Below are 57671 nucleotides of genomic sequence, written 5' to 3' on the forward strand. Positions count from 1 at the left end.
GCCGACGGCACCGGTGGCGCCGCCCACGGCCATCGCACGCAACAAAGGCAACAGTGGCAACAGCGCCAGCACGCTGGGCGCGGACGACGCCGCCAGCGACGATACCTACGCGTTCACCACGCCCAAGTCCGGCAAGAGCAACACGGTGCGTCTGTTGACCGTCGCGATCGACCCCGGTCACGGCGGCGAAGATCCGGGCGCGATCGGCGGCTCGGGCACGTATGAGAAACACGTCGCGCTGGACATCGCGAAGAAGTTGCGCGCGAAGATCGACGCGCAACCGAACATGCGCGCCATGATGACGCGCGACGCCGACTTCTTCGTGCCGCTGAACGTGCGCGTACAGAAGGCGCGGCGCGTCGGCGCGGACCTGTTCGTGTCGATCCATGCCGACGCGTTCACCACGCCCGACGCGAAGGGCTCGTCGGTGTTCGCGCTGTCCGAGCACGGCGCGTCGAGCGCCGCGGCGCGCTGGATGGCGAACAAGGAAAACTCGTCGGATCAGATCGGCGGGATCAACATCAAGTCCGCCGACGCTACCGTGAACCGCGCGCTGTTCGATATGTCAACCACCGCGCAGATTCGCGACTCCATGCGCTACGGCAACTTCGTGCTGAAGGAGATCGGCGGCATCAACAAGCTGCACAAGGGCTCGGTCGAACAGGCGGGGTTCGCGGTGCTGAAGGCGCCGGACATTCCGTCGATCCTCGTGGAGACGGCGTTCATCAGCAACCCGGACGAAGAGCGCCGCCTGAACGACGACGCGTATCGCGACAAAATGGCCGACGCGATCATGACCGGCATCAAGCGCTATTTCGCGGCGAATCCGCCGCTCGCGAAAAGCCGCATGACGTGATGACTTCGCTTGCGACGATGCGATGAAATACGGCCGCTCGATGCGGCCGTATTTTCGTCGTCGTCGTGCGCGTTTTCGTGCGTATTTTCGCGCTCGCCTTCGCCCCGTTTTCGCGCTCAATCGGACGCGCCGGTTGCCCGACGCGCCGGTGAAAACCGCTGCACGACCCAGCCGCCGAACACATTCACGGCCAACCCCGCCATCACCAGCAACGCACCGCCGATCTGCGCCGCAGACAGTTGCTCATCGAGAAACAGCGACGCCGACGCGAGCCCGACGATCGGCACCAGCAGCGAAAACGGCGCGACCTGGCTTGCCGGGTAGCGCGACAGCAGTCGGCTCCACAACCCGTACCCGAGCAGCGTGGCAATGAACGCGAGATACACGATCGCGAAAATCGACATCGCGCTGATGCCGGCGAGCGCCGCGACGATCCGCTGCGGGCCCTCGAACGCGTACGACAGCGCGAAAAACGGCAGCGGCGGGATCAGGCTGCCCCACACCACGAGTCCGACGAGATCGACCTTGCCGACCTTCTTCGTGACGATGTTGCCGAGCGCCCATGAACACGCGGCGCACAGCGTGAGGACGAAACCGGCCAGCGTCATGGCACGGCCCCCCTGCATGCCGATCACGGCAAGCCCGGCCGCCGCGATCGCCAATCCCGCGACATTCGGCAAGCGGAACCGCTCATGCAGGAAGATAGCCGCGAAGATCAGCGTAAAAAACGCCTGCGCCTGCAACACCAGCGACGCGAGTCCGGCGGGCATGCCGACATACATGGCCGAAAACAGAAAAGCGAACTGCCCGAACGAGATCGTCGCGCCATAGGCGAGCAGCCAGCGCCACGGCAGTTTGGGCCGCTTGATGAAAAACACCGCCGGCACCGCGGCGAGCGTGAAGCGCAGCGCGCCGAGCAGCATCGGCGGCACGCCATGCAGGCCGACTTTGATCACGACGAAGTTGACGCCCCACGCCACGACGACGACCAGCGCGAGCAGCAAGTCCCTGGGCGACATGCGGTCTCCAATTGATTGTTCGATCCGGCAGTTTAGCGGAGCCGGCAGAAGCGAGCGATGGACCGCCCGATGGACCGCATTACGGATTCCCGGAACGACGGCATGCCGCCCAGCCATCGTCATGGCGCCCTCCGCAGTAGAATCGTCCATTGAGCCGAATCTCCCCCATTCTTCCAGCCGAGCCCGCCATGTCTTCCTCGATCAAAGCAGTCCTCAAGCCGCATCTGCGCGACGTCGGCAATCTGACCGTGCGGCGCGTGCTGCCGGCCATGCAGGCGCGCCTGGTCGGCCCGTTCATCTTCTTCGACCACATGGGCCCGGCCACCCTCGAACCCGGCGTCGGCCTCGACGTGCGGCCGCATCCGCATATCGGCCTCGCCACGGTGACCTATCTGTTCGAAGGGGCGGTCATGCATCGCGACAGCCTGGGCTCGGCGCAGAAGATCGTCCCCGGCGACGTCAACTGGATGACAGCCGGGCGCGGCATTGTCCACTCCGAGCGCACGCCGGACGAGGATCGCGCGAGCGGCCTGACCATGCACGGCATTCAGACCTGGGTCGCCCTGCCGCTCGAAGACGAAGAGATCGAGCCGTCGTTCGCGCATCACGCGGCGAACACGCTGCCGGTGGTCGAGCGCAACGGCGTCACGCTGCGGGTGATCGCGGGCACGGCTTTCGGTGCAACCTCGCCGGTCGCGACGTTCTCCGGCACGCTGTATGTCGCCGGCGAATTCGCGCCGGGCAGCGCCTTCGCGCTCGAACCGGAACACGAGGAACGCGGCGTCTATCTCGTGGACGGCGATCTGGAAATCGACGGCACGCCGCTCGAAGCCGCTCAGATGGCCGTGCTCGCGCTCGACGAAACGGTCACGCTGGCGAGCACCCACGGCGCGCGCGTCATGCTGCTCGGCGGCGAGAAGCTGGATGGCGAGCGCTTTATCGAGTGGAATTTCGTCGCCAGTTCGCGCGAGAAAATCGAAGCCGCGAAGCTGGCGTGGACCCATCAGGAAATGGGCAAGGTGCCGGGCGAAACCGAATGGATTCCGCTACCCCAGCGCAAATGAGCACCGGCGGGTTCAGGCAGCATTGAATCCGTGGCGTTTGGCCCCAAATAACCGTCAAACCGTTTTATCGACGAGGACGCAATGGACACCACTCTGGCCACTTTCGAACAGGACGTCATCACGGCGTCGACACTGGCCCCCGTGCTGGTCGATTTCTGGGCGCCCTGGTGCGGCCCCTGCAAGACCCTCGGCCCGATGCTCGAAAAGCTCGAAGCCGAAGCCGCCGGCAAATGGAAGCTGGTGAAGGTCAACGTAGACGAGAACCAGGAACTGGCCGCGCACTTCCAGGTGCGCAGCATTCCGCACGTCATGGCATTCGCCGACGGGCGGCCGGTCGATCAGTTCGTCGGCGTGCTGCCTGAAGGTCAGTTGCGCGAATTTATCGAGCGGCTCGTGCCGCAAGGCGCGGATGCCGCGCGTCTGGAGGCGCAAACCGCGCTCGCCGAAGGCCGCCGCGAAGATGCCTACGACGCGCTGCAAGCCGCCCTCGCCTACGACCCGGGTTTCGACGAAGCGCGCATGGACCGCATTGAAATGCTGCTCGAAGACAACCGTATCGACGAAGCCCGCAACGAAATCGATCTGCTGTCGCCGAAAACGACGCAAGGTATCGACGCGCGCTTCAACGCGATCAAGACGCGTCTCGACGCGGTGGACGCCGCCGCGGCCTTGCCGCCGACCGATGCGCTGGAAGCGAAGGTCGCCGCCGACCCAACCGATCTCGAAGCGCGCTTCGATCTGGCCAGCGCGTTCATCGCCCGCCTCAAGTATGCGGAAGCGCTCGAACAGTTGCTTGCGATCGTGCAGCGCGACCGCGCGTTCCGCGACGATATCGGCCGTAAGACCATGCTGTCGGTGTTCGATCTGGCCGCGCATCAGCCGGAGCTGGTGTCGCAATGGCGGCGCAAGCTGAGCGCCTCGCTGTTCTGATCTGCCCAGTCGGTATTCAGGCGCCGCCGGTGTGCCGCCGCCTGAATACCTGAATCTTCGGCTTTGCCGCGGCACCTGCCGCAACGTGAATCACCTCAAGCCGTCGCCTGCTTCGCCAACGCCCGCAGCACATGCGCAGCCGCGGCAAAGCCAAAGCTCGCCGTCACGCACACGCTCGAACCGAAGCCCGCACAGTTCAAACCGACCGGTCCCGTGTGACCCGGCGACGTGCTCACGTGCTCGGCTTCCATGTCTATATCGCAGACGGCGGCTTCCGGGTAGATCAACGGCTCGTCGGAATACACCGCGCTCACCTTGAACTTCGCCTTCGGCCCGCGCGGAAAGCCGTGCTGTTTGCGCAGTTGTCCGCGCACTTTCGACAACAACGGGTCTTGAATGGTCAGCGCGAGATCGTCGATGCGAATGCGCGTCGGATCGAGCTGGCCGCCCGCGCCGCCGACCGTGATCAACGGCTGTTTCTTTTCCACACACCATGCGATCAACGCCGTCTTGGTGCGCACGCTGTCAATCGCATCGACCACGTAATCGAAGCCGCCGCCGAGCGTAGCCTCGAAATTGTCCGGCTCGACGAAGTCTTCGATCAGGCGCACGTCGCAAAACGGATTGATCGCCGCGATGCGTTCCGCCATTGCTTCGACCTTCGGTTTCCCGTAGTTGCCGTCGAGTGCGTGGATCTGCCGGTTAGTGTTGCTCTCGGCGACGTTGTCGAGATCGATCAGCGTCAGCGTGCCGACCGCGCTGCGCGCGAGCGCCTCGGCCACCCACGACCCGACCCCGCCAATGCCGATCACCGCCACGTGCGCGCCTTCGAACGCAGCGAGCGCCGGTGCGCCGTACAGGCGGGCAATGCCGCCGAAGCGCCGCTCGCGGTCGGCGGTTTCACTCCCGTCGAGGCTGGTAGTAAGATCGGATGGCGCGGTGGTGCTGGACATGATGGCAGGGCTCACTGGTCAGGCAAAAATACAGAATGGCGACGCTCACGCGTACGCAACCCCGTATTCTGCCTGAACGCACCAGCTTGCATCGGCGCGCAAAGAGCAGCGCCGTGGGCCACAGCGCGTCGGCATGCACCACAGCACCGCGTGAGACCTTGACCTGGCTACGCGCAAAAAATTAGCGTCTTAGCTATACTGATTGGACTGTAGCGTTCGCATAAGAACATGACCTCACTCGCCGAACTTCGAAAAAACTATTCGCTGGGTTCTTTGGACGTCGGCGATGTCGACCGCAACCCGTTTCGTCAATTCGACATGTGGTTCAAACAGGCGGTAGACGCCCAACTGCCCGAACCGAATACCATGACGGTGGCCACGGTCGACTCGCGCGGCCGGCCATCGGCGCGCATCGTGCTGATCAAAGGCGTCGATGAGCGCGGCTTTGTGTTCTTCACCAATTACGAGAGCCGTAAAGGCCGCGAACTGGCGGCCAATCCCTACGCCAGCCTGCTGTTCTACTGGATCGAACTGGAGCGCCAGGTGCGCGTAGAGGGACGCATCGTCAAGACCAGTGCGGAAGAAAGCGATGGCTATTTCGAGTCGCGCCCGCTCGGTTCACGTATCGGTGCGTGGGCATCCAATCAGAGTCAGGTAATTGAAAGCCGTTCGCAGCTCGAAACACGCGAACGCGAATTCAGCCTGTTATACGGCGATCAGCCGCCGCGTCCGCCACACTGGGGCGGCTATCGTTTGGTACCCGAAGCAATCGAGTTCTGGCAAGGCCGGCCGTCGCGTCTGCACGACCGCTTGCTCTACACCCGATCGGACGAACAGAGCGACTGGCAAATCTCCCGCCTGTCGCCTTGAACTGGAATACAACACCGGCAGTGCGTTGCCAATGCAGCAGCGCGCGCCGGCCGGACGGCATCTCGCGGCATAGGAGTTGCGCCGCATCGAGCTGCGGTCCACACAAGCTTTGCTTTAATTCAACGGACACGGAGAGATCGCATGTTCTGGGAGAAGAAGCTGGCGCAGTGGGTGGAAGATGTAAAAACCAAGGCTAACGTTCCAGCACGCCTCGTGCTGTGGGACGGTCAGCAACATGACTTCGGGCAGTTCGCCGCGCCCCAGGTCACGCTACATGTCAAAAGCGCCACGGCGCTGCCGTATCTGCTCGAACCGAGCCTCGACAATCTCGGCGAGGCGTACGTGAAGGGCAAGATCGACATCGAGGGCAAGCTGTCGGACATCATCAACGTCGGCTACCAGTTGGCGCGCAACACCGTCACCAGCGCGGGCAAGCTGGCGCGCGTGCGGCGCTACTTCAGTCATTCGAAGGCGTCGGACAAGAAGGCGATCCAGTATCACTACGACGTCTCGAACGAGTTCTACAAGCTGTGGCTCGACGAGAACATGGTGTACTCGTGCGCCTACTTCGAGAACGGCGACGAAGATCTCGCCACCGCGCAGATCAAGAAGATCGACCACATCCTCACCAAGATCCAGTTGCAGCCGGGGCAGCGCCTGCTCGATATCGGCTGCGGCTGGGGCGCGCTCGTCCTGCGCGCGGCGCAGAAGTTCGGCGCGAAGTGTGTGGGCGTGACGCTCTCGCAGAATCAATTCGACCTCGCCACCGCGCGTGTGAAAGCCGCGGGCCTGGAAGGCCAGATCGAGATTCGTCTGCAGGATTACCGCGACGTCGAAGGGCAATTCGATCGCATTACGAGCGTCGGCATGTTCGAGCACGTCGGCCGCAAGAATCTGCCGGGCTACTTCGAGAAGATTCGCGATCTGCTGGTCGACGACGGCGTCGCCATGAATCACGGTATTACGTCGAGCGATTCGGACAGCGGCGAGACGGCACTCGGCGGCGGCGAATTCATCGACCGTTATGTGTTCCCGGACGGCGAACTGCCGCATATCAGCCTCGCGCTCGAAGCCATGCAGCGCGGCGGGCTCGAAGCAGTTGACGTCGAAAGCCTGCGCCGTCACTATGCGCACACGCTGGACATCTGGGCGGATAATTTCGAAACACACGCGGACGAAGCCCGCAAACTGGTCGACGACGAAAAATTCCGCATCTGGCGCGTTTATCTCGCGGGTTGCGCCTACGCGTTCGAGAACGACGACGTCTCCATCTACCAGGTGGTGTGCCGCAAAGCCGGCCGCAGCGCGAAAACCCTGCCGTGGTCGCGCCGCTATATGTACGACAAGCCGCTGTAATACGGTTGCGCCGCGGCGCCGTGCATGAGCGGGCGACGCGGCGCAACCTTTGAACAGCAGGCCGAACACCGATGGACCAGAGCAGGACAAGCGAAGTTGAACAGCCCGAAGTTGAACAGCCGGTAGAAGGCGAGGCTGACGTTGCGGGCAAAGCCGTGCAGTTCGATCTGTTCGGCATGCCGGTGGAAACGCCGCCGCCGAAGGACGAGGCCCGGATCAACCCGTCACGTTCGAAGAGCGCCACCACCCTATCGCAACCGGACGACGCCGGTGCCGCGCCTGAAGCCGACACCGCGACCGTCCCCGCCGTCACCAAAAAGCGCCGCGCCCGGGAAATCCTCGCCGCCCCGCCCTCGCCCGAACTGCTCGCACTCGCGGCCGAACTGCCGCCGCAAATTCATCTCGGCACCTCGACGTGGTCGTTTCCGGGCTGGAACGGCATCGTCTATGGCGACGAATACAGCAACAGCAAGCTCTCGCGCGAAGGCCTCACGGCCTACGGCGCGCATCCGCTGCTCAAGACGGTCAGCATAGACCGGTCGTTTTATCAGGTGCTCACGGTCACCGAGTATTTGCGCTACGCGCAGCAAGTGCCCGAGCACTTCCGCTTCATCGTCAAGGCGCCGATGACGATCACCGACGCCACCGTGCGCGCCGAACGCGGCGAGCCGGTCTCGATGAACCCGTGTTTTCTGAACGCGCAAATGGCGATCGACGACTTCGTCACGCCTTGTCTCGAAGGCCTCGGCGCCAAGGCCGGCGCGCTGGTGTTCCAGCTTTCGCCGCTGCCGGATCAAATGCTCGCACATCCGGCGGCATTCATCGAACGGCTGGCCGAATTCCTCGCGGCCTTGCCGAAGCTGCCGGACGGCACCTGCTACGCGATCGAAATCCGCGATGCGAGCCTGCTCACGCCGCGCTTCATCCGCACACTCAAAACGGCGGGCGTGCGCTATTGCGTGGGAATTCACGCCCGCATGCCCGACCCGCTGCGCCAGGCCGCAGCGCTCGCGCTGCTGGACGGCGAGCCGGCCGGACCGTTGATCGTACGCTGGAGTCTGCACGGCGGCTTCAAATACGAACAGGCAAAGGCCAAGTACGAGCCGTTCAACCAGCTGGTCGATCAGGATCCGGCGACCCGTGCTTCACTCGCCGAACTGGCCGCGCGCTACGCGCTGGCCGGCCAGCCGGTGGTGATTGCGATCAACAACAAGGCGGAAGGCTCGGCGCCGCTGAGTTGTGTGGAGTTGGCGCGCGCAATCATCGAGGCGTATGCGCGGCTGGCTCATGAACACGAGCACGACCATGAGCCCCCGCCGGCCGACGAGAACGAGAGCCCGCCTCACCCCGACGCCTATGAAGGAACCTCACCCAGACGCTTGCCGTGTTAGCTCGCCTTGATCCGGTGAGCAAACTTCTGACGAAACTTCGCCACCTTCGGCGCCACCACGAACGAGCAATATCCCTGATTCGGATGGTGCGCAAAATAGTTCTGGTGATAAGCCTCGGCGGGCCAGTAGTTGCCGTCCAGCGGCAGCACCTGGGTGACGATCTGGCCGTCGTAAATCTGCTGTTCGCCAATCTCGCGGATCGCCTGCAGCGCGATCTCCCGCTGCGCGTCGGAATGCGTAAAGATCACCGAGCGGTATTGCGTGCCGACGTCGTTGCCTTGCCGGTTCAACTGCGTCGGATCGTGGATCGCAAAGAAGATGTCGAGAATCTCGCGATAGCTGATCTTCGCCGGATCGAAGTCGACGTTCACGACTTCCGCGTGGCCCGTTTCGCCGTCGCACACGTCTTCGTAAGTCGGCTGCCGGGTCTGGCCGCCCGCGTAGCCCGACTCCACCGCGTTCACGCCTTCGACGCCCAGATACACCGCTTCGAGGCACCAGAAACAACCGCCGCCGAGAGTGGCGACTTCGCCTGTCTGACTCATGCTGCCCGCTCCTTGAACTCATAATCGGCCGATGCCGGTCCACGCTTCGCCTCAACGCTCGTTCCACCACCCGATTTTCCAGCTTAGCGGGTTTTTCACTCACCGGCTCGCGGTCACGGCCAATCCGCCGCGATTGCAGTTAAAATTGGGACAAATCGACGATTTTCACTATGACTTTCGAATCATTTGTTTTCAGCCGCACGCGCGACAGGTTCATCCCGGGCTTCGGCCGGTTTGCGCCAGGGGCTCGCGCCCAATGAAGCGCGCCAGCCCGCCCAACTTCGACCAGAGCGCCTTTAAACAGGCGCTCAGCCAATTCGCCACCGGCGTCACCGTCATTACAACGCGCGCGGCGTCCGGCCAATTGATCGGCATCACGGCCAGCTCGTTCAATTCGGTTTCGCTCAATCCGCCGCTGGTGTTATGGAGCCTTGCCACACGCTCGGCGTCCATGCCCGTGTTCCGCGCGAACAGCCATTACGTGGTCAATGTGCTGGCCGCCTCGCAACTCGATCTGTGCAAGCGCTTTGCGACCGTGAAGGGCGACCGCTTCGAAGGCGTGTCGCATGCGCAAGGCGACACCGGCATGCCGGTGCTGGACGGTGCGCTCGCCTGGTTCGAATGCCATAACCGCAGCCGTTACGAAGAAGGCGACCACGTGATTTTCGTCGGCGAAGTGGAGCGCTGCGGCGTGCACGAAAATGCCGCCGGAATCTCGCCTCTGGTGTTTCAGAACGGCCAGTTTCACGGACTCAAGCCGCTTTGAACGCGCGGCCGTATTTGCGCTCAGCGATCGTTGTGCGCGGCGCCGTGCCCGCTGGCTTTCTTCACTAACGACACGGGCACGCCCGAATCTTCCTTGAGTGTCTGCAGCACGATATTCGAACGAATATCCATCACGCCCGGCGCCTTGTAGAGCCGCTGCAGCACGAAATCCGAATAGTGCTTGAGGTTGTGCGCGAGAACTCGCAGCAGATAGTGAGTCTCGCCGGTCACGACGAACGCGCCGACCACTTCCGGCCAGTCGCGCACCGCTTCCGCAAAGCGCTCGTGCCAATTCTCCTGGTCGTTGCGCATGGACACCTGCACGAACGCTTCCAGTTCAAATCCCAACACTTCGCGGTTCAGACACGCGCGGTAATGTTCGATGACACCCTGCTCTTCGAGCAGGCGCAGGCGTCGCAGACAAGCTGACGGCGAGAGCGAGATGCGCTCCGCGAGGTCGAGATTGCTGATCCGTCCTTCTTGCTGAAGCACCGTCAAGATACGGCAATCGGTGGCGTCGAGCGAGATCGCGTTCATATTCGGTCTCCCTTTCCCATTTATCTCAAATTATGTTCCAAGACACGGCGTAGAAGGAGATTTTTTCGCAATCACATTTCGCGTCAAGCCACCTATCATTCCCGGATAGACACGAACCGCCGATGCGACTATGCGAACACTTTGGGACATCACACCCGCCGTCGATGCCGCCACGCCCGTGTGGCCAGGCGACACGCCGGTGGGTATCGAGCGCGTATGGCGCATGGAGGCGGGCTCGCCCGTCAATGTGGCGCGGCTCACGCTGTCGCCGCACACCGGCGCGCACACCGATGCCCCGCTTCACTACGACGCCGAAGGCGCCGCGATCGGCGAAGTGCCGCTCGATGCCTACCTCGGCCGATGCCGCGTGATTCATTGCATCGGCGCATCACCTGTTGTGACGCCACAACACTTGACCTGTTCGCTCGATGACCTGCCGCCGAGAGTCTTACTGCGCACTTACAGAAACGCGCCGACCACCGTCTGGGACAGCGGGTTCTGCGCGGTCGCGCCGGACACCATCGATCTGCTGGCGTCGCGAGGGGTGAAGCTGATCGGCATCGACACACCGTCGCTCGACCCGCAGGAATCGAGGACGATGGACGCTCACCACCGCATCCGTGCGCATCGCATGGCGATTCTCGAGGGCATCGTGCTCGACGACGTCGCCGCGGGCGACTACGAACTGATCGCGCTGCCGCTCAAGCTGACCACACTCGACGCAAGCCCGGTGCGCGCGATATTGCGCACACTACCCGAGTCTCGCTGAATACCCCTGATCTGACTGACGGAATCACCATGAACCACCGTGACGAAGCACTGGCGCTCGACAGCGCCGACCCGCTGGCGGCGTTGCGCGATCAATTCGCGCTATCGCCGACGACCATCTATCTCGACGGCAACTCGCTCGGCGTGCCGCCGGCCGCCGCCGCGCAGCGCGCGCAGACCGTGATCGGCGCCGAATGGGGCGAAGGCCTGATTCGCAGCTGGAACACCGCGGGCTGGTTCGCGCTACCGCGCCGCCTCGGCAACAAGCTCGCGCCGTTGATCGGCGCGGCGGAAAACGAAGTGGTCGTCACCGATACGATTTCGATCAACCTGTTCAAGCTGCTGTCCGCTGCGCTGCGAGTGGCGAATGCGCGCGATCCGAAGCGTCGCGTGATCGTTTCCGAGCGCTCGAATTTCCCAACCGATCTGTACATCGCGCAAGGACTGATCGAACAGATCGACCGTGGCTATGAATTGCGTCTGGTCGCCGATCCCGCCGAACTGCCCGCCGCGATCGGCGATGACACCGCTATCGCGATGATCACGCACGTGAACTACCGCACCGGCTACATGCACGACATGGCCCCGCTCACCAGGCTGATCCACGACAAAGGCGCGCTCGCGCTGTGGGATCTTGCGCATTCGGCGGGCGCGGTGCCGGTCGATCTGAACGGTGTCGGCGCGGACTACGCGGTCGGCTGTACATACAAGTATCTGAACGGCGGCCCGGGTTCGCCAGCGTTCGTGTGGGTGCCCAGACGGCACCAGAATGAATTTGCTCAACCGCTGTCCGGCTGGTGGGGTCATCGCGCGCCGTTCAGGATGGACCCGACGTATCAGCCCGACGACGGCATCGGCCGCTTTTTGTGCGGCACGCAGCCGATGGTGTCGATGTCGCTCGTCGAATGCGGGCTCGACGTGTTCCTGCAAACCGACATGCAGGCGGTTCGCAAAAAGTCGCTGGCGCTGACCGATCTGTTCATCGAACTCGTCGAAACGCGCTGCAGCGAGTTTCCGCTGAAGCTCGTCACGCCGCGTGAGCATGCGCAACGCGGTTCGCATGCGAGCTTCGAACATCCGCATGGTTATGAGGTGATGCAGGCGCTGATCGCACGCGGCGTGATCGGCGACTATCGCGAACCGCATGTGCTGCGGTTTGGTTTTACGCCGCTGTACACGCGCTTTGTCGATGTCTGGGATGCCGTGGAAACGTTGCGCGATGTGCTGACGCAAGAGACCTGGCGGGCGCCTGAATTTGCCGCACGCGGCGCTGTGACCTGAGGAGTACGACGCGATGACCGATCATATGCAAACACCGGGGTTGCCGGAAGAGAAACCGGCGCAGGGATGTCCGTTTGGGCACGGGAGTGCTGCTTCTCATGCGGCGGCCCCAGTCGCCGATTCAGGTGATGGCTGGCACGACGCGCAGCTCGATTTTTCGGAGTCGATGAGTTACGGCGATTATCTGTCGCTCGGAACGGTGCTGGATGCGCAGCATCCGTTATCGCCCGATCACAACGAGATGCTGTTCATCATCCAGCATCAAACGAGCGAGTTGTGGATGAAGCTCGCGTTGTATGAGTTGCGGGCGGCGCTGCAGGCCGTGCATCACGATGAGTTGCCGCCGGCGTTCAAGATGCTGGCGCGCGTGTCGCGGATCATGGAGCAGCTCGTACAGGCATGGAGCGTTCTCGCGACGATGACGCCGTCCGAGTACACGGCGATGCGGCCTTATCTGGGGAGTTCATCCGGGTTTCAGTCGTATCAGTATCGGCAGATCGAGTTTTTGCTCGGCAACAAGAATGGGCTGATGTTGAAGCCGCATGCGCACCGGGCTGACGTGTTTGCCGAGGTGAAGGCTTCGCTGGAGGCGCCTTCGTTTTATGATGAAGTGGTCAGATTGCTGGCGCGGCGTGGATTTGCGATTTCGCCTTCGCGGCTCGACAGGGACTGGACGCAGCCTACTGCTCACGACGCGTCCGTTGAAGCGGCCTGGCTCGAGGTTTATCGGAATCCTTCGCAGCATTGGGAACTGTATGAGATGGCTGAAGAACTGGTCGATCTCGAAGATGCGTTTCGGCAGTGGCGGTTCAGACATGTGACCACGGTTGAGCGGATTATTGGTTTTAAGCAAGGCACCGGTGGGACTAGCGGGGCAACTTATCTGCGGAAGATGCTCGATGTGGTTTTGTTTCCCGAGCTTTGGCATGTGAGGACGATGCTGTAGGTCTTGTTTTTTTGCGCTGCGCTGGTTGCGTTCCCCGGCATCCTGGCCTTTGCCTGAGGTCGCTATCGTCTATTCGCATTGCACCCGCGCGCGGCGTGAGTGATCACCTGAACAACCAGGACGGGGCACGCAGCACCGTCCCGGCCCTGGACGACGCAAGGCCGTCCACTTCAGACCGTCTCGTTCCGCTGTTCGAAAGCCGCGCGTCTGGTCGTGTAACTCTGCATCTGCGCCCACAGCGCGTCGGGTACCCGATAGGTGCGTGGCGGCTCCCCTAGCACGTTGGTTTGAGCCACGCCATCCAGGTTGTACAGCTTCAGTTCGCCCGATTCACCTGGCACCACGTAGGAACCGTCCCGGTACAGCAACGCGGCGTTGTGATCTTTCAGCCACGCGTACATACGCGGACCGGTTCCCCTCGGCGCTTCGACCAGCCAGTCCTTAAAGCTGCCGTAGTCCGGTTCGCCCGGCACCCCGGTCACGAACGACGTCGTGCCAGACGGCAATACCGAATCCGGATCCCGCTCGAAACGGTATTGCGTGTCTGCACGGCCCGCGTCATTGTCCGTGTATGACCTCGGATCCGCCGCCGGCGTCACCGTCTTGCCGTCGCGATCCACGATGTCCCACCGGCTCTTCGTTTCCTCGAACGGCCCCGGATTCTGCGTCGCGGATAGCCGTGCGTACCCGTTCTCGTCATAAGTCACCCTCTGACCGTTTTCGTTGCTGACCAGGTGATGATCCTCGTCGTAGTGAAACGAGTCGCTCTTGTCGGTCGCCCTGTTGCCGGGGCCGTCCGCATACAGAAACCCTCCACTATCCGGACGCATCACGCTCCCCTTGCAAGACGGGTCCGTGAACTCGATACGCCCGTCCGGGGTGATGATCGCGCTGCCAGCGTCTTTGTCCGGCCTCTGCGTGTTGCGCACGCCCACACGGTCGTGCGGGATGCCAGACGCCTCACCGGGCGCGAGCGGGTCTTTTACTCCAACGAGCGGCGTCAGCACGCCGAACGCTCCGCCCGCCCAGCCGTCCTTCGCACGAATCGCAACGGGGCCCGCGTAATGCTGCCCATTCGCCAGGGCCTGGATTTTCTCCAGCGCGTGCCCGTAAAACTGCGCCTGCGACAGATTCGGATCCTGCTTCGGCGTATAAATCGTCTTGCCGTCGCGCAAGCTCGTGGCGCCGATGAACGGCTTGTGCAGCGCGTCGCTCCACGCCGGGTCGTCGCCCGCGAAGCCTGCTAGCTGCGGCTGCGCGCCGGCCGTGCTGGTCTGGTCATAAACGTCCCACCGATAGTCTGGATTGGCCGTGTAGTCGCCCACCTCGCCGTTCTTCATCCCCCACCAGCCGCGCACCTGGTTGTAGTCGATACGGCCCATTGCCGCCACCTCGCCCAACCCCGGGTTGCGCGCATGCGCACCCAGCGAGCCGTCGACATCCACCATGTTCGGCGAAGGCGCCACGTCGTAGATGTAGCCGTCCTTCGCCGGCATCTTCTGCTGCGCTGTCAACGCCCTCCGGTATGTGCCCAGATAGCCGCCGCCATCGCTGTTGTGCGGATCCTTCGCGACCGCCGAATCGTGCAGATCCAGATTGACGTTGCGCAGCGGCGTGTCTTCGCTATTGAAACCGCCGCGCGCCTTTAACTCCTGCGGACTGACCGTCGACGGACGGTAAAGCCCGCCCGACTGCGTGTCCGTGCTGCGCTTCTTCAATTCATCACGCCACGACGGCCCCGGCCGATCCCAGTCCGGCCGTGGCAAGTCCGCGCGCGGCGGCGTCAGCGTCGCGTAGCCGCCCGGCTGCGCGGGCGGAGGGATCCCATAGCTGCCGCCGACAGCACCAAGGTTAAGGTCGCCGAGTTCGTGCTGCCTCACGTGAATCATGGCTTGATAGTCGAGTCCAAAAAAATTCACGCGACCGGACCTTGGCGCCGTTGCATCAAGGTAGCCGGTCAACGCAGCGGATAGCTGGTTGAAGTTGGAGTACCGAAACGCCCCGTAGTTGTTGTCGAAAATCTCATATCCGTCGCTCCGGTAGTCGCCAGTTTGGTGAAGTCTTTGAATACCGAAATAATGGGCGCAAATGTCGTCATCATGTGCGTTCAGCTCTGCCGGCGCACTCATTTCAGTTGTCACTCCTACGAACTGGACCGGTGTGCCGTATGTCTCTCCCAGCGGGTTGAAGGGCCTGGAAAAACGGTTTGCCAGCTCTGTGATTATCGAACGGGCGACTTCTCCAGCGGTGTGCTGCCCATCGTCCCAATCCCGTCCAGGTATCTCGACATGATTGGCAAGAGGTACGTGCCCAACACTGCCATACCGAATCTGTAAATCGGACATTTCCGCCTCAGTGCGTTTGCGGACGTCCTCCCCCCTTCTTCCTTCGAGTCTGGCGGCCACCTCAGAGGAAGCCGCCATCAAGTCCTGGCCGCTTTGCGCTGCTACAGACTCGACATATTGAGTACTGCCAAGGCAGCCGCTCCAATCTTCATAGCCTCGTCTCGTTTGGAACAGATACTCGTTGTTGTTTTCCGCTGATGGCTGATATAACGCGTTGTAGTGGCGCAAGGCAATAGGGAGGTAGGTGTACGGATGGAATGGCTGCGGAAGCGACGTGACTGGCGGCTTCATTACAGCGCTGGGTGAAGCATTACGTCCCTCTTCGCCAGCCGGCGGCGCCTCCGTGGGGGACCGCCTGGCTCTACGTTGCAACGCCTGAATCTTCAGCATCCCCTCCTGGCTAGAGCAAGGCCTCTGACCGTTACCCGAAAGCCGGTCTTGCGTCGGCTGCCGGCCCGCGCGTTTGTCGGGCAATGGGTGGCCCGATCCAGATTGCTGCGACGGTGTCGATCCTTCTGTCTGTTGATCGCGAGAATCATGGTGGCCGCCCCTGCCTTGCAAATTGTCCGGATAGGACAAGTACGCGGATGAAGTACCGTTCACGGAAGACGTTGCCATGCTTGCCTCTCGATAGAATAGTTGAATCAGTTGGTATCCTTGCCCCTATGACGAGGGAAGGATACGAAGATTCCAACGCCGTTCCCTGCTATTTTGTAATACAACTGTATATTTTTATTTTGCAGTCCCGATAAATATAGCTGGACCATCCGGGATTCTCCCGGGATGACGCAAGCCATTTCGGCAGCGCCTTCACTCTTCGAACCGGTAGACGAATCGAGCGAACCGTTGGCGTTCGCATTCACGGTGACCCGCGCAACGCCCGTCTTCATAGCTGGGGGCGTCGCGTAACAACAAGGCGTGGACAACCGGCATGGCGATGAACGGACACGCTGAAGACATGTGTTGCCACAGCCGCCATACCATGCGCCGCAATTTTTCAACGGGAGGAATACGCCACTTCGGCTGAAAGCCTGCGCTTGAGACTACGTTGGCGGATAAGCTGCGGCGACGCTGTGCGACAGGCCCGGCGCGGACACGAGAGCGGGCGCGTCGTCGACACCCACGCCGCGCGCCGCCGCTTGTTCGGAGGCTTCACGGCTCGCGTCGTTCAGTTGCTGAAAGCGGCGGAATCTGGAAGGCGCCATGCCCTTGACCGCGAGAAACTGCCGGTTGAAGTTCGACAGGTTGTTAAAACCCGCCTTGAAGCAGACATCAGTCACGCTCAAGGCCTCGTCGGCGAGCAATTGGCACGCGAGATTGATACGCATGCGGTTCACGTATTGCACGAACGGCAGCCCGGTATGGCGGCGGAAATAACGCGAGAATGCACTGACGCTCTGGCCCGCGAGTTGCGCGAGGTCCGACTCGCGCAATTCGTTCGCGAGGTTTTTGCCGATATACGACAGCACGTGATTAATGCGGGTCGAAGCGAAACCTGATGGGTCGGTCCGATAAGCGGGACTCGCCAGCGTCTCGCGATCCGCGGCGTTCGTCAGAATCTCCAGCATCGACATGAACAGAACCAGCCGACGCAACCCGCGCGCCGCCAGCAATTCAAGAAACAACGGCCGGATCGCCGCGCTCGTCTGCGCACCGAACGACACACCGCGCCGTGAATCGACGAGCAACGCCTCAACCTGACGCCACTCCGGAAAACTCTCGACGCAGTTCGACACGAACTCCTGCCCAAACTGCACCACCAGATTGCGCTGCGCGACGCTCTGGCCTTGCGGCATTTCGCTCACCCAGTTGTGCGGCAGGTTCGGCCCGATCAGCACCAGATTGCCTGGCGCGAAGTTGCTGATGTGATCGCCGACGAACATCTTGCCAGTCGTCGCCACGATCAGATGAATCTCGTATTCGGGATGAAAGTGCCAACGCACGGTGCGATACGGATAGCCGTGCGACCACACTTTGAACGATTCGTCGCGGCGTACGGCCACGAGTTCGAGATCTGGTTGCACTGTCTGCCTCCATGAAGCGGCCTGCCAAAGGCGCCGCCGGTCTTTCTCTTGTATAGCGAAACGTAACCCTCAAACGCACGCTTCACCACTGGAAATGAGACCGCGGATCGATACTTTTTTGCATTCGGGTTAGTCCTGACGCATCGCATGTCAAATTTGATGCAATGCAATACGCGCGACAATGGCCCGCCATCACGCAAAGGCGCTGCGCGACACGCGCGGAAAAGCCACGCCGCGCCGCGCTGCGCCACAAAAAAGCCTGCTGTGCCGCCTTGACTTTCGTTTCATCGGGTACGATCATTCGCTCACATGCAGAGCAAATGCTCCATTTCAGGAAAACGCTGGGCCACCGCGGGTTTTCTTGCTTCCCAAGGGGGCTGAAGGGAAGCGCCGGGGCGGACACTCACGAGAAAAACGCACGCGTCGAGTCGTGCGAGCAAAGACATTCAGGAGACGCACATGAACAGCGGGCAAGGCAGCGGCGCGGCCGCACACGTGATCCTGCACATCGGCGCGGGATCGTTTCATCGCGCCCATCAAGCGTGGTATCTGCATCGGTTGAACGAGGCCAAAGTGCCCGGCGAACCGCATTGGTCGCTGACGGTCGGCAATATCCGCAGCGATATGAATGCGGTGCTCGAAGCGCTCGCCGCGCAAAACGGCGTGTACACGCTCGAGACCGTCACGCCCCAAGGTGAGCGCGCGTACGAAACGATTCGCTCGATCGAGCGCGTCGTGCCGTGGACCGAAAGTCTCGACGCGCTGATCGAAGCGGGCGCGGATCCGGCCTGCAGGATCATCGCGTTCACCGTTACCGAAGGCGGCTATTACCTCGACGAAGAGGACGAGCTCGACATCGCCAACGCCGATCTCGCCGCCGACCTCGACGGCGGTCACACCACCATTTACGGCGCGCTGGCAGCGATTCTCGACGCGCGCATGAAGCGCGGCGCGGGCCCGGTCACGCTGCAAACTTGCGACAACCTGCGCAGCAACGGCGAGCGCTTCCATGCGGGCATGAGCGAATTTCTCGAACGGCGCGGCGCGGACGAACTGGCGCAATGGTTCGACGACAACACGGCCTGTCCCAGCTCGATGGTCGACCGCATCACGCCGCGTCCCACGCCGGACGTGCGTGAACGCGTCAAGGCCGCCACCGGCGTCGACGACGCCTGCCCGGTGATGGGCGAAGCGTTCATCCAATGGGTGATCGAAGACCGGTTCATCGCGGGCCGTCCGGCCTGGGAAAAGGTCGGCGCGGAACTGGTCGACTCGGTGATGCCGTACGAGGAAGCGAAGATCCGCATTCTCAACGCGCCGCACAGTTGCATCGCGTGGGCGGGCACGCTGGTCGGGCTGAACTACATTCACGAAGGCACGCTCGATGCGGACATCCGCAGATTCGCCTTCGACTACGTCACGGAAGACGTGATTCCGTGTCTCACACCGAGTCCGCTCGATCTCGAACGCTATCGCGACGTGGTGCTCGAACGTTTCAGCAATCCATATATCCAGGACACGAATCAGCGCGTCGCGGCGGACGGTTTTTCGAAGCTGCCAGGCTTTATCGCGCCGACGTTGGCAGAGTGCTTCGAGCGCGGCGTCACGCCGGCGGCGACGGCGATGCTGCCCGCGCTGTTCTTCCGCTTTCTGGAGCGCTGGAACGCCGGCAAGCTGCCGTACACGTATCAGGATGGCGTGATGGATGAGCGCGTCGCGCGGGGCTTTTTCGCAGCGTCCGACCCATTGAAGGCGTTCGCCGCCGACCGGCTGCTATGGGGCAGCATGGCTCAGACGCCGGAACTGGAATCGGCGCTGGGGGGCGCGCTGGCGCGCGTCGACGTATGGCTGCCCAAACGCGGCGCGGTTTGAGCGCCGGCCACATAAACGTCACGCCAACGCCACATTCAATCAGCTCAGCAAGCGCCGCGCAACGCGCGGCATCGAAGCGCGCCGGTGCCAGGCTTAATGCGCATGGCACCGCGCGCCATGTGCGGCTAAAGTAGCGCATCTCTAACGACGAAGGTTCCGCGCCCATGTATCTCGGCATCGACCTCGGCACGTCCGAAGTGAAAGTTCTGCTGCTCGCCTCCAACGGACGCGTGATCGGCACCGCAGGCTCACCGTTTACCGTGTCGCGCCCGCATCAACGCTGGGCCGAGCAGAATCCCGAAGACTGGTGGGCAGGCACGCGCGCAGCGCTCGCCGCCCTGCGCGCCAGATATCCCGACGAGTTCGCGCAGATTCGCGGCATCGGCCTGTCGGGCCAGATGCACGGCGCCGTTCTGCTGGATGCGCAGGATCGCGTGTTGCGGCCCGCGATCCTGTGGAACGACATGCGCAGCGACAAGGAATGCGCAGAACTGACCGAACGCGCGCCGGAGCTGCATAGCGTGGCCGGCAACCTCGCCATGCCCGGCTTCACCGCGCCGAAGCTACTGTGGGTCGCGCGCCATGAGCCCGACATTTTTGCGCGGACCGCCTGCGTACTGCTCCCGAAGGATTACTTGCGCCTGCAACTGACCGGCGGCAAGGTGTCCGACCCATCGGACGCGGCCGGCACGCTGTGGCTCGACGTCGCCAGGCGCGACTGGTCCGATTCGCTGCTCGCGGCCTGCAACATGTCGCGCGCGCAGATGCCGAGCCTGTGCGAAGGCAGCGAGCCGTCGGGCACGCTGCTGCCCGCGGTGGCGCGCGAATTCGGCCTGAGCGACGGCGTGATCGTCGCGGCCGGCGGCGGCGACAACGCCACCAGCGCGATCGGCATCGGCGCGACGCAACCCGGCGACGGCTTCGTTTCGCTCGGCACGTCGGGCGTACTGTGCGTGGTCGGCGACAGCTTCCGGCCGAATCCGGCGTCCGCCGTGCATGCGTTCTGTCACGCGATTCCGGATCGCTGGCATCAGATGAGCGTGGTGCTGTCCGCCGCGAGTTGTCTGCGCTGGGTCTGCAAGCTCACCTCTACCGACGAGCCGACCCTGCTCGCCGAAATCGAGGCGCTCCCGGCCGACGCATTGAACACCGCCCCGCTCTTCCTGCCCTATCTGTCGGGCGAACGCACGCCGCACAACGACCCGTATGCGCAAGGCGTGTTCTTCGGCATGAACCACGCAACCGATCGCGCGCTGCTCGGCTACGCGGTGCTCGAAGGCGTCACGCTCGCGCTCACCGACGGCCTCGACGCGCTGCGTGCGGCCGGCACCGAAGCGAAGGCGCTGTCCCTGCTCGGCGGCGGCGCCCGCAGCGACTACTGGGCGCAGTTGCTCGCCGACTCGCTCGATACCGCAACGCGCAAGCACGGCGGCGGCGAAACCGGCGCGGCGCTCGGCGCGGCTCGGCTCGGCTGGCTGGCGGCCGGCGGCGATCCGGCCACGGTGCTGACCAAGCCGCCAATCGAAAAGGAGTTCACTTCGAACCCGCGCCGCCATGCCGAACTGCGCGTGCGGCTCGAAGCGTATCGCGCGCTTTACCGCCATGTGCGGCCGCTGTTCGACCCCGCACGGCAACCGCTTGCCTGACCGGCAATCCGCAGCCAGCTCACGCGCGAGCCTCAGTCAAGGCGCGCGAACCGGCTGCTATCATCGGCGCACTTCAAGCGAACCGTCACCGTGCCCAAGTCCACCGAAAAATTAGACCTTGCTACCCGCGCCGCGTGGCTCTATTACGTCGCCGGCAATACCCAGAACGAGATCGCCGAAAAGCTCCAGGTGTCGCGTCCGGTCGCGCAACGGCTGGTCGCCTTCGCGGTGGAAAAGAATCTGATTCGCGTGCGCGTCGATCATCAATTGGCCGACTGCCTCGCGCTCGCCGATCAACTGTCGAAGCGCTACGGTCTGAGCATGTGCGAAGTGGTGCCGGTCGACAGCGATACGTCAGAGGAAGTCGACCGCAAGCTGGCGGTAGCGGGCGCACAGGTGATGGAGCGCTATCTCGGCGAGGAAAAACCGATGGTGGTCGCGGTGAGCAGCGGCCGCACGCTGAAGGCCGCCGTCGATCAGATCGCGCAGCTGGACCGTCCGCAGCACCGGCTGGTATCGATGGTCGGGGCGATCGCCCAGGACGGCTCCTCGAACCGCTATGACGTCGCGCTGCACATTTCGGAGAAGACGGGCGGCAAGCATTTTCTGCTGCCGGCGCCGCTGCTCGCCGATAGCGAAGCGGAGCGCGCGCAGTGGTGCAATCACCGGCTGTACCGGATCGTCGAATCGCTGTCGGCGCAGGCCGACGTGGCGTTCGTCGGCATCGGCAATATCGGGCCGAATTGTCCGCTGCACGAAGACGGCTTCATTACGTCGGCGGAAGTGAACGAATTGACGCAGAACGGCGCCGTAGCGGAAATGCTCGGCTTGCCGATCGATTCCGCCGGCGCCCATGTCGAATCGCCGATTGGCCGACGCGTGACGAGCATCGCGCTGGATTCGCCGCCGCGGCGCCCCACCATCGGTTTCGCCGGCGGCGAGCGCAAGCGCGAGGCGCTGATTGCGGTGCTCAAGGGCGGCTGGCTCTCGGGACTGGTCACCGACGAATCGTGTGCGCGGGCAGCGCTCGAAGCCTGAGCAGACGGTTGCCGGCCACCTGACACAGCGCCGAAAGCGGCCCACCGTCGCCTTACATGACCGGCAGGCCTTCGGTGATGATGATGCGATAGTCGGCCCCTTGCAGGCGCGTATCGCTGACGGCCTGATACTCCGGGCTGTGATACCAGGCGAGCGCCTCGTCGTAGCTGGTGAATTCGAGGATCAGGATGTCTTCGATCTCCGGACCTTCCACCACTTCCCTGCGCCCGTGGCTCGCCAGCATCATCACCGGATGCTGCTCGAAGGTTGCAGGCGCAACCTGTTTATATTCTTCCAGTTTGGTGGGATCGAGCGTTTTCTCGCGCGTAATGACGACATAGGCGGGCATGAGCGTTCCAGAGCGTGATGGAGCGGAAAACTACCAGGAAAGCGGCGCGCCCGCCGCTTTCCCATCGTCACGCGGCGAGCACTTCGACGATCTTACGCTGGAATGCTTTCCCTGCGCTGTCGAACAAATGGCAATGCCCGGACGTCGCGCCGAGTTTTCGCGTCTTGCCGGTTCGCGGCGGAACGGCGCAGTGTCGCGCGTGACCGGCTACGTATGCCGAAAATTCAGGTCTGTTTCGGAGACGATCCGCCGCGCAACCACTCGTGTTCGAAGTGGTAGTCCGGCGAGCCGGTGCCGCCAAGCGCCTTGCCAACGCCGGCGACCATTCTGGAAACCGCATAACCCCCGAGATCGGGTGCGAGGTGACAGAGTTTCCCGCAAAGGCCGAACTTGTTGAATAGCTGACCCACCGACGAAACCAGCGGCGTATTCAGCAGGTCATTGCACTTCGACACGCCGCCAATGATCGCTGAACCAATCGAACTCATCGCACCCTTGGCGCTTGCGTCAGCAGATTTATCGGACTTGCCGCATGCAGGAAAAGATGAAGACGTCGACTTCCCGTTCCGGCCGGTGAGCATCGACATCGAGTTCACGGTTGCCGAGTTGGCCAACCGTTCGCCACGTGCCCCAGCGATTGTGCCGACGCCAGCCGTGCTGCTGAATGTGGCGCTGAACCCCGACGCGTACCGCTCAAGTCCATGTCCGCCGGAACGGAGTTCGGCGCGCGGCGCTGCCGAGGCGTTCGAATACATGAATCCCGCGCTAGAAAATGCGTCGATTTTTGTCGAAGTCAGTTGTTGCATATTGATTTCCTTCGTCGATTTACATGCCAGATGGCCCGTCTGGCCGGGTATTGGTCAGCGGCTCGATGACGAATCGCCGCTCAATGGTGTTGCCTGTCGATGTCCAGTACAACTGACCTCGCGGACAGGCTTGCCGCACGGGTCAGGGAAGCAGCGTGTCAAGCAAAGCGGAAGAGAAGACGCGATACGGGTCGTAGCGGTTGAGCGTATTGCGCGCCGTGCTCCAGCTACTCCCCGGCGGTTGACCCTCGGAGTGCAGATTGGGAATCGTGGTGCCGATCATCATGCTGTCCTGCCAGGGCGCGGCATTTGTGTAGGCCCAGCCTTTGGACCATTCGGGACGCACAGTCGCATATGAACCAGCGTAGTTCGACATCATCCATTGCTCGATTTCCCGATAAAAACTGTTCGCCAACGGGGTGCCGGGCAACGTCAAAATGTCGAAGTAGACGGCAATGTTCCACTCGGGATGGTCGGGACGCGGCTTGAGCGCGGCAAGCGACGGCGTAACGGCACCAGGCCCGGCGTCGGCCGTCTGGTCGAGCCCGGTCACGCGGATTTCGACAGGGCCATTCATCGGAAATTCGCCGCGTTGCCTGTAGACGTCGACCCGGTTCTGGTAGAACTGGACGAACTCATAGATGACGCGTTGCACGTCGGCACGCCGGGCAAGCACCGCGTAGCCGTTTGCGGTCACGCGCAGCGTCGAAGGACGGATGTATTGCAGAACGTTGCGCGACCAGCCCCAGATATCGCTACTGAACGTGACACCCAGCCCCGCGACGACGATCCCCATCTGTAGTTGCCCAAAAAGCGGCGTCAGGTAGCGTTCGCCGTCGATCACAATACGTTTGACCAGGTCCGCCAGCGGCTGCGAAATAGAATCCGAAAATGGGTAGTTGTAAGGCTGCTTCACCTCACGCGAGAAGAACGGCCTGCTGGGCTGAACGGACCACACCTTGAGCCACGGGCAACTCGTGAACGGAAACCAGATCGCCTCCATCCGGCCCGAGCGGTCCAGGAACGATTCGATCGTACGCCCCCCTGACTTTGCCGAGGCGAACAGTTCGGATGCCGGAATATCCACATAACTCTGACAGCGCAGCCTCTGGTTGACACCCGCTTCGAGCGTCGCCTCGACGATCAGCGCGCGGCCCAGGTGAACGAGGAACGCCCCGATGTCGGGCTCGGTACGCTTGAAGGTGCGCAGCACATACTGCTGTTTCCGGTCATCGAACACGACCGCCGTAAGCGACAGGATCAAATTGCTCAGCGAACCATAGGTATGCCCCTTCAATGGAGCCTCGCCGGAAGCGGGTATCGCTGTTCCGTGAGCGCCGATCGCAAGAGCGCCGCCTAGCGTGATGTCGCCTGGAGCGGGCGAGGCCGTGACACCCAAACCGGATTGTTCGAGCGTTGCCAGTAGCACTTCCATCGAAATGCCGGCTTGAGCCGTGAAGCGTGCAGGCTGAGATGACTTGTCCACCGATATGGCGTTGAGCGACTTCGTCATGTCGAGCAGGACGACTTGGGAGGCTCCGGTGGTCCGGTCGATCGTCAGCGGCGACCAGTTGTGCATATAGCCGCGAGGCCGGATGCGATAGCCGTTTGCGCGCGCCCAGTTGACGATCGTAACCACGGCGGCGGGCGTATCGGGCGACGCTGTCCAGACATCGGCTACCGCAATTTCACCGCTCCAGTTCTGGAATGCCTGCTTATATAGTGGAATGCCGGCGGGGAAATTTGCCGGAACGCGCGCGGTGTCTTGCGCGCGCGCGGCAATCTGATAGACCGGCGTCCATCCGGTCACGACTCCGGCCACCGAAAGCCGGGCGATATCGGCAATGAATTTGCGACGGGTCGGTGGCTTAAAAGTATCTTGAAGGTCTTTGATCATGTGCGCTCGAGTACCTGTTGCCAGGAAGGGATGTCAGTTCCCATGCTATTTTTTTGAGGCGTACGCGAGGTGATGACTATTCATTACATGGCCATGCCGATCACATTTAAGACTGTTGGCCGGTTGCGACGAATGGTGAGGCAGAGGGGCTAGGCGGGGCATCAACGCGTGCACATGATTCAACCCATCAGGGTTGGCCGAGCAATGAAGGCACGCGTTCCTGATCGATAAAAAAATGCCGCGCTCGACGGCGCGGCAGGGACTCATTGCACAGCTCGGAGGGAGCGAAGCCGCATGGACGCGGCCCCCGGAAACTCACGCAGCTAGCACTTCGACGATCTTGCGCTGGAATGCTTTGCCTGTGCTGTCGAACAGATGGCAATGCTCGGGCGTGGCGCCGAGTTTCTGCACCTCGCCCTTGGTATGCCGCTCAAGCGGTGGAATCCGCGCGATCAGTCCATCCGGCGCGACGCTCGATTCTGCATACAGATACGCCGAGTCGCCGAGCGATTCGACCGCCATCGTGCGGGCCGAGACGCCGTCGTCGGCCATGCCCACATGCAGATGCTCGGGGCGGATGCCGACCGTCACCTTGTCACCCTGCTTGACCGAGGCCGGTTCCACCGCCACGCGCTGCGTCTCGCCGGTTTCGTAGCGTACCGTGACGCCGTCGTGCGTAACCGACTGCACGACACCTTCCATGAAGTTCATCTTCGGCGAGCCGATGAATCCTGCGACGAAGCGATTGGCCGGCGCGTGATACAGCATGGTCGGGCTGCCGACCTGCTCCAGATTGCCCGCCGACAGCACCACGATCTTGTCCGCCAGCGTCATGGCTTCGACCTGATCGTGCGTCACATAGATCATCGTGGTCTTCAGTTCGTCATGCAGACGCGCGAATTCGAGGCGCATTTTCACGCGCAGCGCGGCGTCGAGATTCGACAGCGGTTCGTCGAACAGGAACACTTTCGGCTTGCGCGTAATCGCGCGGCCGATCGCCACGCGCTGACGCTGGCCGCCGGACAACTGCTTCGGCTTGCGATCGAGCAGATGGTCGATGTGCAGGATCTTCGCCGCATTGCGCACGGCGGCGTCGATTTCAGGCTTTTTGGTGCCGGCGAGTTTCAGGCCGAACGCCATGTTGTCGTACAGCGTCATATGCGGATACAGCGCGTACGACTGGAACACCATCGCGATGCCGCGCTTGGCGGGCGGCACATCGTTCATGCGCGTGCCGTCGATGGTGAGATCGCCGCCGCTGATATCTTCGAGGCCGGCGATCATCCGCATCAGCGTCGATTTACCGCAACCGCTCGGGCCCACGAACACGACGAACTCGCCGTCGGCGATATCGAGGTTGATGTCGCGCATCACTTCGTTGTCGTCGTACGCCTTCCGGATGTTGCGCAGAGTTACGCTTGCCATGATGTGTCTCCGTGTAATGCTATGTGTTGCTTGTCCGTTGCTTCGGTAACCTGAGTTTCACAGGATGCCGCATTGATTCGTTGCTCGATGCCGTGCTTACGGCGCGGCCGCCGTCGCGCTCAGCGTCCATTGCGCGACCAGTTCCGGCAACTGCTGCATGTCGTCGAACACGTGACGCGCGCCGGCCGCATGCAGCTTGTCGATCTGCGCGTCGCTCGCATGGCCGCCGCCGATGAAACCGAGCACCGTCATACCCGCCGCGCTCGCCGCAGTCACGCCCGTGACGCTATCCTCCACCACTAGACACCGCGAGGGCGCGAGTCCGAGGCCTCTCGCCGCGGCCAGATAGACATCGGGCGCGGGCTTCGGATTCGGCACCGCGTCTGCGCAGAACAGACGGTCGCCGAAAAACCTCACGAGCCCCGTGCGCACCAGCACCGATTCCACATACGGGCGGAAGCTGTTGCTCGCGCAACCTTTGGTAAGCGGCACCTGAGCGAGTGCGGCTTCGATGCCTTCGACCGTCGGGGCCTGCATCGCGGCGGCTTCAACCGCGCGGCGGATCGCATCGATATCGTCGAGCGTGAGGCTTTTGCCGAGTTGCGCTGCGGTGCCCTGCAGCACTTTCTCGATGCGCAGTCCGAGCAGCGGCAGCACCACCGGCTCGACATCGGTGCCGGGCCAGCGCGTTTCGAGTTCACGCACCAGCATGCGCGCCGCCACGGCTTCGCTGTCGATCAGCACACCGTCGCAATCGCAGATCAGCGCGAAATTAGCCACCGTCGTGCTTCCACTCGTGCCAGCCGTCATTTGACCGCCCCGAACGTGAGGCCGCGCACCAGTTGCTTCTGCGACAGCCAGCCGACAATCAGGATCGGTGCGACCGCCAGCAGCGAAGCGGCGGACAGCTTGGCCCAAAACAGGCCTTCAGGACTCGAATAGGAGGCGATGAACACGGTCAGCGGCGCGGCGTTCGAGCTCGACAGGTTGATGCTCCAGAATGCTTCGTTCCACGACAGGATCACGAGCAGCAACGCGGTGGATGCGAGCCCAGGCAGCGACATCGGCATCAGTAGATAGACGATTTCCTGCCACGTCGCCGCGCCGTCGATCCGCCCGGCTTCGAGAATGTCGCGCGGAATTTCGGCGAAGTACGTGAACGACATCCACACCGCAATCGGCAGATTGATCAGCGTATAGACGATCACGAGACCCGACACCGTATCCAGCAGCCCGCTGTTTTTCCACAGCAGATAGATCGGCACCAGCACGCCGACCGAAGGCATCATCTTGGTCGAGAGCATCCATAGCAGCACTTTCTGCGTGCGGCGGGTCGGGAAGAATGCCATCGCGTACGCGGCCGGCACGGCGAGAATCAGGCACAGAATCGTCACGCCCGCGGAGATCAGCACCGAATTCAACGCGAACGAAAAGTAATTGCTGCGCGCGAACACCTCGCGAAAGCTATCGAGCGTCGGGACGAAAAACAGCGACGACGAATAGGCCTGCTGCTCCGTCTTGAATGCGGTGATCGTCATCCAGAAGATCGGAAAGAACAGCAGCAACGCGACGAGCCACGCGATCACGCCCGGAATGGCGCGGCGAATCGCGGCGAACGGCGACGTCGCCGGCACGGTCATGGCAGTCGAATTCGACACTGGGTTAGAGGCAACATGGCTCATTTTTCGTACTCCCCTTTCAGGTTCTTCGCGAGCATCCGCACGAGGAAGAACGACACGATATTGGCCAGCACGACAGCGAGAATGCCGCCCGCGGAGGCGAGACCGACGTCGAACTGTTGCAGGCCCAGCGAATAGATCAGGTACGACAGGTTGGTGGTCGCGGTGCCCGGACCGCCGCCCGTGGTCGTATAGATTTCGGCGAAAATCGACAGCAGGAAAATCGTTTCCATCATCACCACCACCGCAATCGCCCGTTTCAGGTGAGGCAGCGTGATATAGAAAAACATCGAGAACGGACCCGCACCGTCGATGCGCGCCGCTTCCTTCTGCTCCTGATCGAGCGACTGGATCGCCGTGAACAGAATGAGGAAAGCGAACGGCAGCCACTGCCACGCAACGATCAGGATCACGGCGAAAAGCGGATACTCGGCGAACCAGTCGATCGGCGTCATGCCCAACGCGCGCATGCCCTGCGCAATCAGGCCATATACCGGATGCAGGATCATGTTCTTCCAGATCAACGCGCTCACGGTCGGCATCACGAAGAACGGCGCGATGGCGAGCAACCGCGCAATACCCTGGCCGTAGAACTTGCGATCGAACAGGATCGCCATCAGCACCCCGCCGACCACCGTGATCAGAAGCACCGAGATGATCAGTTCCAGCGTGTGTCCGATCGAAGGGCCGAACGACGGATCGCTGGCGAGATATTTATAGTTGTCGAAGCCGGCGAAGCCTTTGAGATCCGGGTTCAACAGGTTATAGCGCGAGAACGAAAACCAGATCGTCATCGCGAGCGGAATCGCCATCCACAGCACCAGCACCGCGACTGACGGCGAGACTAGCCAGCGGGCGGAATTGGCCTTGCGAGTTTCGCGTTCTTTTTCTGTCTGGGGATGGGCATGCATGAGAGGTAGGCGCAAAGGACGCATGATTGACCACCTGTTCGGTAATGCGCGGGCCGCTGCCTGAAACCGCATGAAAACCGCGGCGACACCCTGCGATGTCGCGGCGCATGCGCAGGCGAAAACGGCCCGCTGTGCTGCGTGGGCCGGCTGACGGGCGTCAGCCGGCGCGTGCCACGTCAGTGACGTGGCTTACTTCTGGTAGCCGGCCTGCTTCACCGCGCGATCTGCCGTGGCGTTGCCCGCTGCCAGCGCCTGGTCGACCGTCATCTGACCGGCAATCGCGCCGGAGATGCTCTGACCGACCACGGTGCCGAACGACTGGAACTCAGGAATCCCGACGAACTGCACACCGGTGTACGGCACCGGCTTGAGCGTCGGATGATCTGGATCCGCCGTTTCGATCGCCTTCAGCACGAAGTCGCCGAACGGCGCGGCCTGCTTGTACTCGGGGCGAGCGTACGTGGATTGACGCGTTCCCGGCGGCACCGAGGCCCAGCCTTCGTCCTTCGCGACCAGTTCAATGTACTGCTTGGACGTGGCCCACGTGATGAACTTCTTCGCCGCGTCGGTCTGCTTCGATGACTTCGGAATTGCCAGCGCCCAGGCCCACAGCCAGTGCGATCCCTTCGGCGTGACCGCGATCGGCGCCGCGGCGAAACCGACCTTGTCGGCGATCTGCGATTGCTGCTTGTTGTAGAGCATGCCGGCTGCAACCGTAGCGTCGATCCACATTCCACACTTGCCGGACGACATCAGCGTGAGGTTTTCGTTGAAGCCGTTCGAGCTCGCTCCCGGAGGGCCGTCTTTCTTCAGCAGGTTGACGTAGAAGGTGATCGCCTTCTTCCATTCCGGCGAGGTGAGCTGCGCGTTCCATTTCTCGTCGAACCAGCGGCCGCCGAAGGTATTCACCACCGTCGTGCCGTAAGCCATGTTCTCTCCCCAGCCAGCCTTGCCGCGCAGACAGATGCCGTAAATGCCGTTGGCCTTGTCGGTGAGCTTGTCGGCGAATTGCGCGATCTGGTCGTAGGTGGGCTGATCGGGCATCTTCAGACCTTTGGCCGCGAACAGGTCTTTGCGGTAATACGTCATCGAGCTTTCGACGTAGAACGGCAGCGCATACAACTGACCGCCGCTCGATAGGCCGTCGCGGGCCGTCTTCACGACGTCGTTCAGATCGTAGTCAGCGGGCAGATTGGTGAGCGGCGTGAGCCAGCCGCGCTTGCCCCATTGCGGCGTTTCGTACGCGCCGATCGTCATCACGTCGAACTGGCCGCTGCCGGTGGTGATGTCGGTGGTGGCGCGCTGGCGCAGCACGTTTTCTTCGAGAATCACCCAGTTCAGCTTGATGTCCGGATTCGCCTTTTCGAATTCGGGCGAGAGCTTCTTCAGCTCGATCATGTCTGGATTGTTCAGCGTGGCGATCGTCACCGTGGCCGCCGACGCGTTCAATGCAAAGCATGCGACAGCGCCGGCACTGACCGCCTTTAGCGTGGATTTGAGGGCTGGCTTCATGTTGTCTCCTTTCTCGTACGTTATGTGGTGCAGCGTTTGTTCTACGAAAATGACGATGAACGGGCGCGGGTTCAACTCATCCAGTTGCCGCCGTCGACGTTCAGGGTTTGCGCGGTGATGTAGTCCGCGTCCGCCGACGCGAGGAACAGCGCGGCGCCGGTCAGATCGTCCGGCACGCCCATGCGGCCGAGCGGCACTGCTTCGCCGACAAGGCGTTTCTTCTCGCCGAGCGGCCGGTTTTCATAGCGGGCGAAGAGCGCGTCTACTTCGTTCCACATCGGCGTATCGACAACGCCCGGTGCAATGCCATTGACATTGATCTTGTGTGGCGCGAGAGCCAATGCCGCAGATTGCGTGTAGCTCAGCACGGCGGCCTTGGTCGCGCAATAGTGCGAGACGAGCGCCTCGCCGCGCCGGCCGGCTTGCGACGACATATTGATGACCTTGCCGCCGTGACCCTGCTCGACCATCTTCCGCGCGACGGCTTGCATCAGGAAGAACATGCCCTTCACGTTGACGGCGAAGAGGCGGTCGAACACGTCCCAGGATTCGTCGAGGATCGGGCGCATATCGAAGAGCGCCGCGTTGTTGAACAGAATGTCGAGCTGGCCGAAACGCTCCAGCGTGCTCGCCACGATGCGCTCGATATCGTCGCGGCGCGTGACGTCGGCGCTCACGGTCAGCACACGATCGCCGTAAGCGGCGCGTAGCGCGTCGCCGAAACTGTCCGCCGGCTTCACGTCGACCAGCACGCAGCGCGCGCCTTCATCCAGATATCGGCGGGCCACGGCTTCACCGATTCCGCTTGCCGCACCCGTCAGAATGGCCACCTTGTCTTGCAATCGTGCTGCCACTGCTTGTCTCCGGTTCGTTTCGCTTCTTGAGGCGCGGTGAGCGAACGCTCGTTGCGCGAACAATTGCTCTGTTTGTGATCGAATGATCGGATACGCACCGGGTCATGTCAAGGCGCCGGAGCAGATTTCGATGGTGCAGCGCGGCAGGAGATGCGCCCGCTTTTTGCTGCCTTGAACCCGCTAATACGAGAAATCGAAGACGGCCCATCTGCTTTCCACTTACCCGCTGACAAAAAATCGAGATACGTTATATCATTGCGACCTCACTTCGCTTCGAAGCCTTTGCCGCTTGATCGCCTTTTCGTCAGGAGCACCTTGCGATGGCTACATCGATTGCAGAACGCCATGCCGTGCGGCTCGCGCATGCCGAAGCACACGCCGCGTTGCACGGACTCGCGCTGACGCCGCTGCGTCGCCAGGTGTATGCGGCGATCGTTGCCAGCGAGCGGCCGATCGGCGCTTACGAACTGCTTGACGCGCTCGAACCGCAGCGCGGCCGCATGCCGCCCACGACCGTCTATCGCGCGCTGGACTTCCTGCTCGCGCATGGCTTCGTCCATCGGATCGAATCGAAGAACGCGTTCGTGGCCTGCTGCGAAGTCGGCGTGCCGCATCGCAGCCAGTTCCTGATGTGTGACGGCTGCGGCGCGACCGTCGAGATTCCCGGCGACGACCTCGCCGAACAGTTGTCGCATAGCGCGCCGGCGCACGGCTTCGAAGTGCATCGCCAGGTGATCGAACTGAGCGGGCTATGCGCGCGGTGTGTGCGCGCGGCGCGGCCCGCCGGTGCTTCGGCGTGAAGTGATGCGCCAAGCCAGCCGGCATGAAGCCGGCGCGCTCTTCCCAACGTTTGTGATTCTTTCAACTCTCACGCAGCAGGACACAACAATGCAGAAATTCGGCTCGATATTGAACGGGGCGCACCGCGCGCTGAAATTGTCGAAGTACGTCGCCGTGAGCGTCGCCGTGCTCGCGTTCGGCCACGCGGCAATGGCCGCGGATGCCAGGATTCCAGTGGTCGCGGCGGAGAATTTTTACGGCGACGTGGTGCAGCAACTAGGCGGCGATCGCGTCGACGTGACGAGCATCCTCAGCAATCCGGACCAGGATCCGCATCTGTTCGAAGCCAGCCCGAAGACCGCGCGCGCGTTGCAGCATGCCAGCCTTGTGGTCTACAACGGCGCCGACTACGATCCGTGGATGGCAAAATTGCTGGCTGCGTCGAAGGGCACGAAGCGCGTCACGATCGTCGCCGCGGATCTCACCGGCAAGAAGAGCGGCGACAATCCGCACCTCTGGTACGACCCGGCGACCATGCCGAAAGTGGCGCGCGCGGTGAGCGAAGCGCTCGTCGCGGCTGACCCGGCGCACAAGTCGGCGTACGATGCGAACCTCGCGAAGTTTCTCGATTCGCTGAAACCGGTCGACGCCAAAATCGCCGAGCTGCACGGCCGCTACGCGGGCGTGCCGGTCACGGCTACCGAGCCGGTGTTCGGCTATATGTCCGACGCGGTGGGCCTGACAATGCGTAATCTGCGCTTCCAGCTTGCCACCATGAACGACACCGAAGCCAGCGCGACCGATATCGCCGCGTTCGAAAGCGATCTGCGCGAAAAGCGCGTACGTGTTCTGATCTATAACAGCCAGGCAACCGAGGCCCTGACCAAACGCATGTTGAAACTCGCGCAGCAATCCAAGGTGCCGACCATGAGCGTCACCGAGACCGAACCGGCCGGCAAGACCTATCAGACGTGGATGCTGTCGCAGCTCGACGCGCTGGGCAAGGCGCTGGCCGTGGGCGAGGCAAACGGCGCAAACGGAGCGGGCGGCGCGAATGCGGCGGCGCCAGGCGCGAAAGGAAAAACTCAATGACTCTGACTGGCCGCAGCGCATCTGCGCGCGCCCCCACCACCGCACCCGTGCTCGAACTCGAGCAGGTGACGCTCGAACTCGGCGAGCGCACGATTTTGCGCGACACCGGCTTCGTGGTGAATCAGGGCGAATTCATCGGCGTGCTCGGGCCGAACGGCGCGGGCAAGACGACGCTGATGCGCGCTGTGCTCGGTCTCGTGCCGGCCGCCCACGGCGTAATCCGCGTGCTGGGCCAACCCGTGGAGCGCGGCAATGCGTCGATCGGCTATATGCCGCAAACGCGCAGCGCGCTCGCCGGACGCCGCGTGCGCGGCCGCGATTTCGTCGCGATGGCCGCCGACGGTCATCGCTGGGGCTTGCCCTATGCGAACGCCGCCACCCGCGCCGATGTCGAGCGTGTGCTGGATCTGGTGGACGGACGCAAGCTGGCTGAGCGTCCGCTGTCCGAGCTGTCGGGCGGCGAGCGTCAACGGCTGCTGCTCGCGCAATGCCTGCTCGGCAATCCGAAACTGCTGTTGCTCGACGAACCGCTGATCAGCCTGGACCCGCATCATCAGAAGAGCGTGGTCGAACTGGTGCGGCACGTGCAGCGGGAACTCGGCATCGCCGTGCTGTTTTCGGCGCATGAGTTGAATCCGCTGCTGAACTCGATCGACCGTGTGCTGTATCTCGGCAGCGGCGTGGCGGCGCTCGGCACCGTCGATGAAGTGATCACCCGGCCGGTGCTGTCGCGTCTCTACGGTTCGCCGATCGACGTGATGCGCGTGAACGGCCGCATCTTCGTGATGTCGGGCGACGTCGAAGTCGAGAAACACGATCACGAGCACGAACACGACGAAAACGGCGGCCACAGCCACTCGCACGCTCATTCACATGCGCATGGCCACTCGCACCAGCACGACTCAAGCGACGGACACACGCACGATGTTTGAATACGATTTCATGGTGAATGCATTCGCGGCGTCGGGGATCGTCGCGGTGCTGGCCGGCGTGGTCGGGTATTTTCTGGTGATGCGCGGACAGACCTTCGCGGGCCACGCGCTCTCGCACGTCGGCTTCACCGGCGCGACCGGCGCGGTGCTGATCGGCATCTCGCCGATCTGGGGGATGATCGGCTTCACGCTCGCGGCCGGCGTCGGCATGGGCGCGCTCGGCGAACGCCTCGCCGGCCGCGATGTGGCGATCGGCGTGATTCTCTCGCTGTCGCTCGGCTTCGGCTTGCTGTTTCTGCACTTCTTCACCGCGTACGCAACCCAGGTCACCGCGCTGCTGTTCGGCAACGTGCTCGGCGTGAACGCGTCGACGCTCGTGGTGCTGGCGGCCCTGGGCGTGGTGAGCCTGCTCGCGCTCGCCGCAATCATGCGGCCGCTGCTGTTCGCTTCGTTGCAGCCGGAACTGGCCGAAGCCAAGGGCGTGTCGTTGCGCCTCGTGTCCGTGCTGTTTCTCGCGATTGCGGCGCTCGCCGTGGCGGCGTGTACGCAGATCGTCGGCGTACTGCTGGTGTTCACGCTGATGGTCGGGCCGGCCGCCGCCGCGCAAAACGTGACGACGCGGTTGTCGGCCGGCCTCGTGCTCGCCGCCGTGTTTGCGCTGCTGCAGGCGTGGCTCGGTCTGACTCTCGCGTTCTACACCGATTGGCCGACGAGCTTCTGGATCACCGTGCTGTCAGCGCTGGTGTATGGCGGGAGTTTGTTGAAACGGCGTTGAAGCAAGACGAAAACGAGGACGAAGGCGGCGGAGCATCTGCACGCCGCCGCCTTCGTCCCGCGAAAGACTTCAACCGAGCAGCACCTTCGCGTGATGCGCGAGATGATCCTCGATGAAAGTCGTGATGAAGTAGTAGCCGTGGTCATACCCCGCGTGACGGCGCAGCGTCAGCGGCTGACCCGCGGCCTGGCAGGCGGCTTCGAACACGTCCGGGTTCAACTGCTCCGCGAGGAACTGATCCGCGAGCCCCTGATCGACCAGAATCCCTGCCGAAAACTTGCGCGCCGCATGCGCGACCAGCTCGCTCGCGTCGTACTGCTTCCACGCTTCGCGGTCTGCGCCCAGATAACCGCTAAACGCTTTCTCGCCCCAGGGGCAGCGCGTCGGCGCAGCAATCGGCGCGAACGCCGATACCGACCGATAGATCTCCGGATTACGCAGCGCCAGCATCAACGCGCCGTGACCGCCCATTGAATGTCCGAAGATGCCGAGACGCGCGCCATCCACCGGCAGATTCGCGAGCACCGTTTCGCGCAGCTCGTCGCGCACGTACGAGTACATGCGATAGTGCTGCGCCCATGGCTGCTGCGTAGCGTCGACGTAAAAGCCCGCGCCCACGCCGAAGTCCCACGCCGCGCTTTCGCCCGACACGCCCGCGCCGCGCGGACTGGTGTCCGGCGCGATGAGCGCAATGCCGTGCTGCGCCGCGAAGCGCTGCGCGCCGGCCTTGACCGGGAACGTCTCTTCCGTGCACGTGAGACCCGCGAGGTAGAACAGCGCGGGCACGTTCGCATTGGCTTGCAAAGCCTGCGGCGGCAGATAGATGGAGAAGCGCATCGGCAGGCCGATGGTCTGCGAGTCGTGCCGATAGATGCGCTGCTCGCCGCCATGACAGGCGTGCGACGACAGAAGTTCAAGCATCGCCATGCTCCTCGTTGTGCTGCATTGGATCAGTACAGCACGACCGAGCGGATCGACTCGCCCTTCTTCATCAGATCGAAGCCCTCGTTGATACGTTCGAGCGGCAGACGGTGCGTGATCAGGTCGTCGATATTGATCTTGCCTTCCATGTACCAGTCGACGATCTTCGGCACGTCCGTGCGGCCACGTGCGCCGCCGAACGCCGAGCCTTTCCACTCGCGGCCCGTCACCAGCTGGAACGGACGCGTGCTGATCTCCTCGCCCGCCGCCGCCACGCCGATGATGAACGACTGGCCCCAGCCCTTGTGCGTGCACTCCAGCGCCTGACGCATCACCTTGGTGTTGCCGATGCACTCGAACGAATAGTCCGCGCCGCCATCGGTGAGTTGCACGATGTGGTCGACCACGTTCTCGACTTCGTTCGGGTTGATGAAGTGCGTCATGCCGAACTTCTTCGCGAGTTCGACGCGGCCCGGATTGAGGTCCACGCCGATGATCCTGTCCGCGCCTACCATTTTGGCGCCCTGGATCACGTTCAGGCCGATGCCGCCGAGACCGAACACCACCACGTTCGCGCCGGCCTCGACCTTGGCCGAATACACGACCGCGCCCACACCCGTCGTCACACCGCAGCCGATGTAGCAGATCTTGTCGAAGGGCGCGTCTTCACGCACCTTGGCGACCGCGATTTCCGGCACGACGATGTAATTCGAAAACGTGGACGTGCCCATGTAGTGGAACAAAGGCTTGCCGTCGATCGAGAAACGCGAGGTCGAGTCGGGCATCAGACCCTTGCCCTGCGTCGAACGGATTGCCTGACAGAGATTGGTCTTGCGCGACAGGCAGAACTTGCACTGCCGGCATTCCGGCGTGTACAGCGGAATGACGTGGTCCCCCTTCTTCAGCGTGCCGACACCCGGACCGGTGTCGACGATCACGCCCGCGCCTTCATGGCCGAGAATCGCCGGGAAAATGCCTTCCGGATCCGCGCCGGAGAGCGTGTAGTAATCGGTATGGCAGATGCCCGTGGCCTTCACTTCGATCAGGACTTCACCGGCGCGCGGACCTTCCAGATCGACTTCCTCGATCGTCAACGGTGCGCCGGCTTTCCATGCGATTGCTGCTTTGGTCTTCATCGTGAATGCTCCTGTGAGTCTGTCAATGCAAGGCGCGTTGCGTGCCCAGAACCCTGCGGCGCGCACGTGCTGCGATTCGATACTGCGGTTGATGCGTGTGCCACCCCGGGGGCGAACCTTGCCGCCGCCACCCGGCGCAGTGCGCCGAGCTACACCTTAGCGTGCGAAACACGTAATGGTATTGCAAAGTGCGTCACTGCATTGTCTGAACCTGACATGAATTCGCTCACCGCGAATGCGTGCCGGCGAACCATGTTTCGACGCGCCCGTAGAGATCGAGAAAACGTGCGTAGCGTTCGGCGAGCGCTGCATCGTCTTGCGGACCGGCAACACGTACCGCGCCGGGCGCGAGCGCGGCGAGATCGCGCGCGTGCCAGTGTCCGCTCGCAAGGCCGCCGAGAATGGCCGCGCCACGCGGCGCCGCGTTCGGACAATCGACCGCATGCAGCTCGACGTTCAACGCATCGGCGAGCAACTGGCGCCAGTGCGCGTCGATGGAACCGCCGCCCGCCAGCTTCAATGTTGTCACCGTCGCGCCGCTCGCGCGAATCGCGTCGAGGCCGGCGCGCAGCGAGAACGCGACGCCTTCGAACGCGGCGCGCATCATCGTGCCGCGCGTGTGATCGAGGGCAAGGCCGAGCCAGCCGCCGCGCGCCATCGGGTTGAGCCAGGGTGTGCGCTCGCCCGTGAGGTAAGGCAGGAACGTGAGGCCGGGTGCAGCGGTTGTGCTCGCGCCGGCTGCGTCGCCGAACGCGTCACGATACGCATCGGCCCATTCATACGATAGCCAGCCGCGGACCCGTTCGAGCGCAATGCCGACGTTCTGCATTGCCGCCATCCGATACCAGTGATCGCTCGCCGCCCGATAGCGATGCAAGCCTCTGACCGCCGCGGGCGCACACTCGGCAAGCACGACGATTTGTCCGCCGGTGCCGGTGCTCAGCAAGGCGTCGCCGTCGCGCGCGAGTCCGCTGCCGAGTGCGGCGCACGGCGTATCCGCTGCGCCCGTCGCGAGCACGATGCCGGCGCGCAAACCCAGAGCCTGTGCCGCCTTTTCCGATAGCACACCACCCGCGGCATAAGACGGCGCCAGCGGCGCGAACCACTCGCGCGGAATGGCGAGCCGATCAAGTAGCGCCACGTCCCACATGCCGGCCGGATCAGCGAGCGCGGTGGCGCAGGCGTCGGAGGGATCGGTCACGACCGCGCCGCCCAGCGCGACGCGCAGCCAGTCTTTCGGTTGCAGCGCCCAACGCGTGCGGCTCGCGGACTGCGGTTCGTGCAACACGATCCAGCGCAGCAGCGGACCAGCCATGCCCGGCGCAACCGGATTCGGCTGCGGCTCGGGCCACGCGTCGAGCAAGGCCAGCGCGCGGGTATCGGGCCACAGCATGGCGGGCCGTACGGCCTCGCCCGTTTCGTCGATCAGCACGACGCCGTGCATCTGGCCGGAAAAGCCAATGGCCCGCACCTCGCGGCGCAGACCGTCAGGCAAACGCGCGGCGGCTTCGCACAGCGCGCGCCACCACGTTTGCACCGACGTCTCCGCCCAACCCGCGTGCGGCGTTTCGATTGCATAAGCGACGCTCGCCACTGCCTGCTCGCGACCGTTTTCGTCGACGATCGCTACTTTGAGAGAGCCGGTGCCCAGGTCGATGCCGAGAAAACTCATGGATGATCGAGCGTGAAATTGGAATCGAGATGAGCGCGCGAAAGCGTGCCCGAAAGCTGTATTTTTTCACCAGCGCAGCGCTTCGGAAACGCATGCAGATGCCCGCCGGCAATCCTGAATCGCGGGTTAACCCACCCGCGCCGCGAGCCGCATCAAAACAGGACTATGCGGCGAGCGGGATACACCTCATTGATTCTCACACATATCACGCGAAGCCGGGCTTGCGCGACACACGGCCTCGCATCCCCCCTGCAAGGGGCTGACCGCCAATGAACCCGGTCCGCACATTGATATTGGCTTTCAAAAGGCGCGCACGCATATCGTCACCGGGAATGCCGGAATAGGCTCCAGCGGTCTTGTTGCGCCTTTTCGTCCCCGATACCTTGGAGCCATCCCAAAAACCAAGATGGTGGAGACAGACGATATGCAATCGAACACGGTTCACCCGTGCGACGAGCGACTGCCCGCAGGCCAGTTGCTCACCCTCGGCATCCAGCACGTTCTGGTGATGTACGCCGGCGCGGTCGCGGTCCCGCTGATCATCGGCGCGGCACTCAAGTTGCCGAAGGACCAGATCGCCTTCCTGATCAGCGCCGACCTGTTTTCCTGCGGCATCGCCACGCTGATCCAGACACTCGGCCTGTGGATCTTCGGCATCCGCCTGCCGGTCATCATGGGCTGCACGTTCGCGGCCGTCGGTCCGATGGTCGCGATCGGCACCAATCCTTCGCTCGGCATTCTCGACATCTTCGGCTCGACGATCGCGGCCGGTATCGTCGGTATCCTGCTCGCACCGGCGGTCGGCAAGTTGCTGCGGTTCTTTCCGCCGGTCGTGATCGGCGTGGTGATCTCAGTGATCGGTCTGTCGCTGATGGAAGTCGGCATCAACTGGGCGGCCGGCGGCGTGGGCAATCCCGATTACGGCAATCCGGTCTATCTCGGCCTCTCGCTGATCGTGCTGATGCTGATCCTGCTGATCAACAAGTTCGCCCGGGGCTTCCTCGCCAATATCTCGGTGCTGCTCGGCATTGTCGCGGGCTTCGTGATCGCGCTGGCGCTCGGCCGCGTCAACATGGAAGGCGTGACGCACGCACCGTGGGTCGGCTTCGTCATGCCGTTCCACTTCGGCCTGCCGCACTTCGACCCGCTGTCGATCGCGACGATGGTCACCGTGATGTTCGTCACCTTCATCGAATCGACCGGCATGTTCCTCGCGGTCGGCGACATGGTGGATCGTCCGGTCGATCAGAAGACGCTGGTGCGCGGTCTGCGCGTGGACGGCCTGGGCACGCTGATCGGCGGCATCTTCAATTCGTTCCCGCATACCTCGTTCTCGCAGAACGTCGGCCTGATCGGCGTGACCGGCGTGAAGAGCCGCTTTGTCTGCGCGATGGGCGGCGTGATCCTGGTGCTGCTGGGCCTGTTCCCGAAGATGGCGCAAGTGGTCGCGTCGGTGCCGGCCTTCGTGCTCGGCGGCGCGGGCATCGTGATGTTCGGCATGGTTGCGGCGAACGGCATCAAGGTGCTCTCGAAGGTCGACTTCGTGAAAAACCACCACAACCTGTTCATCGTCGCGGTCAGTATCGGCCTGGGTCTCGTGCCGGTGGTGTCGCCGCACTTCTTTTCGAAGCTGCCGCCGGCGCTCTCGCCGCTGCTGCATAGCGGGATTCTGCTGGCTTCCGTGTCGGCGGTCGTGCTGAACCTGATCTTCAACGGCGTGAAGAGTGAGAAGAAGGCACGCTGCGAGATTCGCACCGCCGGACACGATTTCGACGGACGCGGCGACAACGAACCGCGACGCGACGAGATGCTGCGCGCAGCGGATCTGCACTGAACGGTACGCAATCCGGCGCCGCGCGAGCAATGTCGCGCGAGCGCTGAGCACAAAAAAACGCCACGGCATGCCGTGGCGTTTCTCATGTGACTGGCTGCGCAAAACGGCTTCATTGAAACAGAAACCCGCCTTGCACGCCTGAGGCTACAAAACTCAACCCGCCGTAGCGGCCGAAGCCGCCACCGGCGCACTCGCCGCGCCGTAGTCGACTGGCGCGTCGGCCGGACGCGGCTGCTCGCCGTCGTGCTCGATCCAGCCGCCGCCCAGGGCCTGATACAACGTCACGAGGTTCTGCAGACGTTCCATCCGGGCCGTGACCAGCAACTGCTGCGACGAATACAGATCCGTCTGCGCGGTCAGCACCGACAGATAACTATCGACGCCATTCGTATAGCGCAGATTCGACAGGTCCAACCGGCGTTGTTCCGCAAAGGTATTGCGCTCCAGCGCCTGGATCTGCTGATCGTACGTGCCGCGTGCCGCGAGGCCGTCCGCCACTTCGCGGAAGGCCGTCTGGATCGCCTTTTCATACGTGGCGATCTGGACTTTCTTCTGGATGTTGGCGAGATCGAGGTTGGCGAGATTCTGCCCGCCCTCGAAGATCGGCAGCGTGATCGACGGCGCGAAACTCCACGCCGCCGAACCCGGCTTGAACAGACCGCCGAGCGACGGGCTCAGCGTACCGAAGCTGCCGGTCAGCGAAACCTTCGGGAAGAACGCGGCCCGCGCTGCGCCGATGTTCGCGTTGGCGGCCAGCAGATTCTCTTCGGCCTCCATGATGTCCGGACGACGCGTCAGCAGATCGGACGGCAGACCCGCCGGAATATCCGTGAGCAGATTCTGGTTGTCCAGCGTCATGCCCGGCGGCAGATCGTCCGGCAACGGCTCGCCGAGCAGTAGCACGAGCGCGTTATCCGCCTGAGCCCGCAGCCGCTGCTGCTGCTGCAGATTGGCCGAAGCCTGCTCGACCACTGTTTGCGACTGACGCAGATCCAGTTCCGAACCCGTACCGTTGTCGAACTGCAGCTTGGCAATCCGATACGATTCCTGCGAGGTCTTCAACGTGTTCTCGGTGACCTTCAGCAGGTCGTCGAGCTCGAGCACCGTCATGTACTGGTTCGCCACCTGCGAGACCAGCGTGATTTCCGCTGCCTTGCGCGCCTGAGCCGTGGCCAGGTACTGCGCCAACGCCTGATCCTTCAGGCTCTGAATCCGCCCGAAGAAGTCGATTTCCCACGACGCGTTCAGCCCGACCGAGTACGAGTTGGAAATCGTCTGGTCGAAGAACGACAGGTCTTTCGGCGTACGCGATTTGCTTTGCGAAGCCGCGGCATCGAGCGTCGGCAACAGACCGGCGCGAACGATCCGGAACTGCGCAGCCGAAGCCTGCATGTTCAGCACCGACACGCGCAGATCGCGGTTGTTCTTCAGCGCGATCTCGATCAACCGCTGCATGCGCGGATCGACGAAGAAATCGCGCCAGCCGATGTCCGCCGCGGCCTGGCCGTTCGCGGTGCGCGCGGCGCCTGTCGTGCCGGGCTGCTGCTGGCCCGGCTGGGTCGCGCCCGGCTGCGTGTCGTACACGCCGCCGGTCGGGAAGGTCGCCGTTACCGGTGCGGCCGGGCGCTCATATTTCGGCGCCATTGTGCAACCCGCCGCGAACAGCGCGACCGCCACTGCAATCAGAGAGTGTTTTTGCATCTCAGTGTCCGTCCTTGCCCGAGCCTTCATCAGCCGCCCCGCCGCCCTGGCCGTCATGCGGATGGTGCTGGTTGTAGTGTGCGAGCGCCTCATCCGGGTCTTCCTTCTCGCCGCCGAATTTCGCGCGGATCACGACGAAGAACATTGGGATCATGAAAATCGCGAGGAAGGTCGCCGTCAACATCCCGCCGATCACGCCGGTACCGATCGCGTGCTGGCTGGCCGAACCCGCGCCGTTACTGATGGCGAGCGGCATCACGCCGAGAATGAACGCGAGCGAGGTCATCAGGATCGGACGCAACCGCAGACGCGCTGCTTCCAGCGCGGCCTCGATCGGCCCCATGCCTTGACCTTGTTGCAGCTCGCGGGCGAACTCCACGATCAGAATCGCGTTCTTCGCCGACAGACCCACCGTGGTCAACAAACCCACCTGGAAGAACACGTCGTTCTCGAGCCCGCGCAGCGTGGCCGCCAGCAGTGCGCCGATCACGCCGAGCGGCACCACCATGATCACCGAGAACGGGATCGACCAGCTTTCATACAGCGCCGCGAGACACAGGAACACGACGAGGATCGAGATGCCGTACAGAATCGGCGCCTGCGAACCGGACTGGCGCTCCTGCAGCGACAAGCCCGTCCATTCGTAGCCGACACCCGCCGGCAGCTTCGCCACCAGTGCTTCCATCGCCGTCATGGCCTGACCGGTCGACTTGCCCGGTGCCGCCGCGCCCTGGATTTCCACCGCGGAAATACCGTTGTAGCGTTCCAGCTTCGGCGAACCGTAGGTCCATGTACCGCTCGCGAACGACGAGAACGGCACCATGTTACCCGCGCCATTACGCACGTACCACGCGTTCAGGTCTTCCGGTTTCATGCGGAACGGCGCATCGCCCTGCAGGTACACCTTCTTGATCCGGCCGTCGGTATCGAGGAAGTTGTTCACGTACTGCGACGCCCACGCGATCGAGAACGTCTGGTCGATCGCGGACAGCGAGACGCCGAGCGCCGAAGCCTTCTCGTGGTCGATGTCCACCTTGAACTGCGGCGTGTCGTTCAGGCCGTTCGGACGCACCTGAGCCAGCGTCGGATCTTTCGCCGCCATGCCCAGCAGCATATTGCGTGCTTCCATCAGCTTTTCGTGACCGACGCCCGCGCGATCCTGCAATTCGAAGTCGAAGCCCGCGGCCGTGCCGAGTTCAGGAATCGACGGCGGATTCACCGGATACACCAGCGCGTTCTTGTAGCTGCCGAAGTGCATGAAGAGACGGCCCACCAGCGCCTGCACCTTCTGATCCGAGTGCTGGCGAACCGAGTAGTCCTTCATCCGCACGAACACGAGACCGGCGTTCTGGCCGCGACCGGCAAAACTGAAGCCGTTCACCGTGAAGGTCGATTCGACAATGCTCTTCTCGGTATTGAGCAGATAGTCGGACACATCCTTCAGCGCGCGCGCCGTGGTTTCCTGCGTGGAACCGGACGGCGTTTGCACCAGCACGAACATCGTGCCCTGGTCTTCGTCAGGCAGGAACGACTTCGGCAACTTCACGAACAGCAGGCCGACCGCGAAGATCACCACCATATAGATGATCAGCCAACGGCCCGAGCGCTTGATCACGTGGTGCACGCCAGAGTGATACTTGTCGCGGCTTCTGTTGAAAGTGCGGTTGAACCAGCCGAAGAAGCCAGTGGTTCTTTCCTGGTGACCCTTTTCGATCGGCTTGAGGATCGTCGCGCACAACGCGGGCGTCAGAATCAACGCCACCAGCACGGACAGCACCATCGCCGCCACGATCGTCAGCGAGAACTGCCGGTAGATCGCGCCGACCGAGCCGCCGGAGAACGCCACCGGCACGAACACCGCCGACAGCACGAGCGCCACGCCGACCAGTGCGCCGGTAATCTGATCCATCGCCTTGCGGGTGGCGTCACGAGGCGATAGCCCCTCCTCCTGCATCACACGCTCGACGTTTTCCACCACCACGATCGCATCGTCCACCAGCAGGCCGATTGCCAGCACCAGCCCGAACATGGACAGCGTGTTGATCGAGAAACCGACCAGCCCCATGATCGCGAACGTGCCCAGCAGCACCACCGGCACGGCGATCGTCGGGATCAGCGTGGCGCGCAGATTCTGCAGGAACAGGTACATGACCAGGAACACCAGCACGATACCTTCGAGCAGCGTCTTGACCACTTCTTCGATCGACAGGCGCACGAACGGCGTGGTGTCGTACGGATACTGCACGACCAGACCGTGCGGGAAGTACTTGGACAGTTCGGCGACCTTCTCACGCACCGCCTTGGCGGTAGCCAGCGCGTTCGCGCCGGTAGCGAGCTGAATACCGAAGCCCGCCGTCGGCTGGCCGTTGTACTTGGTGTCGAAGTTGTAGTTTTCGCCACCCAGCTCGATGCGGCCGACGTCCTTGATACGAACCTGCGAGCCATCCGGGTTCACCTTCAGCAGCACGTTGCCGAACTGTTCAGGCGTATTCAGCAGCGTGGCTTCCGTGATGGTGGCCTGCAGCACCTGGCCCGGCACCGACGGCGTGCCGCCGAGCGAACCGCCCGCGACCTGCACGTTCTGCGCGGTCAACGCGGTTTGCACATCCACCGGCGTGAGGCCGAAGTTGGTGAGCTTGTTCGCGTCCAGCCAGATCCGCATGGCGTACTGCGAGCCGAACAGCGTCACCGTGCCCACGCCGTCGATACGGCTGACCGGATCCTGAATGTTCGACGCGACGTAGTTCGCCAGGTCGTACTTGTTCATGCTGCCGTCTTCGGACACGAACGCCATGACCAGCAGAAAGCTGCTGCTCGACTTCGTGACCTTGGTGCCCAGTTGCTGCACGGCTTGCGGCAGGAGCGGCGTGGCCAGCTGCAGCTTGTTCTGCACCTGCACCTGCGCGATGTCAGGATTGGTGCCGGCCGCGAAGGTCAGCGTGATGGTTGCCGTACCCGAGTCGTCCGACGTGGACGACAGGTACAGCAAGTGGTCGAGACCACTCATCTGCTGCTCGATCACCTGCGTGACGGTGTTTTCCACCGTCTTCGCCGAAGCGCCCGGGTACGTTGCGCTGATCTGCACGGCCGGCGGCGCGATGGTCGGGTATTGCGCGATCGGCAGTGTAAAGACCGACGCGATACCCGCGAGCATCAGAATAATGGCGATCACCCATGCAAAAATCGGGCGATCAATGAAGAACTTTGCCATGAGGCGGGCTCCCTGTTATTACGCGCCCGATGCAGCGGAGGCAGGTTGAGCCGTCTGCGCAGCACCGCTGGCGGCCGGCGCGCCCTGAGCGGAGGCGTCGGAAGCGGGTGTGGCGGGGAGTTGCGCGGCAACGGTCTTGACCTGCATGCCGGGCTTCGCCTTGTCGGTGCCCTGCACGATCACGCGGTCGCCCGGATTCAGGCCGCTTTCGACCACCCAGTTCGAACCGTACGTGCCGGACGTAACCAGTTGACGCAATACGACCTTGCCGTCGTTGCCGACGACGAGCGCGGTCGGCTGACCCTTCTGGTCGTGCGTCACGCCGACTTGCGGCACCACGAGCGCGTTGTCGTTCACGCCTTCGTCGATGCGCGCACGCACGAACATGCCCGGCAGCAACACCCGGTCGGCGTTCTTGAAGATCGCGCGCACCGTGACCGAACCGGTGCCCTGGTCGACCGTCACGTCGGTGAACTGCAGCTTGCCTTTTTCCGAATAGGTGCGGCCGTCTTCGAGAATCAGCGACACCTTGGCGGCGTCCGGACCCGTCGTTTTCAGGCGCCCTTCCTGCATCTCGCGGCGCAGCTTCAGGCCGTCGAGACTCGATTGCGTCAGGTCCACATAGACCGGATCGAGTGTCTGCACAGTGGCCATCAGCGTGGCGGCGCTGGCTTGCACGTAGGCGCCCGGCGTGACCTGCGAGATGCCGACCTGGCCGCTCACCGGCGACACGACGTCGGTGTAGCCCAGATTGATCTGCGCCGTGTCGACCGCCGCCTTGCCCGCGGCGACGTCAGCCGCCGCCTGGCCTTCTGCCGCGACCGCATTGTCGTAGTCCTGCTTGCTGACCGCGTTGGCGGCCACCAGCACCTTGTAGCGATTGGCCTGCGCCGTGGTGGACACGAGGTTGGCCTGCGCCTTCGCGAGCGTCGCCTTGGCGTTATTCAACGTGGCGATGTACGGCGCCGGATCGATCTTGTACAGACGCTGACCGGCCTTGACCTCACTGCCTTCCGTGAACTCGCGGCGCAGCACGATGCCGTCGACCCGTGCGCGCACTTGCGCGACGAGGAAGGCACTGGTGCGGCCGGGCAATTCGGTGACGACGGGCACGGCCGTCGGCTGAACAGTGACAACGCCGACTTCGGGCGTTTGTGGCGGCGGCGCAGATTGTTTTGGTCCGCACGCTGCCAGCAATACGGCAGCCGTCGCGGCACTGATTAAGCGGAATGGAACCCGTTCGACGCGCATGGAGCGACCTCTGTCTAAGACTGAGAGAATGAAAAAGTGCGAGCATCCCTACGCCGGGGACAGCAGCGCACGCATGCGTCTCGCGACGCCTGACCGGATGCCCGTGGACGCAAACCGAACCTGCAGGGCATCCTGAACGAAATGCGCCATACCGGGGAAATGCCGCACGGCGCCGCCCATTCCGGCACGGCGCAAAGAGCGTTTTGAAAGGCAACAGTGACGGATATTAACGTTTCGTCACGGCTTGGGCTATCCGATCGTGGGATGCTATTATATATACATTCACGAATGCATGTAAAAGTGCGTTTACATCTCTTGCAGGCGGGGGGCTTGCAAGATTGCTTCACAATTCGCTCAGGCGTAGACGGATTGTCATCGGGCGTACTTAAAAGCGCCTAGGAACCCCCCACAATCAGGGCAGGTCATTCCAACATGGTCCGAAGAACCAAAGAAGAGGCGCTGGAGACGCGCAATAGCATTCTCGACGCGGCCGAGCGCGTTTTCTTTGAGAAGGGCGTTTCGCGCACGTCGCTTGCCGACATCGCGCAGGCCGCCGGTGTCACACGCGGCGCGATCTACTGGCACTTCGCACATAAAAGCGACCTGTTCACTGAAATGTTCGACCGCGTGCTGCTGCCGCTGGACGAACTCAAAGCCGCCTCGCAAGACCCCAACGAGCCCGATCCGCTCGGTCGCCTGATGGAAATCTGCACAGTCTGCCTGCGCGACACCGCGAACGATCCGCGCCGCCGGCGCGTGTTCGACATCCTGTTTCTGAAGTGCGAACTGGTCGAGGAAATGGGCCCGGTGATGATCCGCTATCAGACCAACATGCGCGAAGGGCTCGCGAAAATCGAAGGCGGCCTGCGCAACGCCATCTCCAAAGGGCAAATGCCCGTGGATCTGGATACGAAGCTGGCCGCGGCCATGGTGCACGCATTTGTCAGCGGTTCGCTGCGCGACATGCTGTTCCTGCCCGACGCCACGGATTTCGGCGCTCACGCCGTGCAGATGGTGGAAGGCATGTTCGACGCGCTGAAGCTGAGCCCGGCGTTGCGCAACGGGCATGCACGGCGAACAGCCGGTGGTTAGTTACGCTACGGCCCGTTTGGCCCGCGCCTTCTGATTCGACGCATAGATATTGCCGCGCTCCAGCGGCGCCCCGCCCTGCACTGCCGCGATCCACTCGTCCGTGCTCGTCACCGCCGCGAAACGCGATTGCAGCACCACACTGAACACGCGGTGAATGTCCTCGGCGCTGGCGAACCCCGCGCTGTTCTCGTAGGGCACCGAACCGGTCGCGTCGTGCAGAAATTCGACGGCAAGCCCGGAGTGAACCGCGTGGTTGATGGTCGACGCGTCGCAGTTGTGCGTCATGTAGCCGGTGACCGTCAGCGTGTCGATTTGACGCGCAGCGAGCCAGCCCGCCAGATCGGTCCCGGTGAAGGCGCTCGGCAGCGACTTCTCCACGTAATGATCGCGCGCCCGCTCGCTCACCACCGGATGCAGCTCCGCCCCATTGCTGCCACGCGCGAACAACGGCGAGTCGGCCGGCGCGAAGTTCTGCACGATCACCACCGGCACGCCGGCAGCCCGCGCCGCATCCATCGCGCGGCCGATGTTGGCGAGCGAGGTTTGCACGTCCGGGTATTCGATCGGCAGATCGCCGCTCACGTATTCGTTCTGCACATCGATGACGATCAGCGCACGGCGCGGTGTGGTCATGGCAAGACTCCTCGGTAAGGTAACGGGATGGAAATGGCTGGCGCCGCTCGGCGGGATGCTGGTCCGGTCTGGCTCTGGCTCTGGCTCCGGACGAGCCGCGGCGATGACTGCATTGTTCCCCCACGGCCAATTCCCCGACAGCGACCCGAATGACAAGATTCGCTAGAATCGGGCCATCGTCGGATCTCACGAGGTGACTGATGGCCACGCCCGCTTCCTCCGCCGCGACACTCGGCGAACCGCCCCGTCACGTCGTCGCGGTGGTCGCGTTCGACCGCATCAGTCCGTTCCACCTGTCGGTGCCGTGCGTGGTGTTCGGCGAGGATCGCAGCGGCGGCGGCGTGCCGGACTTCGACTTTCGCGTCTGCGCCGCCGAAACGGGCGCGCTGACTACCACGGCGGGCTTTTCGATCGCCGTCACGCATGGACTCGAAGCGCTGGCCGATGCCGATACGATCATCGTGCCGAGCTGGCGCGATCCGGCCGAAACGCCGCCCGACGCGCTGCTCGACGCGCTGTGCGCCGCCCATGCGCGCGGCGCGCAACTGGTCGGGCTCTGTCTGGGCGCGTTCGTGCTGGCGGCCGCCGGCCTCCTCGACGGCCGTCCGGCCTCGACACATTGGGCCTGGGCCGACGACTTCGCGCGCCGTTACCCGCGCGTGCGCCTCGACCCCAACGTGCTCTATGTCGACGACGGCAATGTGCTGACCTCGGCCGGCACCGCCGCCGGTCTCGACTGCTGTCTGCATGTGATGCGCAAGATGTGCGGCGCGCAGGTGGCCAATCACGTGGCGCGCCGGCTGGTGGTGCCGCCGCATCGGCAAGGCGGCCAGGCGCAATTCGTTCAGCAGCCCATGCCGCCGAATGTGCGCGGCAACCGCCTGTCGGGCCTGCTCGACTGGGTGAGCGGCAATCTGGCGTTGCCGCATACGCTCGACACGCTCGCCGGGCGTGCGCTGATGAGCCGCCGCACCTTCACGCGACGCTTCCGGCTCGCAACCGGCACGACTGTGGGCGCATGGTTGCTGGCACAGAGGCTTGCGCGCGTGCAGCAACTACTGGAAAGCACCGACGAGTCGGTGGAAGCGATCGCGGGAATCGCGGGTTTCGGCTCGGCCGCTTCGCTACGGCAGCATTTCGCGGAGGCGTTCCGCACGTCGCCGTCCGCATGGCGAAGGGAATTTCGCGGCGTGTGAGTGCACGAGTGGCGCGGCGCGGTGCTGACCGTCCCGTCCGACGGCGTTTCGTAGCAAGCCACCGGAATTTCGTAGTCGCGCTGGCGCGACAGCAGCAGCGCTACAAGTCCTGCGTGCGCCCGCACGACCCAACCGCAAAAATCAACGTTCGCTGATCCAGCGCGCTACATACAACAGCAGCGCCACCAGAAAGATCATCGCAGCCCAGGCCCAGTTCGGGACTGCGTGCGGACTGGGCTCGTGGTGCGAGACCCCGTGCGACACGCCATGCGAGGTGCCGTGCGACGCGCTCGCCGCGCGCCCCGGCAACGCACTGCCGTGATCCGGGCGCACGCGCCGCGCCATGCCGCCGAGCGTGATCGGCCGCAGAAACACATGCTGGCGGCGTACCGCCGAACCTCGCGCCCGATTCGGACCTTGCCCGTGCTTGGCGCGTACGACCGCGTCGAACTCGGTGAAGAAGTCGTCGGCCAGTTGATGCAGCGCGTTTTCGAGTTGGCGCGTCGGCAGTTCGGCGAGCGGGCCGGACGAGGTCGCCCAGATCGTGTAATCGATCCGCGTGCCGCGCGCCTTGTCACCCGCCTGCGCGCCTTCGTCCGCGCGCACGCGCACTTCGATCTGGCCGCGCAATGCGCCGATCCCTTCGGCACGGGCTTTGAAGTTGATGGTGCGGCGCTGCGCGTCCGCCGGTCCGGAATCCTGACCGGCAACGTGGGCACGCGCTTCATAGCGCGCGCGCAGCGGGCCGAGCGGCACGGTCATGACCAACTCGTATTCGCCGTGCGCGAGGCGAGTGAACGACTCACAGTTGTCGAGGCTGGCGCGTAGCAACGCGAGGTCTTGCAACGCCTCCCAGACGTCGGACGGCGCAAGCGGAATCCGTAACGCGTCGTTCAGTTCCATGGCAGCCTCCCCGATGAACGCGCGACAGCGGATCAGGACGTCTGATCGATGCGGTCGACGCGCGATGCGTAAAACGCGAGATACCCTTTGATCTGGCCCGCCGACTCGAGCGGCGTTTCGTAACTCCACACGGCGTTTTCGATCAGGCCGTCTTCCGTGCGCAGATGGAAGTACGACGCGTCGCCCTTGAACGGACAGTGCGACGTGTGTGCCGAACGTTCGAGCCGGGCCATGTTCACATCCGAACGCGGAAAATAGAACACATCCGGCAAACCGGTTTCCGCCAGGGTCAGCCCCGCCTGCGTATCGGCCATGGTCACGCCGCCGTGTATCACGCGCACCCGATGGTTGTTGCCGGTGATCACGATGGTATGCCCACCCATACTTGCGCTGGGGCTTCCGTGAGGTGTCAAGGCATCGCTCATGTCTCGGCTCCGTGATGGGATGCGGTGCTGCAAACAGTAAAAGCCACGGGGCATGCCCGTGGCTTCATTATCGGCCAAAGTCCGGCCGATTGCGCGGCGTTCCTGCATGGAGTACGAGGCGCGCCGCAACGCCGTGCAAACCGGCACTGCGCTTATTGGGTGTTCCAGTAGAACGCGGCCTTCGCGGTGCCCTTGGCCGGCACCGTCACCGCTTTAGACTGGTCGCGATCCTTGTATTGCGCATGCACCGTGTAGCGGCCGGGGCGCAGTTTGACCAGCATGTAAGGTCCGCGGGACGTGGTGCTCAGCACCTCGCCGTTGTGCGCATCGACCACGCGCACGTGCACGTCGGCGAGAAAGTCGGAACCGGGGCCGGTAAAGCGCAACGACAGCGGCCATTGGCTTTGCGCCTGCTGCAACGCCTTCGATTCGTCGAGACCGACGCCGCCCGACACGAACGAGACATCGCCTTGCTGCTGGATTTGCGGCAGGCCGCCACCGTTGGCGTTGCCCGCGCTGGTTTGATCGGTGGTCGTGCCGCCGGTCGTATCGCTCGCCTGCTGTGCATACGCGCCACCCGCCAGACCGAGCGTGAGCGCTGCGCATACCGCAGCGGCTACGATCCTTCGCTGATTGCGTTGGGTTTTCATCGGTTCGCTCCTTCCTGATTAGGACTTATCCCTGCTTATCCGGTCTCCCCACAATGGGCCCGGATCAGAGCAGACGCAACCCGCATGCCAGGCAACCGGCGCGTCCACCGGGAAGTTGCCGCGCGCCACGCCGGGTAGCGCACAGCGCCCTTCTTCGATAGCAGGTTCCAAATGAAAATTGCCGGTCCGCTGGCAGTAAATGCAACGGGCCGGCAACCATTACTTCAATTCGCGGGCGGAGCAACGAGGCCGTCGGTCAACCCGCCGGTCGGTTCATCTGCCCCGCACGCCTTCTTCTCAGCCCAGATCGACCGGCACGAAGATCTGCGCGTTGTCGCGCTGGATCAGCAATGCGATGCTGTTGCCGGCACTGGCGATCATCTGCTTCAATTGATCGACGCTCGAGATGGGCCGGCCGTTAACCGCCAGAATCACGTCGCCGGGCTGGATGCCCGCGCTTTCCGCCGCGCCGCCCGACTGCTGCACCAGCAGACCGTGCGAGATCGACGCGCCGCTCTTCTCTTCTGGCGTCAGCGGCCGCACTGCCACGCCGAGACGACCCTGCAACTGGGTCGGCTGATCGGTCTTGTCCGAGGCAACCTTCGCATCCGACAACGAACCGATGGTCACTTTCAGATCCTTGGTGGCCTTGTCGCGCCATACCTGGACGGTTGCCGAGCTGCCCGGCGCCAGACCCGCGACCTGCGACGGCAGATCGGCCGAATCGCCGACCGGCTCACCGTTCACCGACAGAATCACGTCGCCCGGCTGCAACCCGCCCTTGGCCGCGGGGCCGCCTGGATCGACCGAACTCACCAGCGCGCCTTGCGGCTTCTGCATGCCGAACGAATTGGCGAGTGTCTGGTTCATGCCCTGCACCGCCACGCCGAGTCGTCCACGGCTCACGTGGCCGGTCTTGACGATGTCGTCCTTGACCTTGATCGCTTCATTGATCGGGATGGCGAACGAAAGCCCCTGGAAGCCGCCCGTCTGCGAATAGATCATCGAATTGATCCCGATCACTTCGCCTTGCAGGTTGAAGAGCGGACCGCCCGAGTTGCCCGGGTTCACCGGCACGTCGGTCTGAATGAACGGCGTGTAGTTTTCGTTAGGCAACGAACGCGACTTGGCGCTGATGATGCCCGAGGTCACCGTGTTGTCGAAACCGTAAGGCGAACCGATCGCCACGACCCACTGGCCGACCTTGCTCTGGCGCGGGTCGCCGATCTTCACGGTCGGCAGGTTGCTCGCGTCGATCTTCAGCACGGCGACGTCGGACTGCTTGTCCGCGCCGACCACCTTCGCGCGGAATTCGCGCTTGTCGGTCAGCTTCACGGTGACGACGTTGGCGCCGTCCACCACGTGTGCATTGGTCAGGATGTAGCCATCATTGCTGACGATGAATCCCGAACCCAGGCTCGCGCTCGGCTGATCGGGCGCATCGCCGCCGTCGCCGCCCTGCATGCCCGGCATGCCGCCGAAGAAGTGCTTGTAGAACTGGTAGAACGGATCGCTAGGATCGATCGGCAACTGGCTGCCGCCACCGTTGCCGGGATTACCGCGCAGCGCCGTCTGCTTGACGACGTGCTTCGCGCTGATGTTGACGACGGCCGGACCATACGTTTCGACGAGGCCGGAGAAGTCGGGAATGCCGGTTTTGGCGGCGGCTTCGGCGGGCATCATCGCGGCTTGCGCCGGCGTGATCACCTGCGGCGCGGGCACGTCGCGATGCCCCGCCACATAGCCGGCGGAGAGCGCTACGGCGACAGCCACTGCAACAGCGCTGCGGGACAAGGTTTTCGCGTTCATCGTGTACTCCTGACTGGGAGAAAGAGACTTTGGATGTCTCGAAGCGTACGTGGCATCGCTTAAAAGAGTCTTAAGCAGCGACAGATCGCTTTCATCCTGTTTTTTAGCGCTGCTTGTGGTCCGTTTGTGGTCCGTTTGTCGCCTGCGAGCCCGGCCCAAGTCTCTTTACAATCGGAAAGCCCCGCCTTCAAAAGCGCACGTTGACCTGCAACCCGCCCGCCGGCGATTCGTCGAGCGACACGGCGGCATGATGCTGCACGGCGATGCGGCGCACGATCGCAAGTCCCAGACCGCTGCCCGCCACGTCGGTACGCGCGCGATTCGCGCTGGCGCCCGCGCGATAGAAACGATCGAATACGCGATCGCGTTCGGCCGGTTCGATCCCCGGCCCGCTGTCGGCGATCCGCACGACCGGGTGCCCTTCTTCCACGCGCAGACTGACATCCACGTGACCGCCGCGCGGCGTGTATTTGGTTGCGTTATCCACGAGATTGTTGAACATCACGCGCAGTGCGTCGGCGTCGCCGATCACGGTGGCGGACTCCGTTGCCTCGATGCCGAGATCGACGCCGCGATTCTGTGCAAGCGGCGCGTAAGCCGCCACGCACTCCTGAAGCAGCGCGCGCAGATCGATCGCGTCGGTGGCGGCGAGTCCGTCCGGTTCGGAACGCGCGAGCGCCAGCAACTGTTCGGCAAGACGCGTGGCGCGGGTCACGCCCGCTTGCAGATCGGCGAGCGCTTCGCTGCGGCCGGCTTCGTCTTTCGCGCGCGCCACCAGTTGCGCCTGGATCTGCACGGCGGCCAGCGGCGTGCGCAATTCGTGCGCAGCGTCGGCGACGAATGCCTTCTGGATATCGAGCGCGGTGGCGAGCCGCTCCAGCAGACCGTTCAGCGCGCGCACGAGCGGTTGTACTTCGAGCGGCAGACGCTGGTCCGGCAGCGGATCGAGCGCCTCGGGGCGACGCGCGTCGAGCGCGCTGGTCACGCGCCGCAACGGCCTGAGTCCGCGCCCGACGATCACCCACACCGCGAGCCCCAGCAACGGCAGCAGCACGATCAACGGCCACAGCGTGCGTAGCGCGACGTTCGCGGCGAGCCGGTTGCGCACGGACACCGGCTGCGCCAGCTGCACTACGTTATCGCCGACGATCGCGCCATACACACGCCACTCGCCGCGATCCGTGTGCTCGGTGGAAAAGCCGAGTTCGGCGCGCGGAGCGAGCGGCGCACGCGGACGCGAGTAGTACATCAGCACGCCGTTGCGATTCCAGATCTGCAGCACGATGCCTTCGTCGCCGGTATCGCGCGAACCCAGCACCTGGGAGAACGGCTCCGACGGCAACGCCGCGGCGATCTGCTCCAACTGGTAATCGAAAAGTTCGTTGGCTTCGGCAAGCGCCTGCCGGTAGATCAGCCAACCCGCGATACCGACGCCGAGCAGCACCAGCGCCAGCAGCCAGACCAGCAATTGACGGCGAATCGAACGCATCGGCTCAGGCGTCCTTCGCGATCATGTAGCCGAGACCGCGCACGTTGCGGATCAGATCCGCGCCGAGTTTCTTGCGCAGCGCGTGAATGTAGACCTCGACGGTATTGCTGCCGATCTCCTCGCCCCAGCCGTACATTTTTTCCTCGAGCTGGCTCTTCGAGAGCACGGCGCCGGGACGCGCGAGCAACGCCTCGAGCAGCGCAAATTCACGCGCCGACAGCGCGACCGGCGCGCCGTCGAGCGTGACCTGATGCGAGGCCGGATCGAGCGTTAGATTGCCGAGGCGGATGGTCGAATCGCTGCGCCCGGATTGACGCCGGATCAGCGCGCGCATGCGGGCGCCGAGTTCGTCGAGATCGAAAGGTTTGACGAGGTAATCGTCGGCGCCGGCATCGAGACCTTTGACGCGATCCGCCACGGCGTCGCGCGCGGTGACGATCAGCACCGGCAGCGCGTGGCCGCGCGCGCGCAGCGTGCGCAGCACGTCGAGACCGTCACGCCTCGGCAGGCCCAGGTCGAGCAGCACGAGATCGTAAGGCTGGCTGGCTGCCGCGCTGAGCGCAGACTCTCCGTCTTCCACCCAATCGACCGCGAAGCCTTCGCCGCGCAGCGCCTTGCGCACGCCTTCCGCGATCATCCGGTCGTCTTCGACTAGCAAGATGCGCATGGTTATCCGTTCCGAATCGTTCGATGATGCCGCATTCTAGCGCCCGTCCCCGACATGTGCGGCGCGTGGCGCATTTTCCACCGCAGCCCGGCAGCATGTCTCTACAATGGGCGCTTTGCGTCGCGCGGCCGGCGTTTTCGTCCGCGCACCGCGCGATGCATTGCCGCAGCCTGGAAGACCGCGTGCCCCACCGCCCTGACATTTTGCTTTTTCGCCCGTCCATGACGCACGCTTTTCTGAGTTCTCTCGCACGTCGCGTATTCCATGCCGCGCAGCTTCCGCGTTGCTCGTCTGCTTCTGAGTCTGCTTCCGACACTCCCAACGCTTCCACGCCTCGCCTGCCTCGCCGGTTCGCGCCGCGCGCGAGCGCCTGGCTGCTCGCCTGTATCGCGCTAGGCTGCGGCGCATCGCTGCCGCTCGCCGCGCAGGCTCGCGTCAAGGCCACGCATCCGAGCGTCAACGTCACCACGGTATTGCCGCCGCCGGTGATGGCCGGCTTGCAGCGTGCACACGTGCCGTTGACGTCGATCAGCGTGGTCGTGGAGAAAGTCGGCGACCGCACGCCGATCGTCGCCCTGAACGCCGGCAAGCCGATGATGCCCGCCTCGACCATGAAGCTCGTCACCACGTACTCAGGCCTGTCGATACTCGGCCCCGAGTACCGCTGGCGCACCAGCGCCTACGCGGACGGCACTGTCGACGCCAACGGCGTGCTGCACGGCAATCTCTACATTCAGGGCACGGGAGACCCGAAGCTCGTGCCGGAAGAACTGATCGATCTCGTGCAGAAGATCCACAAGGCGGGCATCAACGGCATCGACGGTGCGCTGGTGCTCGACAAGCGCTACTTCGATCCGTCCACGCGCGACCTGCCGCCGTTCGACGACGACGCCACCGCGCCGTACAACGTCGGCCCCGATCCGCTGCTGTATGCGTTCAAATCGCTGTCCTTCACGCTGACGCCGTCGCCCGACGGCAGCGTCGCGATCGACGTGCTGCCCGCGCTCGCGCAATTGCAGATCGACAACCAGATGCACGCAGTCAACGGACCATGCCGCGGCGACGCGGCCTCCGTGTCGCCCACCGTCACGCCGCAGCCGAACGGCACCGTCGTGGCCTCGTTCGACGGCGACTATTCGGTGCGCTGCGGCCCGCGCACGATCAACGTCGCGGTGCTCGATCACTCGGCGTTTTTCGCGGGCGGTTTTCTTGCGCTGTGGCAACAGACCGGCGGCACGTTCAGCGGCGCGACGCGCGAAGGTGCCGTACCGGTGGGCGCGAAACTGGTGGCGACACACCAGGGGCCGATGCTGTCCGACATCGTGCGCGACATCAACAAGTTCAGCAACAACACGATGGCGCGCAATCTGTTCCTGACGATCGGCGCCACCGAGGAAAAGGGACCCGCCACGCCCGCCAAATCGGCGCGCGCGATCGAAGCGTTTCTGCGCCGCGACAGCATCAACATGGAATATCTGACGCTCGACAACGGCTCGGGCCTTTCGCGCGACGAGCACATCACCGCGCTCGCGCTCGCCGATCTGCTGCAGCGGGCCAACGCGAGTCCGGTCGCGCAGGTGTTCGTGGAATCGCTGCCGATCGCGGGGGTCGACGGCACCATGCGCAACCGGCTGACCAACCAGGGTGCGGGCGGCAACGCGCACATCAAGACAGGCACCTTGCGCGATGTGCGAGCAATTGCGGGCTATGTGGCCTCGGCGGACGGCAATAGTTACGTGGTCGTCAGCCTGATCAACGATCCGCATTCAGAAGCCGCGCGCGCCGCGCACGATGCGCTGCTCGAATGGGTGTACCAGGGTCCGTCGCAAGGCTTTACCAAAGTCTCCGATCCGGTCGTCGAAC

Annotated in this window: 49 protein-coding genes (2 of these 49 running past the window's edge); 21 read left to right on the top strand and 28 right to left on the bottom strand. The window is 63.4% G+C overall.

The window, feature by feature from the left end; genetic code table 11:
• Positions 1 to 856: the 3' portion of an N-acetylmuramoyl-L-alanine amidase gene (locus tag NE850_RS10385; RefSeq protein ID WP_007180564.1), read on the top strand. 734 nt of this gene lie to the left of the window's left edge; the window shows 856 of its 1590 coding nt (coding positions 735-1590); its start codon lies beyond the left edge, outside the window; its stop codon occupies positions 854 to 856.
• Positions 857 to 972: 116 nt separating this feature from the next.
• Here the strand turns inward: NE850_RS10385 and NE850_RS10390 are convergent, their stop codons facing one another.
• Entirely contained in the window at positions 973 to 1875 is a 903-nt protein-coding gene (locus NE850_RS10390; RefSeq protein ID WP_007180563.1) for an O-acetylserine/cysteine exporter, read from the bottom strand.
• Between the two features lie 188 nt (positions 1876 to 2063).
• Between NE850_RS10390 and NE850_RS10395 the strand changes: the two genes are divergently transcribed.
• Positions 2064 to 2939 carry a pirin family protein gene (locus NE850_RS10395; RefSeq protein ID WP_310698714.1) on the top strand — a complete coding sequence of 292 codons (876 nt, stop codon included), beginning with the start codon at positions 2064 to 2066 and terminating at the stop codon, positions 2937 to 2939.
• An 81-nt stretch (positions 2940 to 3020) separates the two neighbouring features.
• The gene (trxA, locus tag NE850_RS10400; RefSeq protein WP_310698715.1) at positions 3021 to 3869 is read left to right on the top strand and encodes a thioredoxin; all 849 of its coding nucleotides are present in this window, start codon (positions 3021 to 3023) and stop codon (positions 3867 to 3869) included.
• Between the two features lie 95 nt (positions 3870 to 3964).
• Here the strand turns inward: trxA and tcdA are convergent, their stop codons facing one another.
• Positions 3965 to 4822 (bottom strand): tRNA cyclic N6-threonylcarbamoyladenosine(37) synthase TcdA, encoded by an 858-nt coding sequence (gene tcdA / locus NE850_RS10405; protein WP_007180560.1) that lies wholly within the window; start codon positions 4820 to 4822, stop codon positions 3965 to 3967.
• Between the two features lie 228 nt (positions 4823 to 5050).
• Here tcdA and pdxH point away from each other — a divergent pair, with 228 nt between their 5' ends.
• From pdxH to NE850_RS10420, 3 genes are all read left to right on the top strand, one after another.
• Positions 5051 to 5692 (top strand): pyridoxamine 5'-phosphate oxidase, encoded by a 642-nt coding sequence (gene pdxH / locus NE850_RS10410; protein ID WP_007180559.1) that lies wholly within the window; start codon positions 5051 to 5053, stop codon positions 5690 to 5692.
• 141 nt (positions 5693 to 5833) lie between these two features.
• A complete protein-coding gene (locus tag NE850_RS10415) occupies positions 5834 to 7048 on the top strand; it encodes a cyclopropane-fatty-acyl-phospholipid synthase family protein (protein ID WP_007180558.1) in 1215 nt (404 codons plus the stop codon).
• A gap of 71 nt (positions 7049 to 7119) precedes the next feature.
• Positions 7120 to 8439: a DUF72 domain-containing protein gene (locus NE850_RS10420; protein WP_007180557.1), complete on the top strand. Its 1320-nt coding sequence runs from the start codon at positions 7120 to 7122 to the stop codon at positions 8437 to 8439.
• Here NE850_RS10420 and msrA read toward each other — a convergent pair.
• On the bottom strand, positions 8436 to 8984 hold the full coding sequence (gene msrA / locus NE850_RS10425) for a peptide-methionine (S)-S-oxide reductase MsrA (RefSeq protein ID WP_007180556.1): 549 nt from the start codon (positions 8982 to 8984) through the stop codon (positions 8436 to 8438). The two genes, NE850_RS10420 and msrA, sit on opposite strands and share 4 nt — an antisense overlap.
• Before the next feature lie 256 nt (positions 8985 to 9240).
• Between msrA and NE850_RS10430 the strand changes: the two genes are divergently transcribed.
• Complete coding sequence (locus NE850_RS10430) at positions 9241 to 9750, top strand: flavin reductase family protein (protein ID WP_007180555.1); 510 nt, start codon at positions 9241 to 9243, stop codon at positions 9748 to 9750.
• Between the two features lie 20 nt (positions 9751 to 9770).
• Here NE850_RS10430 and NE850_RS10435 read toward each other — a convergent pair whose 3' ends face one another.
• Positions 9771 to 10286 (bottom strand): Lrp/AsnC family transcriptional regulator, encoded by a 516-nt coding sequence (locus tag NE850_RS10435; RefSeq protein ID WP_007180554.1) that lies wholly within the window; start codon positions 10284 to 10286, stop codon positions 9771 to 9773.
• 130 nt (positions 10287 to 10416) lie between these two features.
• Here NE850_RS10435 and kynB point away from each other — a divergent pair, with 130 nt between their 5' ends.
• Genes kynB through kynA form a run of 3 tightly spaced genes read left to right on the top strand, consistent with a single transcriptional unit; the run spans position 10417 to position 13281 of the window.
• A complete protein-coding gene (gene kynB, locus NE850_RS10440; protein WP_310698716.1) occupies positions 10417 to 11055 on the top strand; it encodes an arylformamidase in 639 nt (212 codons plus the stop codon).
• 29 nt (positions 11056 to 11084) lie between these two features.
• A complete protein-coding gene (gene kynU, locus NE850_RS10445; protein WP_007180552.1) occupies positions 11085 to 12335 on the top strand; it encodes a kynureninase in 1251 nt (416 codons plus the stop codon).
• Between the two features lie 13 nt (positions 12336 to 12348).
• On the top strand, positions 12349 to 13281 hold the full coding sequence (kynA, locus tag NE850_RS10450) for a tryptophan 2,3-dioxygenase (protein ID WP_165186988.1): 933 nt from the start codon (positions 12349 to 12351) through the stop codon (positions 13279 to 13281).
• Positions 13282 to 13451: 170 nt separating this feature from the next.
• Here kynA and NE850_RS10455 read toward each other — a convergent pair whose 3' ends face one another.
• Both NE850_RS10455 and NE850_RS10460 read right to left on the bottom strand, forming a co-directional pair.
• Complete coding sequence (locus NE850_RS10455; protein WP_310698717.1) at positions 13452 to 15200, bottom strand: enterotoxin A family protein; 1749 nt, start codon at positions 15198 to 15200, stop codon at positions 13452 to 13454.
• A 1469-nt stretch (positions 15201 to 16669) separates the two neighbouring features.
• Positions 16670 to 17650: an AraC family transcriptional regulator gene (locus tag NE850_RS10460; protein ID WP_007180548.1), complete on the bottom strand. Its 981-nt coding sequence runs from the start codon at positions 17648 to 17650 to the stop codon at positions 16670 to 16672.
• A gap of 459 nt (positions 17651 to 18109) precedes the next feature.
• Between NE850_RS10460 and dalD the strand changes: the two genes are divergently transcribed.
• From dalD to NE850_RS10475, 3 genes are all read left to right on the top strand, one after another.
• Positions 18110 to 19522 (top strand): D-arabinitol 4-dehydrogenase, encoded by a 1413-nt coding sequence (gene dalD / locus NE850_RS10465; RefSeq protein ID WP_310698718.1) that lies wholly within the window; start codon positions 18110 to 18112, stop codon positions 19520 to 19522.
• Positions 19523 to 19686: 164 nt separating this feature from the next.
• Positions 19687 to 21168: a xylulokinase gene (gene xylB, locus NE850_RS10470; RefSeq protein WP_310698719.1), complete on the top strand. Its 1482-nt coding sequence runs from the start codon at positions 19687 to 19689 to the stop codon at positions 21166 to 21168.
• Between the two features lie 90 nt (positions 21169 to 21258).
• Positions 21259 to 22206 (top strand): sugar-binding transcriptional regulator, encoded by a 948-nt coding sequence (locus NE850_RS10475; RefSeq protein ID WP_007180545.1) that lies wholly within the window; start codon positions 21259 to 21261, stop codon positions 22204 to 22206.
• Between the two features lie 52 nt (positions 22207 to 22258).
• Here the strand turns inward: NE850_RS10475 and NE850_RS10480 are convergent, their stop codons facing one another.
• The 9 genes from NE850_RS10480 to NE850_RS10520 form a co-directional block, all read right to left on the bottom strand.
• Positions 22259 to 22555, bottom strand: a complete 297-nt coding sequence (locus NE850_RS10480; RefSeq protein WP_165186994.1) for a DUF1330 domain-containing protein — start codon at positions 22553 to 22555, stop codon at positions 22259 to 22261.
• A gap of 224 nt (positions 22556 to 22779) precedes the next feature.
• Positions 22780 to 23361, bottom strand: a complete 582-nt coding sequence (locus NE850_RS10485; protein ID WP_310698720.1) for a hypothetical protein — start codon at positions 23359 to 23361, stop codon at positions 22780 to 22782.
• 142 nt (positions 23362 to 23503) lie between these two features.
• Positions 23504 to 25258 carry a cholesterol oxidase substrate-binding domain-containing protein gene (locus NE850_RS10490; protein ID WP_007180542.1) on the bottom strand — a complete coding sequence of 585 codons (1755 nt, stop codon included), beginning with the start codon at positions 25256 to 25258 and terminating at the stop codon, positions 23504 to 23506.
• Between the two features lie 315 nt (positions 25259 to 25573).
• Entirely contained in the window at positions 25574 to 26683 is a 1110-nt protein-coding gene (locus tag NE850_RS10495) for a sn-glycerol-3-phosphate ABC transporter ATP-binding protein UgpC (protein ID WP_310698721.1), read from the bottom strand.
• A 96-nt stretch (positions 26684 to 26779) separates the two neighbouring features.
• A complete protein-coding gene (locus NE850_RS10500; RefSeq protein ID WP_007180540.1) occupies positions 26780 to 27493 on the bottom strand; it encodes an HAD family phosphatase in 714 nt (237 codons plus the stop codon).
• Positions 27490 to 28323: a carbohydrate ABC transporter permease gene (locus NE850_RS10505; protein WP_232064271.1), complete on the bottom strand. Its 834-nt coding sequence runs from the start codon at positions 28321 to 28323 to the stop codon at positions 27490 to 27492. Before NE850_RS10505 ends, NE850_RS10500 begins: the two co-directional genes overlap by 4 nt.
• A gap of 38 nt (positions 28324 to 28361) precedes the next feature.
• Positions 28362 to 29297 (bottom strand): carbohydrate ABC transporter permease, encoded by a 936-nt coding sequence (locus tag NE850_RS10510; protein WP_007180538.1) that lies wholly within the window; start codon positions 29295 to 29297, stop codon positions 28362 to 28364.
• A 165-nt stretch (positions 29298 to 29462) separates the two neighbouring features.
• Positions 29463 to 30785 carry a sugar ABC transporter substrate-binding protein gene (locus NE850_RS10515; protein ID WP_007180537.1) on the bottom strand — a complete coding sequence of 441 codons (1323 nt, stop codon included), beginning with the start codon at positions 30783 to 30785 and terminating at the stop codon, positions 29463 to 29465.
• Positions 30786 to 30856: 71 nt separating this feature from the next.
• Positions 30857 to 31639, bottom strand: a complete 783-nt coding sequence (locus NE850_RS10520) for an L-iditol 2-dehydrogenase (protein ID WP_007180536.1) — start codon at positions 31637 to 31639, stop codon at positions 30857 to 30859.
• Between the two features lie 320 nt (positions 31640 to 31959).
• Here NE850_RS10520 and NE850_RS10525 point away from each other — a divergent pair, with 320 nt between their 5' ends.
• The 4 genes from NE850_RS10525 (at position 31960) to NE850_RS10540 (ending at position 35218) form a co-directional block, all read left to right on the top strand.
• A complete protein-coding gene (locus tag NE850_RS10525) occupies positions 31960 to 32439 on the top strand; it encodes a Fur family transcriptional regulator (RefSeq protein WP_165186998.1) in 480 nt (159 codons plus the stop codon).
• 88 nt (positions 32440 to 32527) lie between these two features.
• On the top strand, positions 32528 to 33511 hold the full coding sequence (locus tag NE850_RS10530) for a metal ABC transporter solute-binding protein (protein ID WP_007180534.1): 984 nt from the start codon (positions 32528 to 32530) through the stop codon (positions 33509 to 33511).
• Positions 33508 to 34443: an ABC transporter ATP-binding protein gene (locus NE850_RS10535; RefSeq protein WP_310698722.1), complete on the top strand. Its 936-nt coding sequence runs from the start codon at positions 33508 to 33510 to the stop codon at positions 34441 to 34443. Before NE850_RS10530 ends, NE850_RS10535 begins: the two co-directional genes overlap by 4 nt.
• The gene (locus NE850_RS10540) at positions 34436 to 35218 is read left to right on the top strand and encodes a metal ABC transporter permease (protein WP_007180532.1); all 783 of its coding nucleotides are present in this window, start codon (positions 34436 to 34438) and stop codon (positions 35216 to 35218) included. Before NE850_RS10535 ends, NE850_RS10540 begins: the two co-directional genes overlap by 8 nt.
• Positions 35219 to 35287: 69 nt before the next feature.
• Here the strand turns inward: NE850_RS10540 and fghA are convergent, their stop codons facing one another.
• From fghA to NE850_RS10555, 3 genes are all read right to left on the bottom strand, one after another.
• A complete protein-coding gene (gene fghA / locus NE850_RS10545) occupies positions 35288 to 36139 on the bottom strand; it encodes an S-formylglutathione hydrolase (protein WP_007180531.1) in 852 nt (283 codons plus the stop codon).
• Between the two features lie 29 nt (positions 36140 to 36168).
• On the bottom strand, positions 36169 to 37275 hold the full coding sequence (locus NE850_RS10550) for an S-(hydroxymethyl)glutathione dehydrogenase/class III alcohol dehydrogenase (RefSeq protein ID WP_007180530.1): 1107 nt from the start codon (positions 37273 to 37275) through the stop codon (positions 36169 to 36171).
• 226 nt (positions 37276 to 37501) lie between these two features.
• Entirely contained in the window at positions 37502 to 38947 is a 1446-nt protein-coding gene (locus NE850_RS10555) for a xylulokinase (RefSeq protein ID WP_007180529.1), read from the bottom strand.
• Positions 38948 to 39371: 424 nt separating this feature from the next.
• Here NE850_RS10555 and NE850_RS10560 point away from each other — a divergent pair, with 424 nt between their 5' ends.
• A complete protein-coding gene (locus NE850_RS10560; protein ID WP_007180528.1) occupies positions 39372 to 40781 on the top strand; it encodes a nucleobase:cation symporter-2 family protein in 1410 nt (469 codons plus the stop codon).
• 153 nt (positions 40782 to 40934) lie between these two features.
• On the opposite strand, the gene NE850_RS10565 is transcribed toward NE850_RS10560, so the two are convergent.
• The 3 genes from NE850_RS10565 to NE850_RS10575 are packed head-to-tail and all read right to left on the bottom strand — an operon-like array spanning position 40935 to position 46944.
• Positions 40935 to 42482, bottom strand: a complete 1548-nt coding sequence (locus NE850_RS10565) for an efflux transporter outer membrane subunit (RefSeq protein ID WP_007180527.1) — start codon at positions 42480 to 42482, stop codon at positions 40935 to 40937.
• Position 42483: 1 nt separating this feature from the next.
• A complete protein-coding gene (locus tag NE850_RS10570) occupies positions 42484 to 45693 on the bottom strand; it encodes an efflux RND transporter permease subunit (RefSeq protein WP_007180526.1) in 3210 nt (1069 codons plus the stop codon).
• A gap of 18 nt (positions 45694 to 45711) precedes the next feature.
• Entirely contained in the window at positions 45712 to 46944 is a 1233-nt protein-coding gene (locus tag NE850_RS10575; protein ID WP_007180525.1) for an efflux RND transporter periplasmic adaptor subunit, read from the bottom strand.
• Positions 46945 to 47376: 432 nt separating this feature from the next.
• Between NE850_RS10575 and NE850_RS10580 the strand changes: the two genes are divergently transcribed.
• Positions 47377 to 48036 carry a TetR family transcriptional regulator gene (locus NE850_RS10580; protein ID WP_007180524.1) on the top strand — a complete coding sequence of 220 codons (660 nt, stop codon included), beginning with the start codon at positions 47377 to 47379 and terminating at the stop codon, positions 48034 to 48036.
• Here the strand turns inward: NE850_RS10580 and NE850_RS10585 are convergent, their stop codons facing one another.
• The gene (locus NE850_RS10585) at positions 48037 to 48669 is read right to left on the bottom strand and encodes a cysteine hydrolase family protein (protein ID WP_007180523.1); all 633 of its coding nucleotides are present in this window, start codon (positions 48667 to 48669) and stop codon (positions 48037 to 48039) included.
• 200 nt (positions 48670 to 48869) lie between these two features.
• Here NE850_RS10585 and NE850_RS10590 point away from each other — a divergent pair, with 200 nt between their 5' ends.
• On the top strand, positions 48870 to 49865 hold the full coding sequence (locus NE850_RS10590) for a helix-turn-helix domain-containing protein (RefSeq protein WP_007180522.1): 996 nt from the start codon (positions 48870 to 48872) through the stop codon (positions 49863 to 49865).
• 141 nt (positions 49866 to 50006) lie between these two features.
• Here the strand turns inward: NE850_RS10590 and NE850_RS10595 are convergent, their stop codons facing one another.
• The 6 genes from NE850_RS10595 to NE850_RS10620 form a co-directional block, all read right to left on the bottom strand.
• Positions 50007 to 50768 (bottom strand): CoxG family protein, encoded by a 762-nt coding sequence (locus tag NE850_RS10595; RefSeq protein WP_007180521.1) that lies wholly within the window; start codon positions 50766 to 50768, stop codon positions 50007 to 50009.
• A gap of 32 nt (positions 50769 to 50800) precedes the next feature.
• Positions 50801 to 51193 (bottom strand): DUF427 domain-containing protein, encoded by a 393-nt coding sequence (locus NE850_RS10600; RefSeq protein WP_007180520.1) that lies wholly within the window; start codon positions 51191 to 51193, stop codon positions 50801 to 50803.
• A gap of 152 nt (positions 51194 to 51345) precedes the next feature.
• Positions 51346 to 51843 carry a carboxypeptidase-like regulatory domain-containing protein gene (locus NE850_RS10605; RefSeq protein WP_007180519.1) on the bottom strand — a complete coding sequence of 166 codons (498 nt, stop codon included), beginning with the start codon at positions 51841 to 51843 and terminating at the stop codon, positions 51346 to 51348.
• 297 nt (positions 51844 to 52140) lie between these two features.
• Positions 52141 to 53652, bottom strand: a complete 1512-nt coding sequence (locus NE850_RS10610) for a DegQ family serine endoprotease (protein ID WP_007180518.1) — start codon at positions 53650 to 53652, stop codon at positions 52141 to 52143.
• 187 nt (positions 53653 to 53839) lie between these two features.
• Positions 53840 to 55141, bottom strand: a complete 1302-nt coding sequence (locus NE850_RS10615; protein WP_007180517.1) for an ATP-binding protein — start codon at positions 55139 to 55141, stop codon at positions 53840 to 53842.
• 4 nt (positions 55142 to 55145) lie between these two features.
• Positions 55146 to 55808: a response regulator gene (locus NE850_RS10620; protein ID WP_007180516.1), complete on the bottom strand. Its 663-nt coding sequence runs from the start codon at positions 55806 to 55808 to the stop codon at positions 55146 to 55148.
• Between the two features lie 221 nt (positions 55809 to 56029).
• Here NE850_RS10620 and dacB point away from each other — a divergent pair, with 221 nt between their 5' ends.
• Positions 56030 to 57671, top strand: the 5' portion of a protein-coding gene (gene dacB / locus NE850_RS10625; RefSeq protein ID WP_007180515.1) for a D-alanyl-D-alanine carboxypeptidase/D-alanyl-D-alanine-endopeptidase. 50 nt of this gene lie beyond the right edge of the window; the window shows 1642 of its 1692 coding nt (coding positions 1-1642); it begins with the start codon at positions 56030 to 56032; the stop codon falls past the right edge of the window.

This window comes from Paraburkholderia sp. USG1, assembly GCF_031570135.1.
GTDB classification, from domain to species: domain Bacteria; phylum Pseudomonadota; class Gammaproteobacteria; order Burkholderiales; family Burkholderiaceae; genus Paraburkholderia; species Paraburkholderia dioscoreae.

Bases quoted from the DNA above. Each gene is read 5' to 3' on its own strand.
- NE850_RS10390 (WP_007180563.1), bottom strand. From the start codon at position 1,875: ATGTCGCCCAGGGACTTGCTGCTCGCGCTGGTCGTCGTCGTGGCGTGG.
- NE850_RS10395 (WP_310698714.1), top strand. From the start codon at position 2,064: ATGTCTTCCTCGATCAAAGCAGTCCTCAAGCCGCATCTGCGCGACGTC.
- trxA (WP_310698715.1), top strand. From the start codon at position 3,021: ATGGACACCACTCTGGCCACTTTCGAACAGGACGTCATCACGGCGTCG.
- tcdA (WP_007180560.1), bottom strand. From the start codon at position 4,822: ATGTCCAGCACCACCGCGCCATCCGATCTTACTACCAGCCTCGACGGG.
- pdxH (WP_007180559.1), top strand. From the start codon at position 5,051: ATGACCTCACTCGCCGAACTTCGAAAAAACTATTCGCTGGGTTCTTTG.
- NE850_RS10415 (WP_007180558.1), top strand. From the start codon at position 5,834: ATGTTCTGGGAGAAGAAGCTGGCGCAGTGGGTGGAAGATGTAAAAACC.
- NE850_RS10420 (WP_007180557.1), top strand. From the start codon at position 7,120: ATGGACCAGAGCAGGACAAGCGAAGTTGAACAGCCCGAAGTTGAACAG.
- msrA (WP_007180556.1), bottom strand. From the start codon at position 8,984: ATGAGTCAGACAGGCGAAGTCGCCACTCTCGGCGGCGGTTGTTTCTGG.
- NE850_RS10430 (WP_007180555.1), top strand. From the start codon at position 9,241: ATGAAGCGCGCCAGCCCGCCCAACTTCGACCAGAGCGCCTTTAAACAG.
- NE850_RS10435 (WP_007180554.1), bottom strand. From the start codon at position 10,286: ATGAACGCGATCTCGCTCGACGCCACCGATTGCCGTATCTTGACGGTG.
- kynB (WP_310698716.1), top strand. From the start codon at position 10,417: ATGCGAACACTTTGGGACATCACACCCGCCGTCGATGCCGCCACGCCC.
- kynU (WP_007180552.1), top strand. From the start codon at position 11,085: ATGAACCACCGTGACGAAGCACTGGCGCTCGACAGCGCCGACCCGCTG.
- kynA (WP_165186988.1), top strand. From the start codon at position 12,349: ATGACCGATCATATGCAAACACCGGGGTTGCCGGAAGAGAAACCGGCG.
- dalD (WP_310698718.1), top strand. From the start codon at position 18,110: ATGAACAGCGGGCAAGGCAGCGGCGCGGCCGCACACGTGATCCTGCAC.
- xylB (WP_310698719.1), top strand. From the start codon at position 19,687: ATGTATCTCGGCATCGACCTCGGCACGTCCGAAGTGAAAGTTCTGCTG.
- NE850_RS10480 (WP_165186994.1), bottom strand. From the start codon at position 22,555: ATGCCCGCCTATGTCGTCATTACGCGCGAGAAAACGCTCGATCCCACC.
- NE850_RS10485 (WP_310698720.1), bottom strand. From the start codon at position 23,361: ATGCAACAACTGACTTCGACAAAAATCGACGCATTTTCTAGCGCGGGA.
- NE850_RS10490 (WP_007180542.1), bottom strand. From the start codon at position 25,258: ATGATCAAAGACCTTCAAGATACTTTTAAGCCACCGACCCGTCGCAAA.
- NE850_RS10495 (WP_310698721.1), bottom strand. From the start codon at position 26,683: ATGGCAAGCGTAACTCTGCGCAACATCCGGAAGGCGTACGACGACAAC.
- NE850_RS10500 (WP_007180540.1), bottom strand. From the start codon at position 27,493: ATGACGGCTGGCACGAGTGGAAGCACGACGGTGGCTAATTTCGCGCTG.
- NE850_RS10505 (WP_232064271.1), bottom strand. From the start codon at position 28,323: ATGACCGTGCCGGCGACGTCGCCGTTCGCCGCGATTCGCCGCGCCATT.
- NE850_RS10510 (WP_007180538.1), bottom strand. From the start codon at position 29,297: ATGCGTCCTTTGCGCCTACCTCTCATGCATGCCCATCCCCAGACAGAA.
- NE850_RS10515 (WP_007180537.1), bottom strand. From the start codon at position 30,785: ATGAAGCCAGCCCTCAAATCCACGCTAAAGGCGGTCAGTGCCGGCGCT.
- NE850_RS10525 (WP_165186998.1), top strand. From the start codon at position 31,960: ATGGCTACATCGATTGCAGAACGCCATGCCGTGCGGCTCGCGCATGCC.
- NE850_RS10530 (WP_007180534.1), top strand. From the start codon at position 32,528: ATGCAGAAATTCGGCTCGATATTGAACGGGGCGCACCGCGCGCTGAAA.
- NE850_RS10535 (WP_310698722.1), top strand. From the start codon at position 33,508: ATGACTCTGACTGGCCGCAGCGCATCTGCGCGCGCCCCCACCACCGCA.
- NE850_RS10540 (WP_007180532.1), top strand. From the start codon at position 34,436: ATGTTTGAATACGATTTCATGGTGAATGCATTCGCGGCGTCGGGGATC.
- fghA (WP_007180531.1), bottom strand. From the start codon at position 36,139: ATGCTTGAACTTCTGTCGTCGCACGCCTGTCATGGCGGCGAGCAGCGC.
- NE850_RS10550 (WP_007180530.1), bottom strand. From the start codon at position 37,275: ATGAAGACCAAAGCAGCAATCGCATGGAAAGCCGGCGCACCGTTGACG.
- NE850_RS10555 (WP_007180529.1), bottom strand. From the start codon at position 38,947: ATGAGTTTTCTCGGCATCGACCTGGGCACCGGCTCTCTCAAAGTAGCG.
- NE850_RS10560 (WP_007180528.1), top strand. From the start codon at position 39,372: ATGCAATCGAACACGGTTCACCCGTGCGACGAGCGACTGCCCGCAGGC.
- NE850_RS10565 (WP_007180527.1), bottom strand. From the start codon at position 42,482: ATGCAAAAACACTCTCTGATTGCAGTGGCGGTCGCGCTGTTCGCGGCG.
- NE850_RS10570 (WP_007180526.1), bottom strand. From the start codon at position 45,693: ATGGCAAAGTTCTTCATTGATCGCCCGATTTTTGCATGGGTGATCGCC.
- NE850_RS10575 (WP_007180525.1), bottom strand. From the start codon at position 46,944: ATGCGCGTCGAACGGGTTCCATTCCGCTTAATCAGTGCCGCGACGGCT.
- NE850_RS10580 (WP_007180524.1), top strand. From the start codon at position 47,377: ATGGTCCGAAGAACCAAAGAAGAGGCGCTGGAGACGCGCAATAGCATT.
- NE850_RS10585 (WP_007180523.1), bottom strand. From the start codon at position 48,669: ATGACCACACCGCGCCGTGCGCTGATCGTCATCGATGTGCAGAACGAA.
- NE850_RS10590 (WP_007180522.1), top strand. From the start codon at position 48,870: ATGGCCACGCCCGCTTCCTCCGCCGCGACACTCGGCGAACCGCCCCGT.
- NE850_RS10595 (WP_007180521.1), bottom strand. From the start codon at position 50,768: ATGGAACTGAACGACGCGTTACGGATTCCGCTTGCGCCGTCCGACGTC.
- NE850_RS10600 (WP_007180520.1), bottom strand. From the start codon at position 51,193: ATGAGCGATGCCTTGACACCTCACGGAAGCCCCAGCGCAAGTATGGGT.
- NE850_RS10605 (WP_007180519.1), bottom strand. From the start codon at position 51,843: ATGAAAACCCAACGCAATCAGCGAAGGATCGTAGCCGCTGCGGTATGC.
- NE850_RS10610 (WP_007180518.1), bottom strand. From the start codon at position 53,652: ATGAACGCGAAAACCTTGTCCCGCAGCGCTGTTGCAGTGGCTGTCGCC.
- NE850_RS10615 (WP_007180517.1), bottom strand. From the start codon at position 55,141: ATGCGTTCGATTCGCCGTCAATTGCTGGTCTGGCTGCTGGCGCTGGTG.
- NE850_RS10620 (WP_007180516.1), bottom strand. From the start codon at position 55,808: ATGCGCATCTTGCTAGTCGAAGACGACCGGATGATCGCGGAAGGCGTG.